The 57,671-nt window shown below is 31.3% G+C and carries 58 protein-coding genes, 1 tRNA gene and 1 pseudogene (1 of these 60 running past the window's edge); 26 read left to right on the top strand and 34 right to left on the bottom strand.

Annotated elements, in window-relative coordinates; all coding sequences use genetic code 11:
• The 3 genes in view from HXZ74_RS14320 to HXZ74_RS14310 are tightly spaced (at most 52 nt apart) and all read left to right on the top strand, a layout consistent with a single transcriptional unit that may run on beyond the window.
• Positions 1-92, top strand: the 3' end of a protein-coding gene (locus tag HXZ74_RS14320; RefSeq protein WP_115000367.1) for a YeiH family protein. 868 nt of this gene lie to the left of the window's left edge; 92 of the gene's 960 nt are visible here — the last part of the coding sequence; its start codon lies off the left edge, out of view; the stop codon is at positions 90-92.
• 52 nt (positions 93-144) lie between these two features.
• Complete coding sequence (locus HXZ74_RS14315; protein WP_084106814.1) at positions 145-852, top strand: peptidylprolyl isomerase; 708 nt, start codon at positions 145-147, stop codon at positions 850-852.
• A gap of 29 nt (positions 853-881) precedes the next feature.
• Positions 882-2,531, top strand: coding sequence for a B12-binding domain-containing radical SAM protein (locus tag HXZ74_RS14310; protein ID WP_286475986.1), 1,650 nt, complete (start codon positions 882-884; stop codon positions 2,529-2,531).
• 57 nt (positions 2,532-2,588) lie between these two features.
• On the opposite strand, the gene HXZ74_RS14305 is transcribed toward HXZ74_RS14310, so the two are convergent.
• From HXZ74_RS14305 to HXZ74_RS14285, 5 genes are all read right to left on the bottom strand, one after another.
• Positions 2,589-3,995 (bottom strand): efflux transporter outer membrane subunit, encoded by a 1,407-nt coding sequence (locus HXZ74_RS14305; protein WP_286475983.1) that lies wholly within the window; start codon positions 3,993-3,995, stop codon positions 2,589-2,591.
• Positions 3,996-3,997: 2 nt separating this feature from the next.
• The gene (locus HXZ74_RS14300) at positions 3,998-7,153 is read right to left on the bottom strand and encodes an efflux RND transporter permease subunit (RefSeq protein ID WP_038330602.1); all 3,156 of its coding nucleotides are present in this window, start codon (positions 7,151-7,153) and stop codon (positions 3,998-4,000) included.
• Between the two features lie 13 nt (positions 7,154-7,166).
• Entirely contained in the window at positions 7,167-8,408 is a 1,242-nt protein-coding gene (locus HXZ74_RS14295; protein ID WP_286475981.1) for an efflux RND transporter periplasmic adaptor subunit, read from the bottom strand.
• Between the two features lie 7 nt (positions 8,409-8,415).
• Complete coding sequence (locus HXZ74_RS14290; RefSeq protein WP_286475979.1) at positions 8,416-8,910, bottom strand: GbsR/MarR family transcriptional regulator; 495 nt, start codon at positions 8,908-8,910, stop codon at positions 8,416-8,418.
• Between the two features lie 229 nt (positions 8,911-9,139).
• Positions 9,140-9,700: a hypothetical protein gene (locus tag HXZ74_RS14285; protein ID WP_286475977.1), complete on the bottom strand. Its 561-nt coding sequence runs from the start codon at positions 9,698-9,700 to the stop codon at positions 9,140-9,142.
• Positions 9,701-9,820: 120 nt separating this feature from the next.
• On the opposite strand from HXZ74_RS14285, the gene HXZ74_RS14280 reads away from it, so the two are divergent.
• Together HXZ74_RS14280 and HXZ74_RS14275 are read left to right on the top strand one after the other, a co-directional pair.
• On the top strand, positions 9,821-10,426 hold the full coding sequence (locus HXZ74_RS14280) for a hypothetical protein (protein ID WP_286475975.1): 606 nt from the start codon (positions 9,821-9,823) through the stop codon (positions 10,424-10,426).
• Between the two features lie 56 nt (positions 10,427-10,482).
• Positions 10,483-10,929 carry a KTSC domain-containing protein gene (locus HXZ74_RS14275; RefSeq protein ID WP_038330588.1) on the top strand — a complete coding sequence of 149 codons (447 nt, stop codon included), beginning with the start codon at positions 10,483-10,485 and terminating at the stop codon, positions 10,927-10,929.
• A 51-nt stretch (positions 10,930-10,980) separates the two neighbouring features.
• On the opposite strand, the gene HXZ74_RS14270 is transcribed toward HXZ74_RS14275, so the two are convergent.
• The 3 genes from HXZ74_RS14270 to HXZ74_RS14260 form a co-directional block, all read right to left on the bottom strand.
• Complete coding sequence (locus HXZ74_RS14270; protein ID WP_286475973.1) at positions 10,981-12,423, bottom strand: hypothetical protein; 1,443 nt, start codon at positions 12,421-12,423, stop codon at positions 10,981-10,983.
• A gap of 102 nt (positions 12,424-12,525) precedes the next feature.
• Positions 12,526-13,500, bottom strand: a complete 975-nt coding sequence (locus HXZ74_RS14265) for a deoxyhypusine synthase family protein (RefSeq protein ID WP_180904449.1) — start codon at positions 13,498-13,500, stop codon at positions 12,526-12,528.
• Positions 13,501-13,531: 31 nt separating this feature from the next.
• Entirely contained in the window at positions 13,532-14,914 is a 1,383-nt protein-coding gene (locus HXZ74_RS14260; protein ID WP_180904450.1) for a type III PLP-dependent enzyme domain-containing protein, read from the bottom strand.
• A 418-nt stretch (positions 14,915-15,332) separates the two neighbouring features.
• On the opposite strand from HXZ74_RS14260, the gene HXZ74_RS14255 reads away from it, so the two are divergent.
• From HXZ74_RS14255 to HXZ74_RS14220, 8 genes are all read left to right on the top strand, one after another.
• Entirely contained in the window at positions 15,333-16,106 is a 774-nt protein-coding gene (locus tag HXZ74_RS14255; RefSeq protein ID WP_038330582.1) for a ParA family protein, read from the top strand.
• A 5-nt stretch (positions 16,107-16,111) separates the two neighbouring features.
• Positions 16,112-17,002: a ParB/RepB/Spo0J family partition protein gene (locus HXZ74_RS14250; RefSeq protein WP_286475970.1), complete on the top strand. Its 891-nt coding sequence runs from the start codon at positions 16,112-16,114 to the stop codon at positions 17,000-17,002.
• Positions 16,992-17,570: a DUF5683 domain-containing protein gene (locus tag HXZ74_RS14245; protein ID WP_286475968.1), complete on the top strand. Its 579-nt coding sequence runs from the start codon at positions 16,992-16,994 to the stop codon at positions 17,568-17,570. Before HXZ74_RS14250 ends, HXZ74_RS14245 begins: the two co-directional genes overlap by 11 nt.
• Before the next feature lie 9 nt (positions 17,571-17,579).
• Positions 17,580-18,284 carry a 4-hydroxy-tetrahydrodipicolinate reductase gene (gene dapB / locus HXZ74_RS14240; protein WP_286475966.1) on the top strand — a complete coding sequence of 235 codons (705 nt, stop codon included), beginning with the start codon at positions 17,580-17,582 and terminating at the stop codon, positions 18,282-18,284.
• 26 nt (positions 18,285-18,310) lie between these two features.
• The gene (gene lepB / locus HXZ74_RS14235) at positions 18,311-19,873 is read left to right on the top strand and encodes a signal peptidase I (RefSeq protein WP_286475965.1); all 1,563 of its coding nucleotides are present in this window, start codon (positions 18,311-18,313) and stop codon (positions 19,871-19,873) included.
• Between the two features lie 99 nt (positions 19,874-19,972).
• A complete protein-coding gene (locus HXZ74_RS14230) occupies positions 19,973-20,578 on the top strand; it encodes a WbqC family protein (RefSeq protein WP_280045574.1) in 606 nt (201 codons plus the stop codon).
• 4 nt (positions 20,579-20,582) lie between these two features.
• Complete coding sequence (locus HXZ74_RS14225) at positions 20,583-22,184, top strand: S8 family serine peptidase (protein ID WP_286475962.1); 1,602 nt, start codon at positions 20,583-20,585, stop codon at positions 22,182-22,184.
• 123 nt (positions 22,185-22,307) lie between these two features.
• The gene (locus HXZ74_RS14220) at positions 22,308-23,942 is read left to right on the top strand and encodes a S8 family peptidase (protein WP_280061509.1); all 1,635 of its coding nucleotides are present in this window, start codon (positions 22,308-22,310) and stop codon (positions 23,940-23,942) included.
• Positions 23,943-24,006: 64 nt separating this feature from the next.
• On the opposite strand, the gene pepE is transcribed toward HXZ74_RS14220, so the two are convergent.
• Positions 24,007-24,729 carry a dipeptidase PepE gene (pepE, locus tag HXZ74_RS14215; protein ID WP_280061510.1) on the bottom strand — a complete coding sequence of 241 codons (723 nt, stop codon included), beginning with the start codon at positions 24,727-24,729 and terminating at the stop codon, positions 24,007-24,009.
• 137 nt (positions 24,730-24,866) lie between these two features.
• Here pepE and HXZ74_RS14210 point away from each other — a divergent pair, with 137 nt between their 5' ends.
• On the top strand, positions 24,867-25,805 hold the full coding sequence (locus tag HXZ74_RS14210; protein WP_286475960.1) for an SGNH/GDSL hydrolase family protein: 939 nt from the start codon (positions 24,867-24,869) through the stop codon (positions 25,803-25,805).
• A 69-nt stretch (positions 25,806-25,874) separates the two neighbouring features.
• Here HXZ74_RS14210 and HXZ74_RS14205 read toward each other — a convergent pair whose 3' ends face one another.
• The 3 genes from HXZ74_RS14205 to HXZ74_RS14195 are packed head-to-tail and all read right to left on the bottom strand — an operon-like array spanning position 25,875 to position 28,530.
• On the bottom strand, positions 25,875-27,194 hold the full coding sequence (locus HXZ74_RS14205; RefSeq protein ID WP_286475958.1) for an ABC transporter permease: 1,320 nt from the start codon (positions 27,192-27,194) through the stop codon (positions 25,875-25,877).
• 12 nt (positions 27,195-27,206) lie between these two features.
• Positions 27,207-28,139, bottom strand: coding sequence for an ABC transporter ATP-binding protein (locus HXZ74_RS14200; RefSeq protein ID WP_286475956.1), 933 nt, complete (start codon positions 28,137-28,139; stop codon positions 27,207-27,209).
• Positions 28,140-28,197: 58 nt separating this feature from the next.
• Positions 28,198-28,530, bottom strand: coding sequence for an MGMT family protein (locus HXZ74_RS14195; protein ID WP_286475954.1), 333 nt, complete (start codon positions 28,528-28,530; stop codon positions 28,198-28,200).
• Between the two features lie 41 nt (positions 28,531-28,571).
• On the opposite strand from HXZ74_RS14195, the gene HXZ74_RS14190 reads away from it, so the two are divergent.
• The gene (locus HXZ74_RS14190; RefSeq protein ID WP_280061512.1) at positions 28,572-29,117 is read left to right on the top strand and encodes a hypothetical protein; all 546 of its coding nucleotides are present in this window, start codon (positions 28,572-28,574) and stop codon (positions 29,115-29,117) included.
• Positions 29,118-29,171: 54 nt separating this feature from the next.
• Here HXZ74_RS14190 and HXZ74_RS14185 read toward each other — a convergent pair whose 3' ends face one another.
• Positions 29,172-29,363 (bottom strand): cold-shock protein, encoded by a 192-nt coding sequence (locus tag HXZ74_RS14185; protein WP_038330556.1) that lies wholly within the window; start codon positions 29,361-29,363, stop codon positions 29,172-29,174.
• A 127-nt stretch (positions 29,364-29,490) separates the two neighbouring features.
• Between HXZ74_RS14185 and hemW the strand changes: the two genes are divergently transcribed.
• The 3 genes from hemW (at position 29,491) to rocD (ending at position 32,741) form a co-directional block, all read left to right on the top strand.
• Positions 29,491-30,618, top strand: coding sequence for a radical SAM family heme chaperone HemW (gene hemW / locus HXZ74_RS14180; RefSeq protein ID WP_286475952.1), 1,128 nt, complete (start codon positions 29,491-29,493; stop codon positions 30,616-30,618).
• Positions 30,619-30,635: 17 nt separating this feature from the next.
• Positions 30,636-31,445, top strand: coding sequence for a glutamate racemase (gene murI, locus HXZ74_RS14175; RefSeq protein ID WP_286475950.1), 810 nt, complete (start codon positions 30,636-30,638; stop codon positions 31,443-31,445).
• 63 nt (positions 31,446-31,508) lie between these two features.
• Entirely contained in the window at positions 31,509-32,741 is a 1,233-nt protein-coding gene (gene rocD, locus HXZ74_RS14170) for an ornithine--oxo-acid transaminase (protein WP_286475948.1), read from the top strand.
• A 54-nt stretch (positions 32,742-32,795) separates the two neighbouring features.
• Here rocD and HXZ74_RS14165 read toward each other — a convergent pair whose 3' ends face one another.
• From HXZ74_RS14165 to HXZ74_RS14130, 8 genes are all read right to left on the bottom strand, one after another.
• Positions 32,796-33,002, bottom strand: a complete 207-nt coding sequence (locus HXZ74_RS14165) for a hypothetical protein (RefSeq protein WP_286475946.1) — start codon at positions 33,000-33,002, stop codon at positions 32,796-32,798.
• A 99-nt stretch (positions 33,003-33,101) separates the two neighbouring features.
• Complete coding sequence (locus HXZ74_RS14160; protein WP_286475944.1) at positions 33,102-33,317, bottom strand: hypothetical protein; 216 nt, start codon at positions 33,315-33,317, stop codon at positions 33,102-33,104.
• Between the two features lie 42 nt (positions 33,318-33,359).
• Positions 33,360-33,560 carry a hypothetical protein gene (locus tag HXZ74_RS14155; RefSeq protein WP_286475942.1) on the bottom strand — a complete coding sequence of 67 codons (201 nt, stop codon included), beginning with the start codon at positions 33,558-33,560 and terminating at the stop codon, positions 33,360-33,362.
• Between the two features lie 30 nt (positions 33,561-33,590).
• A complete protein-coding gene (locus HXZ74_RS14150) occupies positions 33,591-34,097 on the bottom strand; it encodes a hypothetical protein (protein ID WP_286475940.1) in 507 nt (168 codons plus the stop codon).
• A gap of 45 nt (positions 34,098-34,142) precedes the next feature.
• Positions 34,143-35,363: a tetratricopeptide repeat protein gene (locus HXZ74_RS14145; protein WP_286475938.1), complete on the bottom strand. Its 1,221-nt coding sequence runs from the start codon at positions 35,361-35,363 to the stop codon at positions 34,143-34,145.
• Positions 35,364-35,603 (bottom strand): hypothetical protein, encoded by a 240-nt coding sequence (locus HXZ74_RS14140; protein ID WP_280061517.1) that lies wholly within the window; start codon positions 35,601-35,603, stop codon positions 35,364-35,366.
• A gap of 16 nt (positions 35,604-35,619) precedes the next feature.
• A complete protein-coding gene (locus HXZ74_RS14135) occupies positions 35,620-36,159 on the bottom strand; it encodes a hypothetical protein (RefSeq protein ID WP_152606059.1) in 540 nt (179 codons plus the stop codon).
• Between the two features lie 117 nt (positions 36,160-36,276).
• The gene (locus HXZ74_RS14130) at positions 36,277-36,852 is read right to left on the bottom strand and encodes a hypothetical protein (RefSeq protein WP_286475936.1); all 576 of its coding nucleotides are present in this window, start codon (positions 36,850-36,852) and stop codon (positions 36,277-36,279) included.
• Positions 36,853-37,318: 466 nt separating this feature from the next.
• Here HXZ74_RS14130 and HXZ74_RS14125 point away from each other — a divergent pair, with 466 nt between their 5' ends.
• Positions 37,319-38,092, top strand: a complete 774-nt coding sequence (locus tag HXZ74_RS14125) for a response regulator transcription factor (RefSeq protein WP_286475934.1) — start codon at positions 37,319-37,321, stop codon at positions 38,090-38,092.
• Positions 38,093-38,149: 57 nt separating this feature from the next.
• Positions 38,150-40,213 (top strand): M48 family metalloprotease, encoded by a 2,064-nt coding sequence (locus tag HXZ74_RS14120; protein ID WP_286475932.1) that lies wholly within the window; start codon positions 38,150-38,152, stop codon positions 40,211-40,213.
• Between the two features lie 22 nt (positions 40,214-40,235).
• Here the strand turns inward: HXZ74_RS14120 and pdxH are convergent, their stop codons facing one another.
• Entirely contained in the window at positions 40,236-40,883 is a 648-nt protein-coding gene (pdxH, locus tag HXZ74_RS14115; RefSeq protein ID WP_038330536.1) for a pyridoxamine 5'-phosphate oxidase, read from the bottom strand.
• 75 nt (positions 40,884-40,958) lie between these two features.
• Between pdxH and HXZ74_RS14110 the strand changes: the two genes are divergently transcribed.
• Positions 40,959-41,510 (top strand): YqgE/AlgH family protein, encoded by a 552-nt coding sequence (locus tag HXZ74_RS14110; RefSeq protein WP_038330535.1) that lies wholly within the window; start codon positions 40,959-40,961, stop codon positions 41,508-41,510.
• Between the two features lie 4 nt (positions 41,511-41,514).
• Here HXZ74_RS14110 and HXZ74_RS14105 read toward each other — a convergent pair whose 3' ends face one another.
• Positions 41,515-42,324, bottom strand: coding sequence for an aminotransferase class IV (locus tag HXZ74_RS14105; RefSeq protein WP_115000404.1), 810 nt, complete (start codon positions 42,322-42,324; stop codon positions 41,515-41,517).
• An 11-nt stretch (positions 42,325-42,335) separates the two neighbouring features.
• Complete coding sequence (locus HXZ74_RS14100; RefSeq protein WP_038330532.1) at positions 42,336-42,719, bottom strand: START-like domain-containing protein; 384 nt, start codon at positions 42,717-42,719, stop codon at positions 42,336-42,338.
• Between the two features lie 115 nt (positions 42,720-42,834).
• On the opposite strand from HXZ74_RS14100, the gene HXZ74_RS14095 reads away from it, so the two are divergent.
• Positions 42,835-42,908, top strand: a tRNA-Met gene (locus HXZ74_RS14095).
• A 60-nt stretch (positions 42,909-42,968) separates the two neighbouring features.
• Here the strand turns inward: HXZ74_RS14095 and HXZ74_RS14090 are convergent.
• Together HXZ74_RS14090 and HXZ74_RS14085 are read right to left on the bottom strand one after the other, a co-directional pair.
• The gene (locus HXZ74_RS14090) at positions 42,969-43,358 is read right to left on the bottom strand and encodes a DUF6515 family protein (protein WP_280035869.1); all 390 of its coding nucleotides are present in this window, start codon (positions 43,356-43,358) and stop codon (positions 42,969-42,971) included.
• Between the two features lie 112 nt (positions 43,359-43,470).
• Complete coding sequence (locus tag HXZ74_RS14085; RefSeq protein WP_280035867.1) at positions 43,471-43,827, bottom strand: hypothetical protein; 357 nt, start codon at positions 43,825-43,827, stop codon at positions 43,471-43,473.
• A gap of 231 nt (positions 43,828-44,058) precedes the next feature.
• Between HXZ74_RS14085 and HXZ74_RS14080 the strand changes: the two genes are divergently transcribed.
• Positions 44,059-45,108, top strand: a complete 1,050-nt coding sequence (locus tag HXZ74_RS14080; RefSeq protein WP_038330727.1) for a nucleoid-associated protein — start codon at positions 44,059-44,061, stop codon at positions 45,106-45,108.
• Positions 45,109-45,144: 36 nt separating this feature from the next.
• Here the strand turns inward: HXZ74_RS14080 and HXZ74_RS14075 are convergent, their stop codons facing one another.
• From HXZ74_RS14075 to HXZ74_RS14055, 5 genes are all read right to left on the bottom strand, one after another.
• Positions 45,145-45,603 (bottom strand): GNAT family N-acetyltransferase, encoded by a 459-nt coding sequence (locus HXZ74_RS14075; RefSeq protein WP_038330524.1) that lies wholly within the window; start codon positions 45,601-45,603, stop codon positions 45,145-45,147.
• Between the two features lie 52 nt (positions 45,604-45,655).
• On the bottom strand, positions 45,656-46,174 hold the full coding sequence (locus HXZ74_RS14070; RefSeq protein WP_038330521.1) for a hypothetical protein: 519 nt from the start codon (positions 46,172-46,174) through the stop codon (positions 45,656-45,658).
• Positions 46,171-46,599 (bottom strand): hypothetical protein, encoded by a 429-nt coding sequence (locus HXZ74_RS14065; protein WP_038330520.1) that lies wholly within the window; start codon positions 46,597-46,599, stop codon positions 46,171-46,173. The genes HXZ74_RS14070 and HXZ74_RS14065 overlap by 4 nt, the downstream gene beginning before the upstream one ends.
• 10 nt (positions 46,600-46,609) lie before the next feature.
• The gene (locus HXZ74_RS14060) at positions 46,610-47,779 is read right to left on the bottom strand and encodes a sigma-54-dependent transcriptional regulator (RefSeq protein WP_125349474.1); all 1,170 of its coding nucleotides are present in this window, start codon (positions 47,777-47,779) and stop codon (positions 46,610-46,612) included.
• A 98-nt stretch (positions 47,780-47,877) separates the two neighbouring features.
• On the bottom strand, positions 47,878-49,518 hold the full coding sequence (locus HXZ74_RS14055; protein ID WP_280050943.1) for an AMP-binding protein: 1,641 nt from the start codon (positions 49,516-49,518) through the stop codon (positions 47,878-47,880).
• A 218-nt stretch (positions 49,519-49,736) separates the two neighbouring features.
• Between HXZ74_RS14055 and HXZ74_RS14050 the strand changes: the two genes are divergently transcribed.
• Positions 49,737-50,228, top strand: coding sequence for a DinB family protein (locus HXZ74_RS14050; protein ID WP_084106811.1), 492 nt, complete (start codon positions 49,737-49,739; stop codon positions 50,226-50,228).
• A gap of 30 nt (positions 50,229-50,258) precedes the next feature.
• Here HXZ74_RS14050 and HXZ74_RS14045 read toward each other — a convergent pair whose 3' ends face one another.
• Positions 50,259-51,788 carry a SulP family inorganic anion transporter gene (locus HXZ74_RS14045; RefSeq protein WP_280061533.1) on the bottom strand — a complete coding sequence of 510 codons (1,530 nt, stop codon included), beginning with the start codon at positions 51,786-51,788 and terminating at the stop codon, positions 50,259-50,261.
• 216 nt (positions 51,789-52,004) lie between these two features.
• On the opposite strand from HXZ74_RS14045, the pseudogene HXZ74_RS14040 reads away from it, so the two are divergent.
• Positions 52,005-54,805 (top strand): annotated as a pseudogene (locus HXZ74_RS14040) (TonB-dependent receptor).
• Positions 54,806-54,811: 6 nt separating this feature from the next.
• Complete coding sequence (locus HXZ74_RS14035) at positions 54,812-55,861, top strand: phytase (protein ID WP_286475930.1); 1,050 nt, start codon at positions 54,812-54,814, stop codon at positions 55,859-55,861.
• Positions 55,862-55,922: 61 nt separating this feature from the next.
• Here HXZ74_RS14035 and HXZ74_RS14030 read toward each other — a convergent pair whose 3' ends face one another.
• Both HXZ74_RS14030 and HXZ74_RS14025 read right to left on the bottom strand, forming a co-directional pair.
• Positions 55,923-56,558: a hypothetical protein gene (locus tag HXZ74_RS14030; RefSeq protein ID WP_286475928.1), complete on the bottom strand. Its 636-nt coding sequence runs from the start codon at positions 56,556-56,558 to the stop codon at positions 55,923-55,925.
• Positions 56,559-56,824: 266 nt separating this feature from the next.
• Complete coding sequence (locus HXZ74_RS14025; protein WP_038330508.1) at positions 56,825-57,391, bottom strand: hypothetical protein; 567 nt, start codon at positions 57,389-57,391, stop codon at positions 56,825-56,827.
• Between the last annotated feature and the right edge of the window lie 280 nt (positions 57,392-57,671).

Here is a 57,671-nt window from a genome sequence, read left to right as displayed (position 1 = left end):
AAAATATCGGCTACAAACCGTTATTAATGGCGATTATTTTATGGGTAATTATTGGTGTTGGAAGTTTAATTATGATTATGAATTTAGCTTAAAATCATTCAGATTTCTATATTTGTTGTTATCTTTAGAACAAGAAAATTTACAATGAATCATCGATTATTAAAAAATATTGCTCTCGGAATTGGATTTTCAATTTCGAGTTTTGTTTCTGCGCAAACCTATACTTTAAAATTCAAAACTAATTACGGAAAATTTGATGTAATGTTATATGATTTCACTCCCAAACATCGCGATTTGATTTTGAGTGAGATTAATAAAGGAACTTATACAAATGCACAATTTAACAGAGTTGTGAAAGATTTCGTCATTCAAGGAGGCGAATTAGATGATCCTATTTTGGCGCGAGAAGCCGAACATCCAGAGCAAAAACCGATTCGTTTAGCGCCAGAATTTAATCCGAAAGCTTTTCATAAAATGGGAGCTTTAGGTGCTGGTCGAGATGGAAATAAAGAAAAAGCTTCTTATTACAATCAAATTTATTTTGTTGTAGGAAAAAAAATTACAGCGAAAGAATTAGATGATTTGGAAACTAAAAAAGGAATCAAATTTACAGCAGAACAACGCGCTGAATATTTAAAAAATGGCGGACAGCCTCGTTTAGATCATGATTTTACAGTTTTTGGAGAAATTACAAAAGGTTTAGACAAAGTCATGAAAATTAGTGAAGTTGAAACAAAGAACGAATTACCATTAGAACCTGTTATTTTTTCAATCAAAGTGAAAAAGAAAAAAACGCCTACAAAATATAACAAAACAAGTGTTTCTTTGGGCGGTACAGCGATAGGTTTTTAATTATTATTTTTGCAAATCAATTACAAATTATGCAATCATCAATTTTATTAACGACTTTAAACGCAAAATATATTCACCTCAATTTGGCAATTCGTATTTTGTACGATTTAAATCATCATCATGGAAATATTTTTTGGAAAGAATTTACGATTAAATCTGACTTTGATGAAGTTGCAGAAAAATGCGTTAAATACAATATTATCTGTTTTAGTTGCTACATTTGGAATATTACGCAGACGTTAGAAGTTTGTAAACGTATCAAACAAATTTCTCCTGAAACTAAAATTTTGTTGGGTGGACCAGAAGTTAGTTACGAATATGATGATGTGATTGCAAATGATTATATCGACTATATCATTGTAGGTGAAGGAGAAATTCCGTTCGAGGAATTTGCAGCAAATTATCCCGCAATAGAAAATGTACCGAATTTAGTTTACAAAAAAGAGAACAAAGTTGTTTTCAATGCACAAAATATTCAATTTGATATTAATCGATTAAAAGGTCGAAATCCTTATCAATACGATAATCCAGCGGATTTGGAGAAAAAGGTTTGTTACATCGAAACTTCTCGTGGATGTCCTTATAAATGCGAGTTTTGCTTGGCAAGTTTAGACAATAAAATGCGCTATTTGCCAATGGAAACTATCAAAGAAAATTTGTTGTATTTGATGAAACATGGAAAAACAATCAAATTTTTGGATCGAACATTTAACATCAAACGAGATTTTACAATTGAATTGTTTCAATTTATTTTGGATCATTATCGTGAAGGAAATGTTTTTCAGTTTGAGATTACTGCCGATATTGTTCATCCAGATATTATCAAATTCATCAACGAAAAAGTTCCAAAAAATCTTTTCCGTTTCGAAATTGGAATTCAAACTGTTAATCAACAAAGTAATCGAGAAGTTTCGCGCAAGCAAAATTTTGAAAAAACGTCAAATGTTATCAATCAATTAAAAGACCGAATCGAAATGCATTTAGATTTGATAGTTGGTTTGCCTTTAGAGTATATTGATGATTTGAAGTTTAGTTTCGAAGAAACTTTCAAGCTTTATCCACCCGAATTGCAATTAGGTTTTCTGAAATTTCTGAAAGGGACTCCAGTTCGTCAAAAATATGAAAACTATGGTTATCATTTTGATCCAATGCCGCCTTATCAAATTATCAAAAGTGATTTTTTAAGTGAAAAAGATTTAGAAAATATTACGGCTTTAGAAAATGCTTTGGAGATTTATTGGAACAAACCAAGAACGCCAGAAACGCTGAAATATATTGCACAAAAGTATTCGATTTTTGATTTTTTGATGGGATTAGGACAATATTTTGAGCAACATCATTTGTTCCATAAACATACATTGAATGATGTTTTCCATACGATATTTGATTTTGCGAAAACATTTACAAACGATAAAATTGTATTGGAATTAATCGCAATTGATTATTATAGTTTCCATAAATCGAAACCAAAAGATTTGTTTGAAATGGAACAAAAAATAGAAGAAGATTTGAGTGAACTTGCCTCGCATCCGAAGAGTAAATTCGTTTCAATTCCAATTTCATTTGATTATCAAATTTGGAAAGATGAAAATCGAATCGAAGAATCTACTGAAAATTGGTTAATAGAATTTGTAGGAACTTCTCACAATATTATTCATTGCGAAGTTTTAGAGAAATAGAAGTATAAAAAAACCTCTCAAATATTTGAGAGGTTTTTTTCTTAAGATTAGAATTGCTTATTGCCATCCACCTCCAACAGCGCGATATAATTCGACCATTGATGATAAAGATGATAATTTCGCATCAACAACATTCAATTCAGCATTTAACCCATTGTCTCTTGCTGTAATTACTTCTAAATAGTTTGCCATACCGTAGTTTAACAATTCTTCAGAATAGGTAATTGCTTGATTGTATAATTGATATTCTTTTTGTTTATATTCAGCTTTCTTCGTTGCTGCATCGTAAGTGTATAACGCATCAGAAACCTCTTTACTTGCATTTAAGATTTTGCTTTTGTAATTAATCAAAGCATTTTCTTGATTTGCTAAAGCGACTTCTTTTTGCGTACGCAATTTGCGTTGTTGTAATAAAGGTTGAGTTAAGTTACCAATCACAGTTGCAAATAAAGATTGCGCGCTAAACAATTTATCGATATCAATTCCTTGTACACCACCTGTTGCAGTAATAGAAAGAGAAGGATAAAAACTTGCATTCGCAACGTTAACATTCTCAAAAGCGTTCATCAATCCAAACTCTGCAGCTTTGATATCAGGACGATTTTCTAATAATTGAGCTGGAACACCAACAGATAATTTTTCATTAATTTTCTGAGAAGCTAAGTTTGTACGATTAATTGATTGAGGATTTGTTCCTAACAAAATACTCATCACATTTTCGTTCATCTTAATTCCATTTTCAACATCAACCAATAATGATTTCACATTGAACAATTGCGCTTCTGTTTGGTTAACTGCAACTTCTGTAACACTACCAGCTTCTTTCAAAGCTTTCGTTGTTTCTAAACTTTGCTCGCGGTTGATTAAAGTTTTATCTAAAATTCTTTTTTGCTCATCTAAAGCCAATAAGTTGTAATACGCATTTGCAATAGAAGCAACAATTTGTGTTTTTACCGCTTTGTGCGCTTCTACAGTTTGCAAATAAGTTGCAGCAGATGCACGTTGATTACTTCTAATTTTACCCCAAATATCTGCTTCCCAACTTAAGTTCCCTGAAACTTCGTATTGACTTTGTGCACGTTTTGACATCAATGCACCAAACTGAGTGTTACGAGAGTTTTCTGTAAACGTATATTTTGGCCCAACAGATAAAGTTGGTAAATAACCTGCTTTACCTTGTTTAGCATACGCCTCAGCGACTGCAATATTTTGCAGTGCCGAACGTATATCTAAATTATTTTGTAAACCTTGATTAATCAAAGCTTGTAATTGAGTGTCTGTAAAAATTTGTTTCCAAGAAACAGTTGCAACACTAGCACTGTCTTTTGCAATAACATCTGTTCTGAAATTTGCTTCATTTACAACAGCTTCAGGACGATGATAATCTTTTGCTACGAAACAAGACTGAACAGCAAACAATCCAGCTGCGATTAAAGTAATATTAAATATTCTGTACTTTTTCATTTTTAGATTGAATTATTATGTTCAATTTCTTCTTGTGGACGATCAAATTTAATTGGTTTAACTTTTTCTTGTAATGTTTGGAAAACAACAAACAATACTGGAATAACAAATAAACCTAAAATTGTACCTACTAATAAACCAAATGCTGCTCCTGTTGCTACAGAACGGTTACCAGCAGATGATACACCTGTTGCAAATACTAATGGCATTAATCCTAAAATGAAGGCAAAAGATGTCATCAAAATTGGACGTAAACGAGCTTTCGCTCCATCTATAGCTGCCTGAATAATTGACATTCCGTGTACACGTCTTTGTAATGCAAACTCTACAATCAAAATGGCATTTTTGGCGAGTAAACCAACCAACATGATTAAGGCAATTTGGAAATAAATATTATTTTCTAATCCAGCTAACCATTGAGATAAATATGCACCCATCATACCACAAGGAACAGATAATAATACTGCGAATGGTAAAACATAAGATTCATATTGTGCAGATAAAATAAAGTACACGAATACGATACATAAAGCAAAAATCATTGCTGTTTGAGAACCTGAATTAATCTCCTCACGAGTAAGACCTGTAAAGTCAGTTCCGTAAGAAGTAGATAATGTTTGTTCAGAAACTTGATTAATTGCTGTAATTGCATCACCTGTAGAGAATCCTGGTTTTACAGCTCCTGTAATATTAGCTGATGTAAATAAGTTGAAACGGTTAACAGAGTTAGGACCATATACACGTTTTAAAGTCACAAATTGTGAAACTGGTGTCATTGAACCTGCATCCGTTTTCACGAACATTTTATTTAAACTTGTTTCATTGATACGATCATCTGGCGAAGCTTGAATGTACACACGGTATTGTTTACCAAAACGTGTAAAGTCAGCTGCATATAATCCTCCAATATATCCTTGTAAAGTTGAGAAAATAGAACTTACTGAAACACCAGATTGTTTTGCTCTTTCAATATTAACATCGATTTCGTATTGAGGGAAACCTGTATTTAAAGAAGTTTGAGCATACATAATTTCTGGACGTTGCATTAAAGCACCAATATATTCCTTAGCAACTTTATCAAAATCAGCAATATCTCCACCTGTTTTATCTAATAATTTCAATTCGAAACCAGAAGACATACCAAAACCTGGAATTGATGGTGGTTGGAAGAAAATCATTTGAGCATCAGGAATTTGAGCTGCAGCACCAAATAATTGTCCAATAATTGATTGTACTGATAAAGCATCTGTTGTACGTTCTTCGAATGGTTTCAATTTAATGAACATCATACCATAGTTAGAACCAGCTCCAGAAATAATAGAGTTACCTGAGATAATTGTTGCTTTATCTAATCCAGGAATTTTTTCAATTTTTTTCTGGAATTCTTTTTCAACCTCATACACACGGTCCATAGAAGCACCTGCTGGTAATTCGATATTACCAATAATAAATCCGTTATCTTCAGTTGGTACGAAACCTGTTGGCATCATTTTTCCAATACCCCAAATTCCTACTCCACTAAGAATAATTAATAAGAATGAAATCCATTTGTGTTTAATTAAAAATTTGAATGAATTACCATATTTATGTGTCATACGATCAAATGAAGCATTGAAAGCATCAAAGAATCGTTGAATAAAGTTACGTTTTTGCTCTCCTTCTTGATGTGGTTTTAAGAATAAAGCACACAATGCTGGAGATAATGTCAAGGCATTTAATGCCGAAATTAAAATGGCAACAATTAAAGTAATACCAAATTGTTTGTAGAATACTCCGGTAGGTCCTGAGATAAATGTTACTGGTACGAACACCGCACACATTACTAATGTAATTGAGATAATCGCTCCAGAAATTTCATCCATCGCATTTTTCGTTGCATCCATAGGAGCTTCGTGATGAGACTCCATTCGAGCATGCACGGCTTCCACAACAACAATGGCATCATCCACCACAATACCAATGGCGAGTACTAAGGCAAATAACGTTAATAAGTTTAACGAGAATCCTGCCAAATTAAGGAAAAAGAATGTACCAATAATAGACACTGGTACCGCAATCAATGGTACTAATGTAGAACGGAGATCTTGTAAGAAAATATATACAACAATAAATACTAAGATAAACGCCTCTATCATTGTGTGAACAACTTTAGAAATAGACGCATCTAAGAATGTATTTGTATCCATTAAGATAGTGTAAGAAACTCCTTCTGGTAATAATTTAGAAGCTTTTTCTAACTCAGCTCTTAAGTTTACAATAATTTCTTGTGCATTAGATCCTGGCGTTTGATAAACAGCAAATACAGCAGAAGGATCTCCATCCATTGCAGAACGTCCTGCATAAGATTGAGCACCAAATTCTACATTCGCTACATCTTTTAATCTAAGAACCTGTCCGTTTGGTAAAGATTTAATAACAATATTACGATATTGATCTTCTGTCTTGTATCGCCCAGAATATGTAATTGTATATTGGAATGATTGTCCAGAGTTTTCCCCTAACGAACCAGCAGCAGCTTCAAGAGATTCTTGAGATAAAGCTGCAGAAACTTCAGAAGGAACTAAACCATAACTTGCCATACGAGAAGGATCTAACCAAATACGCATAGAATAAGTCATCGCACCAAACACAGTTGCATCCCCTACACCGTTTACACGTTTTAAAGCTGGAATAATGTTGATGTTCAAATAATTTTGAAGATAAATCTCATCATATTTAGGGTTTGTTGAACTAAACGAAGCAAACATCAATGCTGACGTCTGTTGTTTTTGTGTCACAACCCCAGAACGAGTTACCTCCGAAGGTAATAATGGTGTAGCACGTGCCACACGGTTTTGTACGTTTACCTGTGCGATATCTCCATCTACACCTGGTTTAAATACAACATCGATAGAAGCAGAACCGTTATTAGAGGCTGTAGAAGAAATATAATCCATTCCTTCAACCCCGTTCACCTGTTCCTCTATCGGAATAATTACAGACTCCATTACTGTCTTTGCATTCGCTCCGGGATACGAAGCTGAAATTTTTACAGTAGAGGGTGCAATATCTGGATATTGTGTTACCGGAAGCGATATAAGCCCCAGTATACCCAATATCAATATAAGGATAGAAATTACCGTAGATAGTACGGGTCTTTCAATAAACTTTTTTAACATATCTATTTACAATTTAGAATACCGTTTTTGTAGATTCTACGATTTGATCAAAGTTTGCTGGAGTTGGTTTAACAGCTGTTTTATCACGTAATTTACCTACACCTTGTGCAACAACTTTATCACCTTTTTTCACTCCGTCTTTTACAACTGCCATGTTATTTGCTCTCTCTACAACAGTAATTGGAGTTGCGTAAGCTGTATCTTTTGTTATTTTGTAAACATAAGTCATACCTTGCTGTTCAAATGTTGCAGCTTCTGGCACAACCAATACATCAACATAAGTTTTTGGAACACGAATACGTCCTGAGTTACCATTTGCCAAAAGCTTAGCTTCATTATTGAACGTAACACGGAAATCGATTGTTCCTGTTGTTGGGTTAATTTGACCAGTTACAGTTTGTATTTTACCTTTTTCAGGATAAACATCTCCATTAGCTAATACTAATTCTACTGCTGGAATTTTGTTTAATTTATCTTTTAAACTAGCTCCTTCAGATTTAGAAATAAAGTTTAAATATTCTTTCTCATTCATAGAGAAATAAGCATATACTCTACTTGTATTTGAAACTGTAGTAATTGGAGTTTGATCCGTAGGACCAACTAATGTTCCTTGACGAGAATTAATAGAACCAACTACTCCACTAATAGGTGCTCTTACAACAGAATAGTCAACATTTGCTTGCGCTCCTTTATAACTTGCTTGCGCTTGTGTAACACCAGCCTGCGCTTGAGACTTAGCCGCTACAGCTTGATTGTAACTCGCTTGTGCTTTTGCTAGATTAGCTTTTGCAGTTTCTAATTGTACATTACTAATAATGTTTTTCTGTACCAAAGGAGTTAATTTGTTTACCTCTACCTGAGCTGCTTGCACTGCCGCTTGCGCTGCACTTACATTAGCCTGAGCCGCTTTTACATTAGCTTGCGCTGCACCAACACCAGATTTTAAAGCATCCGCATTTTGAGTTAAAACATTTGTTTCTAATTTAAACAAAGGCTGACCAGCTTGTACATATTGGCCTTCATCAACATAAACTTCTGTAATGTATCCTTGGATTTTTGCACGAACATCATTATTTACGATACCTTGAATATTTGCAGGGTATTCATCATAACTCGTCACCACTTTCGTAGGCACATCAACTACCGGATAAGGTGTTGGACCTTGTGCTTGTTGAGCAGCAGCATTGTCTTTCTTTCCACAAGAACTCAAAGCTATTGCCAAAGCACCAACCATTATAACGTTAACGTTTTTCATATTACTTTTACTTATTTTCTAGTTGAATTTTATTTATTTTTTGTATTGTTTCGTCTAATATCACTTTTGTTTGATTAAGATGTTCCAAATAGATATCAACTACTCTATTTTCAATATTTTTAGAAAGCGTATTATTCGCTAGTTTATGTTCTTTTATTCGATTTGTATAACCTATATCTTGAGAAATCATTTCAAATAAAAAATCTAATTTCTCTGTCAAATAATTAAAATTTAATCTAAAATATCTTTTTCTAGAGTTAATTTTATTTATGTACTCGATGTGTTTCATCGATAGTAAGTAGTTAATAGAGTTTGATAAGGAGCTTTTACTAACATTAAAAATCTCAAGAAGTTCTTCAAACGTGAATCCTTCCTCATCAGAATCTAAAATCATGTATGCTTGCAACTTAGCTGTCAATGGAGGAAAACTGTAAGTTCTCTCCAAAAAAGCACTAAAGCTGCAAAAAAGATCCGAATTACATGCTTGATTTTTTATATTCATAATGTGTATAATCTACAAAACCATGCAAATATAAAATAGTTAGTTCGGTTTACACAGAACTAACTATACTTTTTTCGTTATTTAACAATAAATTAAATTAATAATTTGTTAATCCACTATTTTTAAGACTAACAAAAAATAGACCAAACCAATTAATAATAAGTCAATTATAGTAAATTTAATTATTATTTTATACAATATTAGATAAGCAACCTTTTGTTTAAAAGAACTATTGAAGTTTAAAATTTATAGGAGTTTTTCTTAAAAAAGTATTAATTTCATCAATATCGTTCTGGTAATCAAATTTTAAATCTTCATGAAATTTATCAAAAATTGAAAAAATCAATTTCAATCTCCCATGTTGATAGTTGTATAATTTTTCTGCATTATCTCCTATTGTATAAGTTTCAAAAAGATAAGGATAACGATTAAAAGATTCTTGAATGATATATTTTCTCAATTCAAATTCTGACACTTTATCTTTCGTAATTTGAACATGATAATTCACAATCCCACTCAATGTTTTTAGCGTCAACAACAATTGACGATGACTTCTATTTATATTAATTTGATTAATTAAATGATGAGATTTTTTAAACTGTAAATCAATCTTTACATAAATATTTTTTACACGATCTTGCAGATCATTTTCATCTTCTAATAATTGAAAATGTAAATGCTCTACCAAGGTTTCATCTTTATTGATAAGACGCAAAAGAAGTTTATCTTTTTCTTTTGAAGGAAGATCTAAAATGGAGATTTTCAACTCGGGAACGTCTTTCAATTTCATACTTATTTTGTTTGTTGTTAGCTTGCTTAAAATTACAAAAATATTCGAGAAAATTCATTTTACACAAAACGATTAAATCATATAAATAATGTATATTCGAAAAAATAAATCATAACCTAAATGCCAAAATCACTCAAAATCTACATCATTTCTTCTGTTGTTCTCATTCTATTTTTGTTGAGTTTAAACCTTATTGGTTTGAATTTAAAAGGAGAATATACCTATCAAATTCTTGCTTGGACTTGGATTATTTTCACCTTTTACATCGTTATTAAATTTTGGAAAATTATCTATATCAAAATTTATGGATTTTTGCTTTTTGCTTTAGTTGGATTAAGCATTTTACCAATGGCAATTCCATTTGTTTCCATACTTAGTTTTTTATTTAATATGAATACAATTCAAACCATTAAATTTAATGATGAATATAAAATAGTGGTTACGAAAAAAGTTATGGCAAAGAAACGCGCTTATATCTACAATTCTGAATCTAAATTTCTTATTTTAGAAAAATCACAAAATATTGCGAGACCTGATTATAATGATATTGTTTCTGAAACATTAAATATTAATTCTGATGATCCAAAGCGATATGAATACGTAAATGAACCTATTCAACAAGCTAAATTGGTTTCTGTAAACAAGGATAGTATTGGCATTGAATATCAAATTCTCAACAAAAAGAAAATTATTTATCATAATCTTAACGAAACTTATGGATATTAAACGTATTTCGTGATTTATAATCCGTACTTTTGCACTCCGAAAAAAGGATTATAATTATGAAAAGCGTTGTAGAACACAGAAAATTACTTGGAGTTGATAAAAATGTCACTCTAAAAGAGTTGAAAACAATTTACAGAAATACGATGAAAGATGCGCATCCTGATAAATTTATCAACGACGAAGCAGGTAAAATAGAAGCTGAAGAAAAAAGTAAAGTTGTGATCGAAGCATACCACTTTTTAGTAAGTATTAATCCTGAAACGCACGAAAAAAATAAAGAAGAATATACGATTACAACTGCAAAATCCAACATTCATGATTTTTATATGGATGAACAAATTTTGAAAGTAGAACATTTAGATGGAAACCATTACGAATATTTCGGTGTTCCTAAAAATACGTACATCAAAATGGTAAATTCTGACTCTCCAAGCCGTTTTGCTAGAAGACATATCTATGGAAAATTTACGCATAGAAAAGCTGGTGAAGCAATGAAAGATTAATTATCGGAACGATATAAAACCAAAAAACCACTTCGCAAGAAGTGGTTTTTTTTATACTTTTTCAAACAATTCTTCATTTACTACAATACCTAAATTCTTTTCATTATGTTTTAAATGATTTACTACATATCCAGAAAACCCAATTTGTTTTAACATAAGCTTATTAATTAATTTATTTAATCGAAAAGAGATTTGATTTACTTGTTTATAATCTTCTGTTCCTTCATTAATATTTCTTCCATGAAGAAAGTTATTTCTATGATTAATTGCATTTATTTCATCTTCATTTAACTTTATATCATTTATATTAAATGGTTCTAAAAGCTTATCTCTATTTGTAGGCTTATTAATATTTTCAATATTTTTTCCTAATATTTCAATTGAATTATCGCCTCCAAGCTTTATTATATCTTGAGAAAAAACATCTAGGACTTCTTTAAGCTTAGCTATAAAACTTTTAGATATTTTTTTATCTAAAATAGGCTTTAAACCTTTATTTTCTTTAATTAGAATATTGGTTAATCTTTCTAAAGCAACTGAATAGCATGCTGGTTTTAGAATTAGACTTGATACGTTTGCTTCTAAAATTAACAAAATTACAATTGCATAATTTTCATCAAAATGGACCAAATTACAAAGCTTAGAAAATAATAAAGAATCAAACACTTTTAATTCATTTCCAACAACTTTAATAACGTTCTCTTCATTGGTGTAATCATATGGATTGGAATATATTGGGTTATATATTCCTTTAGAATAAATTGATGGACGTAATTGTAAATAAGAAAAACTATCAATTATATTGAAATCTTGGTTATTTGAAGTAAAATAATATGCTTCATCTTGAATAAAATCTCCTGAAATAAAACCATATGAAATCATAATTGAATGACATAAATCCGCAAATTCATCTACAACAATCTGTTCGTTTGAATCAATAATAAAATAACGTTTACCATTTCGATTTGTTTCATAAAAATTAAAACTAAAGTGAGACATTTTAAATGATAAAAAACCTCTAGAATAAAACATATTTTCATCACAATATGTCTTTGCTTCTATAAAATTGAAAAGTTGCGCATTTTTATTATTAACAGGTATTCCAAAACGACAAAAGACTTTACTTTTTAAATTAACGCCTTTTTTTAATTCATGAATTTCTCCAAATAAATAATTAACATTATCAATATCATTTGTTTTGGTAAGATAAAAATTTGAAATATTATATGTATATTTTCCTACAAACAATATAATATCAAAAGATTTACTATTCAGTAGACATTCAAAAAGCTTTTCATCAAATTCAACATTCAGATCAAATCCGCCTAATTTATTTTTACTTATAAGTCCATTTAGGTTTTCTATATTAAAGATTGGAATATTAATATGAACATTCTTTTTTTCGAATAAATCAAAAACTAAGTTGAATACTGAATTAAAATAAACACTATTAACACTATTAACACTATTATTACTTTGTTCTTGGTGATCCATATTTAAAATAAGATTAACTCCTAAAGTACGAAAAGTAGTAATATAAAACTAAAAAAACCACTTCGAATGAAGTGGTTTTTTTATGCTTTATAATTCCATTAATTAGTTTCCTAAAATATAGTTGAAAATCAGTGGTGCTACGATTGTTGCATCAGATTCGATCATGTATTTTGGTGTATCGATATCTAATTTACCCCAAGTAATTTTTTCGTTTGGAACAGCTCCTGAATATGATCCGTAAGATGTTGTAGAGTCAGAGATTTGACAGAAATATGCCCAGAAAGGAACATCTGTCCACTCTAAATCTTGATACATCATTGGAACAACACAAATGGGGAAATCTCCAGAGATACCACCTGCAATTTGGAAGAAACCTACACCTTTACCATCAGAATTCGCACGATACCATTCTGTTAAGTAAATCATGTATTCAATTCCAGATTTTACTGTAGACGCTTTTAAATTTCCTTTGATTACATTAGATGCAAAAATATTTCCTGTTGTAGAATCTTCCCAACCTGGACAAACAATCGGTAAATTTTTCTCAGCCGCAGCAACAATCCAAGAATCTTTCGGATCAATTTCGTAGTATTGCTCTAAAACTCCAGAATTTACAACTTGGTATAAGAATTCGTGTGGTAAATAACGCTCTCCTTTTTCTTCTGCTGCATGCCAAACATTCTCTAAATGCTCTTGTAAACGACGAAAAGCTTCCTCTTCTGGAATACACGTATCTGTAACACGGTTGAAGTGTGTATCTAACAATTCGCGCTCTTGCTCTGGTGTTAAATCACGGTAATTTGGAATTCTTTTATAGTGAGAATGCGCAACTAAATTCATTACGTCTTCTTCTAAATTTGCTCCTGTACAAGAAATGATGTGCACTTTATCTTGGCGAATCATTTCAGCTAATGAAATTCCTAATTCAGCAGTAGACATTGCTCCACCCAAAGAAATTAACATTTTACCACCTTCTAACAAGTGTTGCTCATATCCTTTTGCAGCGTCAACTAAAGCAGCTGCATTAAAGTGTCTATAGTTGTGTTCTATAAACTGACTGATTGGTCCTTTACTCATTTTATTTGTTTTTTATTTATTTAAAATTCAATTATTTGTACCCCAAAGTATTCAACACATCTTGATGCGTTTGTTCTTCAGAATATACTTTTGCTTCGTAATTTTCGTCAATCAAAATATATTTTGGTTGAGGAATCAAACAGTGATTAATTCCACCAAATCCACTAATATTATCTTGATATGCTCCTGTATTAAAGAAACCAATGTACAATGGTTTTGCTTGATCATATTTCGGAAGATAAATAGCATTTACATGTTGTTCTGAGTTGTAATAATCATCAGAATCACATGTTAAACCTCCTAATAATACACGCTCATACTTATCGTACCAACGGTTAATTGGCAACATGACAAATCGTTTCGAAATTGCCCAAGCATCTGGCAAAGTTGTCATAAAAGAAGAATCGATCATATCCCAATATTCCTTATCATTTTGTTTCTTTTGATAAAGAATTTTGTACACCACTCCTCCACTTTCTCCTACTGTAAACGAACCAAATTCTGTAAAAATATTTGGAACGGGAATTCCTTCTTCATCACAAATCATTTTAATTTGCAACAAGATTTCTTTCGCCATGTATTCGTAATCATATTCGAAATTCAACGAATTTTTGATTGGGAATCCACCACCAATATTCAAACTATCTAATTCTGGACAAACTTTTTTAAGGTTTACATAAACTCTCAAACATTTTGTCAACTCATTCCAATAATATGAATTGTCTTTAATACCTGTATTAATGAAGAAATGAAGCATTTTCAATTTAATGCGTTCATTTGGTTTTACCATTGTTTGATAAAACGGTACAATATCCTTGTAGCCAATTCCTAAACGAGAAGTATAAAACTCAAATTTTGGTTCTTCTTCAGATGCAATACGAATTCCGATTTCAAAATCGCCTTCTATCGCTTCCGAAAACAAATCAACTTCTTCGTAATTATCAATCACTGTGATTGTTTTACGATGTCCGCTATTTACCAAACGAGCAATATTTTCTACATATTCTTCACGTTTGAAACCATTACAAACAACATATTGATCGTCTGTAATCAAACCTTCTCCAATCAAATTTTCGACAATATTAATGTCAAATGCAGAAGATGTCTCGATATGAATATCGTTTTTTAATGCTTCGCCTAAAATGTGGCGAAAGTGAGAACTTTTTGTACAATAACAATAATTGTAAGTTCCTTCATAGTTTAACTCTTCACGCGCTTTTTCAAACCAACCTTTCGCTTTTTGTATGTTTTGCGAAATTTTAGGTAAATAAGTAAATTTCAATGGTGTTCCATGTTCTTCGACCAAAGCTTTTAGGTCAATTCCATTAAATTTTAAGTACTCTCCATCTAATTCAAATTCATCTTGTGGAAAGTCAAATGATTGCGTGATTAAATCTATGTATTTAGTTTTCATTATGCTTTATAAATGTTACGTGTGTTTAATAATTCTAAAAAATTTGCGAGAAAAAATTTAGGGTATTACAGACGTATCGCATAATATACATTGCGAAGCAATAAAGGGAAAGAATAATTCTTAAATTCGTTTCTATTCATTAAAACTACTGCGTTAAAGCTCTTTCTATTCTCAACGCTTTCGAATAAAAGGTTAAAACTCATCAACTTTTTTTATTAAAAAAATTATAAAAATACTTGTCGCAAATATAAGTTTTTTAATTCTGTTAAAAAGATAAAATAATATTAAAATTTAGCTTTACAGAACTGATGTTTTATGATGTAGGACAAATATTCAACAATTGTTCAAAAATTTATTTTTTCTTTAAGGTTTAGCAAGGTTAAATATTGTATTTTTGAAATCGTTTTGAACGTAAATTATGGGTAAAATTATTGCTATTGCTAACCAAAAAGGTGGTGTTGGTAAAACGACAACTTCGTTAAACCTTGCCGCTTCATTAGGTGTTTTAGAGAAAAAAGTTTTATTAATTGACGCAGATCCGCAAGCAAATGCAACATCTGGTTTGGGTTTTGATTTGGATGAAATCGAAGCAGGAACCTATGAAGTATTGGAAAATGAAGTACTTGCAAGCAAAGCTATTTTACAATCAGAATCGCCAAACCTAGACTTGATGCCTGCTCATTTAGATTTAGTTGCTGCCGAGATTGAGATTGTAGATTACGAGAACCGCGAATACATGTTAAAAAACGCGTTGTCAGAAATCAAAGATCAATATGATTATATTATTATAGATTGCGCGCCTTCACTTGGCTTGATTACTTTGAACGCGCTTACAGCTGCTGATTCTGTGATTATTCCTATTCAGTGCGAATATTTTGCGTTAGAAGGTTTAGGTAAATTATTAAATACGATAAAAGGAATTCAACAACATCACAACAAGGAACTGGATATCGAAGGTTTATTGTTAACGATGTATGATTCTCGCTTACGCCTTTCTAATCAGGTTTTAGACGAAGTGAACAATCATTTTCCGCAAATGGTTTTCAAAACAATTATTACTCGAAATGTACGTTTGTCAGAAGCACCAAGTTTTGGCGAAACAATTATTCAGTACGACGCAGCAAGTAAAGGTGCAGAAAATTACTTAAATTTAGCGCGTGAATTTTTAATTAACAACAACGATACAGTTTAAATAAAATGGCAAAGCCAAATAAAAATAATCGCTTGGGACGTGGATTATCTGCTCTATTAAAGGATGAACCAACTGTAAAAACTGCACAAGATGAAGGTGCTAAAAAATTGGTTGGAAATATTTTGGAAATAGATTTAGAAAAAATCACCGCGAATCCTTGGCAACCACGAACGAATTTCGATAAAAAAGCTTTAGAGGAATTGGTTTCGTCTATTCAAACATTAGGCGTTATTCAACCAATTACGATTCGTAAAAAACCAACTGGTGAATATGAATTGATTTCTGGTGAAAGACGTTTTCGCGCTTCACAATTAGCTGGTAAAAAAACAATTCCGGCTTATGTGCGTTTAGCAAATGACCAAGAAATGCTGGAAATGGCATTGGTCGAAAATATTCAGCGTCAAGATTTAGATGCGATCGAAATTGCACTCTCTTACCAACAATTGATTGATGAAATCAAGTTAACGCAAGAGGAATTAAGTAAACGTGTTGGAAAAGACAGAACGTCGATTACCAATTATTTGCGTTTATTGAAATTAGATCCAATTATTCAAACAGGAATTCGTGACGGAATGATTTCAATGGGACACGGCCGTGCTTTAATGGCGATTGATGACACTGATTTGCAATTTGATATTTACGAAAAAATTGTCAAGAACAATTTATCTGTTCGTGATACAGAGCGTTTAATCAAATCTATAAAAGAAGGAAAACCTGAGAAAAAAGCAACAAATGAATTGCCTTCTCAGTACAAGGAAGCATTAAGTTCTATTTCAAGTTCATTGAATACAAAAGTTGAAATAAAACGTGCAAATAATGGAAAAGGTAAAATCATTTTGAATTTTACTTCTGATGATGAGTTTGAACGATTAAGAAAATTCTTAAATGAAAATTAAAACATTCTTACTTGGATTAACGATTTCATCGACGTTTGCTTTTGGTCAAGTTAAAACTGACTCTTTAGTAGTTGTCGAAAATAATGTTATTGTTAACGATACGATGAGCGTAACCAAAGAAGTTTTGATGGAAAAAAGTCCAATTAGAGCCTCTTTGTATTCGGCTATTTTACCTGGTGCAGGACAATTGTACAACAAAAAATGGTTGAAAGCGCCAATCGCTTTAGGTTTAGTAGGAACAGGAACTGGTTTCACGATTTATTACAATAATTTGTACAAAAAATACCGAAAAGCATATATTGCGGTAAGAGAAGGAACGCCAAACGAATTCTCAGGAATTTTATCTGCAGAACAATTGGCAGTTATTCAAGACGATTACAAACGCAAACGCGATTATAGTGTCGCTTTAACAGCATTAGCTTATTTATTAAATATTGTCGATGCAACTGTTGATGCGCATTTATTTACAGTTCGTAATGATACAGAAATGTCATTCAAACCAACAGTCATTCAAGATGAAATGACATTAGAGCCAGTTTTAGGATTGGCATTTAACTTAAAATTTTAGAAATTACAGATGAAAATTGCATTAATAGGATACGGAAAAATGGGAAAAGCCATTGAAGAAATTTTAATTCAACGCGGTCACGAAGTTGTACTTAAAATATCTCGTACTCCACTTGCGGAAGAATTAAATGATGTTGAAGTTGCAATAGAATTTTCTAGACCAGAATTTGCTTACGACAACCTTAAAGTATTACTTAAAAATAAAGTCGCAACAATTTGTGGAACAACAGGATGGTTAGATAAACAAGAAGAAATTAATCATTTAGCAATTTCAAATAACACCGCTTTTTTATATGCTTCTAACTTTAGTTTAGGCGTTAATTTATTCTTCGAATTAAATTCTATTTTAGCTCGAATGATGAATAAATACCGTAACGAATACCAAATTAATCTAGAAGAAATTCATCATACACAAAAGCTTGATGCCCCTTCTGGAACAGCGATTACAATTGCAGAAGGAATTATTGACAATTCAACATATAATTCTTGGTCGATGGACGAAAAAGCAAAAGATATTATTCCAGTTGAAGCAAAAAGAATCGAGGACGTTCCTGGAACACATATCGTACAATATAACTCTGATGTAGACACTATTGAGATTTCTCATACTGCGCATTCTCGCAAAGGTTTTGCCTTAGGTGCCGTAATTGCAGCGGAATGGATTTGGAATAAACAAGGTGTTTTCACAATGAAAGATGTACTTGAACTGAACTAAATTAAAATACTAAATATCAAAAACTTATGCATGTACTAATTTACTGGTTAATTGGTTTTATTATTGCCAATATAATCTTTGGAGCTGCAACTTGGAAATTATATAAAAATGCTGGAAAGCAAGCAATTCAAGCTTATATTCCTTTTCTAAATATCTGGAAAGGTTTAGAAATTATTCATCGTCCAAAATGGTGGATTATTCTATTTTATTTGCCAATTGTTGGTCCTATTTTTTGGTTAGTATTCTTTGTTGATTTAGGAGATTCTTACGGAAAAATTGAAACAAAAGACAAAGTCATTATGGTTTTGACTTTAGGTTTATACATTTTTGCAGTTAATTATTCTGATAATCCAAAATATTTAGGACCAGAAAAACGCAAACCAACATTTGTTTCTTCCTTAATTTTTGCCCTTGTTTTGGCAACTTTGGTTCATAACTGGTTTATTCAACCAATGATTGTTCCAACAGGATCAATGGAAAATACAATCAAAATTGGGGATGCCTTATTTGTAGAAAAAGTAAGTCACGGAGCGCGTGTTCCTATGACGCCAATCGGAATTCCATTTTCTGAGTTCATTTACCGCGATGGTTTTATCGACAAAGCGCGTTTACCTTATATGCGTCTTCCGGGGTGGAGAGATTTAAAATCGAATGATATTGTTGTTTTCAACTACCCTACAGATTCTGTTTATTCTGCTATCGATCGTAAAGATGCGTATGTAAAACGTTTGGTAGGTTTACCAGGTGAAACAATTCAAGTTCGTAATGGAGTTTTATATGTAAATGATAAAAAATTCATTCCGAAAAAAGATGCACAAGTTCAACATGCGTATACAGTTGTTGTAAAAACTCCTTTCAGCGATAAATTATTATACGATAATTTCGGAATTATTAGTTCTGATTATAACGCTGCAAAACAAGCTGACGGAACATTTATTTATCAATTTGCTGCTTTGACTGATGCTCATGTTACAGCAATGAAATCTAATGCAAATGTAGTTTCTGTTGAACCAATTTTACAACCAGTTGGTGAAAAAACAGAGCACATTGTAAATGGAAAAATTGATAGTACAAATACGATTTTCCCTGTAAACAAAACGTGGAATACAGATCAATATGGACCTTTATATATTCCGAAAAAAGGTGATGTAGTTGATGTAAACAAAGAAACCTTAGCACAATACATCAATGTAATTCGTAAATACGAGCACAATAGTTTGCGTGTAGATTCTGCGAATGGTAAGTTTGATGTGTACATTAACGATCAAAAAACAAATAAATACGAAATCAAACAAAACTATTACTTCATGATGGGAGATAATAGAAATCAATCGTTAGATGCGCGTTTCTTTGGATATGTTGGAGAAGATCACATCATTGGTCGTCCAATTATGATTTGGGCAAATATGAACGGAATGTTCGAGCCTGCTGCTCCTAAGAAATTTATTTGGAACCGTTTCTTTACATCAATCAATAATGATAATCCAGACAAAACTTCGTACGGAATTTATGTTTTAATTGCCTTAATTGGTTGGATTGGATACGATATTGTAAAAGCTCGTAAAGAGAAGAAGAAAAACAAATATTAATAAAAAGAGCGATAAAATCCTCTAAATTATAAAATTAACAACACTATAAATGTGCATTATAAGCTACTTGTAATGCACATTTCCATATAAAATAATAGAATGAAAAATACGTTTGCAGCTTTTTATTTTGGACCGATTGATTACTATGCAGAAATGGTAAAAAGCCAAACTTTGGATATCGAAGTTCAAGAAAATTTTCAAAAGCAAACTTACCGTAACCGCATGTATATTTTGGGCGCAAATGGTAAATTGATGTTGAATATTCCAATCTTACATAACGGAACTCGTTTGTTCAAAGATTTACAACCTTCTTACGAATATGATTGGCAAAAAGAACACATCAAATCGTTGAAATCAGCTTATCAAAGTTCTCCATATTTTGAATATTATGAAGATGAAGTTATTCCTATTTTAGAACAAAAAGAGAAATTTCTTTTAGATTTTAATCTAAAAACGATTGATTTCATCAACAAGAAATTAAGCTTAGATTTAGATATTTCAAAAACTGAAACCTATCAAGATTTGAATCCTGAAAATGATTTCAGAAATCAATTTTCTGCTAAAAAAGCACCTCAATATAACTTACCAGAATATGCGCAAGTTTTTGATGATAAATTTGAGTTTATAGAAGGTTTGAGTATCTTAGATTTACTTTTTAGCGAAGGACCAAGTGCCGCAGTATATTTAAAAAACTTAATAAAATAACAACATGAGAAAATTATTTATTGCTTTAGGATTTGCCTTTACATTAGGGTTTGCTCAAGCACAAACAACAGAAGTACCAAAAGAAAAATGGTATCATGCAGGTGTAGAACAAACAGGTATTTATGGTGTAAATACTGATCAAGCTTTACAATTCTTAAAAGACAACAAAAGAAAAGCAAATACAATTATTGTAGGAGTTTTAGACAGTGGTGTTGAAAATTTCCACGAAGATTTGAAAGCGAATATGTGGTCAAATCCAAAAGAAATTCCAGGAAACGGAATAGATGATGACAAAAATGGTTACATTGATGACGTACATGGTTGGTCTTTTTTAGGAACTGCAAAAGGAATCAATTACAATGATGATACAACTGAATTAACACGTGTTTACAAAGCTTTATCATCTAAATATTCAACTTTTGATCAAAAGAAAAATCACGAAGCTATTGTAAAAAATCCTACTGAATATGCTGAATTCCAAAAAATTGAAAAAGAATATTTAAGTGCTGTAGGAAAAGCAAAATATAACCAACAAGTTGCTCAATCTAAATTGAATGCAGTTGAAGGTGGTGTAAATAAAATGGTTCTTGAGTTTGGTGATACTAAATTATCAAAAGATATTTTAAAGAATTATCAACCAACAGATTCTCAAATCTTAGAAGCTTTGTGGATTTTTGGTGAGTTAAAAGAAGAGCAATGGGTTGGAAAAACAATGAAAGAAGTTTCGAATACCTATTTAGGAGCTACTCGTCGTGCTGCGAAGGGAGATGCTTTATCTTCTCACTTAAATCTAGATTTGGTTGATCGTAAAGATGTTGACAATCCAAATGATAAGAAAGAACGTTTTTATGGAAACGGAGATTCTAACGGACCTGAGTCTTCTCATGGAACTCACGTTGCTGGAATTATCGGTGCTGTAAGAGGAAATAATATCGGTTCTGAAGGAACAACAGGAGGAAATAATGTAAAAATTATGTCTGTTCGTACAGTTCCAAATGGAGATGAGCGCGATAAAGATGTTGCAAATGCTATTTATTATGCAGTTGACAATGGAGCAAAAATCTTGAACATGTCTTTCGGAAAACCTTATTCTCCTGATGCAGATTTAGTTTGGGATGCGTTCAAATATGCTTCTGATAAAGGTGTTTTAATCGTTAAAGCTGCAGGAAATAGCAACGAAGATATTGATGTTCATGTACATTATCCAACTAATTTCAGAAATGGAAATACAGTTTCTAAATCTGTCCTTACAGTTGGTGCTTCTACTAAAGATCCAAATGCCTTAAAAGCTCGTTTCTCAAACTATGGTAAAAAATCGGTAGATGTTTTTGGACCAGGACAAGAGATCTATGCAACATATCCAGGTGTTGATCAATATCGTTTCTTAAACGGAACTTCTATGGCTTCGCCTGCTGTTGCTGGTGTTGCTGCATTAGTTTGGTCACATTATCCAAAATTAACAGCAGAAGATATTCGTACTATTTTAATGGAAACAGTAAATAAAAACGATCAATTAAAAGATATTTCTGTTGCTGGAGGTGTTGTAGATTCTTACAAAGCTGTACAAAAAGCTGAAGAAATTTACAAACAACGTAAGTTGAAATAATTTTAATTTTAACACAACATTATAAAAAGGCTTCAAATTTTGGAGCCTTTTTTGCGTTTAAAATCGAGATAATTTTAGATGTAACAATTTCAGTTGTTTCTCGACATATAGATAAAATCAATTATGAAAAAATTCTTATTAAGTATATCAGTTGCTATGTTTGTTGGTGTGGCATCGTTCGCACAAGAAACGACAACTGCTCTACCTTTACCTAAAGTTGATCAAAAATATTGGCAACACGAATCTTTCGAAGAAAGTGGTGTTTATGGTGTAAATACGCAAAAAGCTTTACAATTTTTAGAATCAAAAAAACGTAAACCATCACAATTAATTGTTGGTGTTTTAGATTCTGGAGTTGAGATTACTCATCCAGATTTAAAAGATAATATTTGGACAAATAGCAAAGAAATTGCTGGGAATGGAATTGACGATGATAAAAATGGTTATGTTGATGATATTCACGGTTGGAATTTTATCGGAGGAAAAGATGGTAAAAATGTTGATGGAGATACATTAGAGTTAACACGTCTTTTTGTAAAATACCGCGATTTATTCGAAAAAAGTAAAGATGCAGCTTCAAACAAAACGAAATTCCCAAAAGAATTTGAAGAATATCAAAAAATAAAACCTGAGTTCGAAAATAAATTAGCCGAAGCAAAACAAAATGCTGCGCAATATGTACAGATGAATGATATTTTCTCTGTTGCATTTCCTGCTTTGATTAAAGAATGGGGCGAAAAAGATTTGAATGAAAAAAATATGATGTCTTTTAAACCTGTTTCTAAAGAAGCACAACAAGGGATGATTATTTTTGGTATGGTTCCGAAAGAAGCTTGGGAAGGAAAATCGATGAAAGATTTCTTAACAGAAGTTGGAAATGAAATTTCAGAAGGAACAAAATATTACAAAGAACAAGTTGAAATTAACTTGAATACAGAATTAGATCCTCGTCCAATTGTTGGTGATAATTATGCTGATAAATCAGAACGTTTTTACGGAAATAATGATGTAGACGGTCCTGATTCTATGCACGGAACGCACGTTTCTGGAATTATTGCAGCAAAATCTGGGAACGGAATTGGAATGGATGGAATCGCAGGAAATGGTTATGTAAAAATCATGTCAGTTCGTACAGTTCCAAATGGAGACGAACGAGATAAAGACGTTGCAAATGCCATTCGTTATGCTGCAGATAATGGAGCAAAAATCTTAAATATGTCTTTTGGAAAAGCTTATTCTCCAGATAAACAAATTGTTTGGGATGCATTTAAATATGCTGAGAAAAAAGGTCTTTTATTGATTAAAGCTGCAGGAAATGAAAACGTAAATATTGATGACGAAATTCACTTCCCTACTGTTTATGATAACAAAGGTGCAGAAGTTTCTAAAAACGTAATTACAGTTGGAGCAAACACAATGGATAATAATAATTTAAGAGCAAGTTTCTCTAATTTTGGTAAAAAGTCTGTAGACGTTTTTGCACCAGGAAATGAAATATATTCTACCGTTCCTAATAAAGATGGGGAATACAAAAACGAAAGTGGAACTTCCATGGCTTCACCAGTTGTAGCGGGAGTTGCGGCTTTGGTTTGGGCACATTATCCAAAATTAACTGCAACAGATATCAAACAAATTTTGTTAGAATCTGTCAACAAAAATCCTGCTTTAACAGATATTTCTGTAACAGGCGGTGTTGTTGATGCGTACAAAGCTGTTCAATTAGCAGAAAAAATGTATGTTGCTAAAAAATTGAAGTAATTAGTTTTATATAAATTGTTTTAAAATTGAAATCCTCAACTAAATTTAGTTGAGGATTTTTTATTTAAATACTATAAACTTTTTCCTCTAAAACACCAGATTCAATCTCAATTGGTTGTTCGTTCTGTCTAAAAATTCGGGCTGATAATTTTCCTTTCAATTCCACCACTCCATTTTCTACGCGAAGCCAACTTCCTTCTCTCAATCCAACGACAACTTGATGATTAAACTTGTGAAATTCATTGATACGCGTTTCTCTTGTTTCACCTTTGTGCGTAGAATTTGGATCAGGATCCAAATAATGCGGATTAATATTAAAAGGTAAAAATTGCAATGCATCAAAACTTGGTGGATAAACGATCGGCATATCATTTGTTGTTCCAATTGTTAAACCAGTCAAATTACTTCCTGCACTCGTTCCAATATATGGCGTTCCATTATGTACAGCACTTCTCAACTCTTCTACCAAACCAAGTTCATATAACGTTTTTAGCAATAAAAATGTATTTCCTCCTCCAATAAAAATCGCTTTCGCATGCAAAATGGCTTCTTTTTTATTCTCGAAAGTATGCAAACCTTTTACAGAAATTCCAACCGTTTGCAAAGCATCTTTTACATTTTGCGTATAATCATCGTACGAAATTCCCGAAGGACGCGCATAGGGAACAAAAATGATTTCATCAGATTGAATAAATTCTTTGATTTCATCTTTTATATATTCTAAAAAACTATAACCGTGAATAGTACTCGTGCTTATCACTAATAGTCTATCATTTGGATTTATCATGTTATCGAATTTTAACTCAAAAGTAAGTTTAAAATAAGAAAATAGGTAGAAAATTGACAAAAAATTATACCGAATTACTTTACTTTTGTACAATTCTAAAAAATGGAATTTCAAGATTTCAAGATTTCTAGATCTTCATGAAAAAATTATTACGCTTCATTATACCTTTATTTATTATTGTGACAATAATTAGAATAGAACAAACACTTCGCAAAATTCCGAACGATTACAAATACAAAGCAGATTATTTAAAAGAAAATGGAAAACAAATAGAAACTTTGATTCTTGGGAGTTCTCATACCTTTACAGGACTCAATCCAAAATTATTTAAAAATAAAACTTTTAATGCTGCGCATTCTGCTCAATCATTGGATTTAGATTATAAAATTTTTGAACAAAATCGAAAATATTTACCCAATTTAAAAACCATTATTATTCCCATTTCGTATTTTTCGTTTACAAAACAATTGAATGATTTTAATCAAAAAAAATTAAAATATTATTCAATTTATTGGAATATTGATATAAATAATAACGACTTAAATCTTAATTATGAATTTTTCTCAGAACCTATTGATATTAATTATAATCGAATAAAAGATTATTGGATTGAGGATAAAAATAATTTAACAATAGATATTAATGGATATATAAGAAAGCGATACGAGCCAAGTTGGAATGATAGTATTTACGCTAAAAAAACGTTTGAAAGACATCGTGCAAATTTGAATTCAACTCAAGTACAACATATTATAAAAACACATTATCATGATTTAGAACAAATTATAAATCAAGCAAAATCAAATCATATAAAAGTTGTTCTATTGGCTACTCCTACAACTAATTTGTATAAAAATTATGCCATAAAAACGCCTCAATATTTCAACTTAAAAAATAATATTAATCGCTTATCGAAATATGATAATGTCATTTTCATCGATTATTTTATCAATAATAAAAGTTTCAGTAAAAAAGATTTCAAAAATTCAGATCATTTAAATGCAAAAGGTGCAGATAAATTAACCTTTAAGGTGGATTCTATTATGAATAAAACATTTACGTTGATTACAAAATAAATCGAATATCTATCATCAAAAAAGAGCTTGATAAATCAAGCTCTTTTTTGGTTTTATAGTTGTGTAAAATTAGTTTTTATAGGAAATCCATTTCACCATTTCTTTCACAGTTGGTTTTTTACCATAAATTAAAATTCCAATTCTATAGATTTTTCCAGCAATATAAACCATAAATATGGTGCTGATTAAAAGCAAAAATAAGGATAAAGCTAATTGCCAAATCGGAACATCGAAAGGAATTCGAGTAATCATTGAGATGGGCGAAGTTAATGGAATCATTGATAACCAAAAAGCAACTGGACCATCAGGATTTTCGAAAGTTGTCATACTTCCATAAAGTCCAATCATCATCGGAACTAAAGGAAAATACGTGAATTGTTGCGTATCAGTATCATTGTCAACCGCAGAACCAATTGCCGCGAAAACAGAGCTGTAGAACAAATATCCCAAGATGAAATAAGCAATAAAAGCAAAAATGATTAACGGATAATTAAACGTCAACAACACTTCGCTAATTTCTGTTACTTTCTGCATCATATCTGGATTAGTTTCCGCTAATTGTGCTTGATTCATCATTTGTTGTGACATATCCATTCTCGACGCTGCAATTGCTGGAAATAAAATCAATAACCCCATTGTCATTCCAATCCATATTGCAAATTGCGTCACAGCAACCATTGTCGTTCCTAAGATTTTACCCATCATCAATTCGAAAGGTTTTACAGAAGAAATGATAATTTCGACCACACGATTATTCTTTTCTTCTACCACAGAGCGCATAACTTTTACGCCATAAATCATCACAAACATGAAAATAATGTAAGTTAAAAACATCGATAATCCGATTTTCAACTCCATTCCTTTATCTTCTTTTCCGTCTGTAACATTGAAAACATTCAGGTTAACGCGCGCCTTAGAAGCTTCTAAAGCAGTTTTATTAATACCAGATTTCGCCTGTTTTTCTTTTTCAATCTTATCACTTATTGTTCTCGAAAGCTTTTCTCGATCAGTAATTCCAAGATTTCCATTTGTGATTAATTCAGTATTTTTCTCAATATTTTCATAATTTCCATCTGTATTTTTCGGAATATGAAGAATTGCATTCAAATATTCGCTTCCTTTCAATGTATCTTTGATTGATTTCAATTCTTGAGGCGTGTATATACTGAACATCATTTGTTTAGTCGATTTGAACGAGGTTACAAATTCTGTACTTTCATCTACAATTGCAATATTTTTCACTTCGGAATTATTTGCAGAACTCAAAAAGAAAATCACCGCTCCTGCCCCAACAATCAACAAAGGCGAAAGAAAAGTCATAACAATAAACGCTTTGTTTTTTACTTGAGAAAAGAACTCGCGTTGTGCAACTAAAAATATATTTTTCATTTGAAAATTAGCTTAAAGATTAGGAATTGAACTTTGTTTAACGGCTTCCAAAAACACATCATTCATCGAAGGAATAATTTCTTTGAATTGATGAACTTGTCCAACTTGCATCAATTTATCTAAAATCACATTGGTTGGTGTTCCTTTATTATACAACAAATTAAATTCAGTTCGCTGATTAATATTTCGTACATCTGAAATTTCAAATTCATTGGCTAAATTTTGAAGAGAATCAGCAGGAATTTCATTCAATTGAATCGAAAATTTCCCTGTTTTAAATTGATTTCTAACTTCTTCGATCGTTCCATCTAACACTTTATTCGATTGATTAATCAATGCAACATGATCACACATTTCCTCCACAGATTCCATACGATGCGTTGAGAAAATAATTGTTGTTCCTTTATCTCTTAATTCAAGAATTTCATTCGCAATAATTTGTGCATTTACAGGGTCAAAACCACTAAAAGGTTCATCAAAAATTAACAAAGAAGGATTGTGAATAACAGTAATCACAAACTGAACTTTTTGTCCCATTCCTTTCGACAACTCGCTCAATTTCTTGTTCCACCAAGACATCATATCAAGTTTCTCGAACCAATATTCGGTACGTTTTTTAGCTTCCGCAGAAGAAAGACCTTTCAGTTTTGCAAAATACAGTGCCTGTTCTCCAACCTTCATATTCTTATACAAACCACGTTCTTCTGGCATATAACCAACTTGTCCGATTGATTTTTTCGTCAAAGGTTCACCATTTAGCAAAATCGTTCCACTATCTGGCGCCGTAATTTGATTGACAATACGAATAAAAGTCGTTTTTCCAGCACCATTTGGTCCCAAAAGTCCATAAATAGAACCTTGTGGAATATTGATACTAAAATTATTAAGCGCAACTTTATCTTTATATTTTCTTGTTAAGCCTTGAGCTTGCAATAAAAATTCCATTTTCTATATCATTTGATTTGTAAAATTAGTAAGAAGAAAGTAAATTTTGTTACAGATTTTAATGAGATTCGTTCGGATCCCATACAATTTCTTTAAAATTAACCACTTTATCATTTATAATCTCCACACCTTCATTCTCTAACAATTGTTGCATCAAACTCGAAGGATTAAAATGATGTTTTCCAGTTAACAAACCATTTCTGTTTACAACACGATGAGCAGGAACATCTTCTCTATTATGTGCATGATTCATCGCATAACCAACCACACGCGCAGAAAATTTTTCGCCTATATATTTTGCAATCAATCCATAAGTAGAAACACGCCCTTCGGGAATTTGACGAACTATTTCATAAATTTTCTCATAAGTATCAGAAATGATTTTTGTCATAATCTAAACATTTATTGTAAATTTAAAGAAAGTAATAGAATATGAGCCAAAAAGTTCCAATTAAATCTCTTTTAAGCCGACCACGATTTAAGGTTTTTACACATTTATCAAAACAAGAATTTATTGATTTAATCAAAAAACACCTCGAAACAAATTCTACCGAATACGGAGGTTATGCCAATCAGGAAGTTGCAATGATTCGTGTCCGAAAAGACAAGGATAAATATTGGCATCCGCAATTGCAAATCCGAATTGAAGAAGATGACGATCATCCTGATTATTTGGTTGTTAGAGGAATTATTGGTCCGCCTTCTAATGTTTGGACATTTTTTGCATTTTTGTATGGTTTGAGTGGAGCTATTTTTATCACATTAGGCTCTTATGCGGTTTCCGAATATATTGTACAAGGAAATAGTGTATGGATTTGGAGTATACCTGTTGCGTTATTGATTGCTTTAGGGACTTATTTAGCGAGTTTATATGGTCATTATTTGGCAAAATATCAGTTAGGAAGATTGTATCATTTCGTAAATGAATTGCTTCGTGATGCAGAGTTTTATCAAAATAGTGACGAAATCAAAGAATAAAAAAAGCGACCTAAACAGGTCGCTTACAAGAAATATGTTGAGATAATATATTAATTAGATTACTTTCACATTAACGGCGTTGATGCCTTTTTTTCCTTGTTCTAAGTCAAAAGATACTTTATCGTTTTGAGCTACTTTGTCTGTTAAACCAGAAACGTGTACGAAGTACTCTTTTCCTGATTCGTCATCTTTAATAAATCCGTATCCTTTTTCTTCATTAAAGAATTTTACAGTTCCTTTATTCATAGTATTTTATTTTCGTTGATAAAGATATAAGATTTATTTACAAAACCAATATTAATTTTTAGTTTTTTTTTATAACAATTTTTTTAGCCTATAATTTCATTATAATTTTGTCTCAAATCATAATATTTTGGCAGGAATTTATATTCATATCCCGTTTTGTAAACAAAAATGTAGCTATTGCGATTTTCATTTTTCGACTAATCTTCAACATAAATCAAATTTAATTCAAGCAATTAATAAAGAACTTGAGATCAGAAAAGATGAAATTTCAGCACCTTTAGAAACGATTTATTTTGGAGGAGGAACACCTTCTATCCTATCTGAAATTGAGTTAGAAAGTATTTTCGAAACGATTTATAAAAATTATTCGACCAAAAATTTAAAAGAAATTACACTAGAAGCAAATCCCGATGATTTGAACAAAGAAAAACTTAATTTCTTAAAATCAACTCCGATTAATCGTTTTTCGATTGGTGTTCAATCATTTTTTGAAGAAGATTTGAAATTGATGAATCGCGCACATAATACACAAGAAGCTGAAACTTCTATAAAATTGGCGCAAGATTTTGGTTTCGAAAATATCACTATTGATTTGATTTATGGTTCTACAACCACAACTAACGAAATGTGGAAACAAAATTTGCAAAAGGCAATTGCGCTAAATGTTCCACATATTTCTTCTTATGCCTTGACAGTCGAAGAAAAAACAATTTTAGATCATCAGATCAAAAAAGGAATCACTAAACCAGTTGATGAAGATCATCAAAACGAACAATTTCAACTTTTAGTGGACACTTTAACTTCAAATGATTTTATTCAATATGAAATCTCCAATTTCGGAAAAGAAGACTATTTTTCTTTGCACAATTCTAATTATTGGAAAGGAATTCATTATTTAGGAATTGGACCTTCTGCACATTCTTATAACGGAAAAACTCGTGCTTGGAACATTGCAAATAATTCAAAATATATACAAACTATCAACGAAAATAAGCTGCCTCAAGAAATTGAAGTTTTGAATGAAGTAGAACAATTTAATGAAATGATAATGATTGGATTGAGAACAATTTATGGAATAGATTTAAATCGAATAAATTCAGAATTTTCTCAACCTTTAGTGAATTCTTTTTATCAAGAACTCAATCAATTAATTAACGAAAATTTAGTCGAAAAGAAAGAAAATAGAATTATTTTAAAACCCGAAGCAAAATTTTTCGCAGACGGAATTGCTTCAAGATTATTTTACATCGATTAATTTGTTAAATTTGCGATATGAATGATAACAGACCAATTGGTGTTTTCGACTCTGGAGTTGGCGGTTTGACGTTTGCAAAAGAAATAAAACGTCTGCTACCAAACGAAAGTTTGATCTATTTTGGCGATACTCAAAATTTGCCTTACGGAGAAAAATCGAAAGAAGCGATTACACAATTTTCGGTAGACATTACTAATTTTTTAATAGACAATAATTGTAAAGCGATTTTAGTTGCATGTAATTCTGCAACGGCTAATTCGTTGAAAGAAATTAGAGAAGCTGCAGGAAAAGATGTTCCTGTTATCGATGTTATTTCGCCAGTTGCAGAGAAAGTTTCGTTCGAATTAAGAGAAAAAATAGGTGTTATTGCAACAAAAGCAACTGTAAATTCGGGCGCTTACAAGAAAGCAATTCGTCGTCGGAATAAACATATTTCGGTTATTGAAATGGCTACACCGCTCCTAGTTCCTGTTATCGAAGAAGGTTTTACAAATTCTACGATTTCTAAAGCAGTTTTAGAAACGTATTTGTTGAACAAAAAATTAGAAGGAATTGATTCGATTATTTTGGGATGTACACATTATACGCATCTAGAAAGAGAAATCAATCAAGTGTTTGAAGGAAAAGTTGACATCGTAATTTCGCCTTTAATTGTTGTGAATCAAGTGATTTATCAATTGGCAAAAGAAGGAAAATTGGCTGCTAAAGATGCTGTTGCAAACTATACATTTTATATTTCTGACAATACAGATAATATTATAAAAGTGGCAAAAAAATTCTTTGGGAAAGATATTCAATTAATTGAGAAAAATTTAGAAACGAAATAGAACCGACCATTATTTGTCGGTTTTTTTATAAAATATTACGAACAAACAAAAACAAATCATTACATGGAAAAATCAGCAGAATTAATTGCATTAGAAGAAAAATACGGAGCGCATAACTATCATCCGCTTCCAGTTGTATTGGAAAAAGGTGAAGGTGTTTACGTTTGGGATGTTGATGGGAAAAAATATTTCGACTTTTTATCAGCTTATTCAGCTGTTAATCAAGGTCACTGTCATCCACGAATCATCAAAGCGTTGAAAGATCAAGCCGAAAAATTAACGTTAACTTCTCGTGCTTTTTATAATGCGGAATTAGGAAAATACGAAAAATTTATCACAGAATTATTCGGTTTCGATAAAGTATTACCAATGAATACGGGTGCAGAAGCGGTAGAAACAGCGTTAAAAATTGCTCGTAAATGGGGGTACGAAAAGAAAGGAATTCCAGCTGGTGAAGCGATTATTGTGGTATGTAAAGACAATTTCCATGGTCGTACAACTACTATTATTTCTTTCTCGAATGATGAAGATGCGCGCAAAAACTTTAATCCTTACACAAGCGGTTTCGAAGCCGTAGAATACAATGATGTTGAAGCTTTAAAACAAATTTTAGAAGAAAAAGCAGACAAAATTTGTGGATTCTTAGTAGAACCAATCCAAGGAGAAGCTGGTGTTAATGTGCCTTCTGAAGGATATTTAAAAGCTTGTGAAGAATTGTGTAAACAACATAATGTTTTATTTATCGCAGACGAAATTCAAACAGGAATTGCACGTACAGGAAAAATGTTAGCAATCGATCACGAAAATATTGATGCTGATGTTTTAATCTTAGGTAAAGCCGTTTCAGGTGGAGCTTATCCAGTTTCTGCAGTTTTAGCAAATGATGAAATAATGAATGTTATCAAACCAGGTCAACACGGTTCTACTTATGGAGGAAATCCATTAGCTGCGGCTGTTGCAACAGAAGCTTTGCAAGTTGTTTTGGACGAAAAATTAGCTGAAAATTCTGAAAAATTAGGACAAATTTTTAGAGCAGAAATCACGAAAATGGCAGAAGAATTTCCGTTATTCAAATCAGTTCGTGGAAAAGGTTTATTAAATGCAATTTTAATCAACGATACACCAGAATCTGAAACAGCATGGAATTTCTGTGTTGCAATGAAAGACAACGGATTATTAGCCAAACCAACACATGGAAACATCATTCGTTTCGCTCCTCCTTTAGTGATGAACGAAGAACAATTACACGAATGTTTAGCGATTATTCGTAAAACTGCACAAGAGTTTAAGAAATAATCAACAATAAAACGATATAGAAAAAACCTGATGAAATTTCATCAGGTTTTTTTACTAGAGAGATTTATATCGTTCGCTATAAATGATGGCATATCCTAAGTCTTTTGCTACAAAGACATCCATCAATGTATAATTGTCAACAGAAATTTGATTATCATTACCTTCCAAATATTGAACAAGTAACGTATATTCATATCGATCTGCTCCGTAAGTTTTTGTTCTAGGAACCCCTTTTTCATCACAATCTATCCAAAATTGCATCTTGGTAGCTGGTCTGCCGTGGTACTGAAAAAGACCTTCTCCATTTGCGTTGAGTTCTACAATAGGTTCGCCTACCTTATCATACAGATATTTGGTTAATTAGTCATACCAATAGGGAAAACCAATTTTTATTTTTGCTTTTTTAAAGGCTTTTTGAAGTTGTACAGCGAGTGATTTGTTTTCTTGTACGGCATGTAACCCAGTAAAAAATTGATTATTGATGTAGGTTTTTTCATCTTCTTCATATTCTTTTTTTACTAAATTTTTCTGGACAGTTTTCACAGAATTATCTTTTGTTAAAAACAAGACATTCATGTCTTTTGCAACTGCGGTTATTTTTGAAATCGGTACTTCTATTTATTCTAAATATTGGCTATTCTTTTCTTTATATTCTAATTCCACAGATAGGATTCCGTTTTTAATGGAATAAGGTTGGATGATTTTTATCTTCTTGTCCTGAAAATCGAATGTATTGTTCACCTCAACATCTTTTTCCAAAGCGGTATTGAGCAATGAAACAATTTTAAACTCTTGAGCAGAAAAATTACTTATTGCCAAGAAAAATAAAGTTGTATAATTCAATCTATTTTATTCAATCACTACAGAAAATTTACCATTACTGGGTTGTTGCAGATAAACGTAGGTATTATTTAAATCCTTATTTACATCTTTTTTTTTACCTTTCGAGGTAAAAATTTTTGCTTTTACAAAATAGCCATTCATTTTTATTTCTCCGACTTCATTAGTAGTAGTAAAATTATTTTCAAGGAGCATTTTTTCTACCTCAGAATAGTATTTTTCGTCTAATTCAATATCAAAAATAGCCATCACTTTATCAGCCATTCCTAGAAACACAATTGCATCTTCTTGTATCGTAGGACATTTGTAACGGTTGTTGGCAGCGATAAAATCGAGAGCTGTAAAATCCCCTTCAAAAGTGGGTTTACATTTTAATTTCTCAATTTTTGGTAGAGCAACGCTAACGTCATCATTATGCATTTCGATGATTCTTTGTAATTCTTTCACATTGAAAGTTTGTGCATTTAGAAATACCGAAAGTAATAAACTTATAAGGATTAAGATTTTTGTTTTCATAAGTAATTTTTTTATTTTTAAATGATTTTTTATGGTGATAAATTATTAATCAAACTCGTGTTCATTTTTATTTTTTAAAATTTCTATATATTTCGATTCTAGCTGTTTTGCTTTTTCCACATCTTTTTTAACACCGTAGTAATCGTCTCCATTATTATAACTATAATGCACCATATCCATAGCTTTTTCACTACCTAGTGCAGCCGCCTTCTCAAGATAATCAAAACGTTCTGAACCTGTATATAATTGTGCGAGTAGGTAACCAGCGTCACCATATCCTTGATCTAGTGCTTTCTGAAGCCATTTTTTAGCTACTTCTTTATTACTATAAATCTCTAAACGACCAATGGCATACATGGATTTTACATAACCCTTTTCTGCGGATTTTAGGTAATACTCTTTGGCTTTACCCTCATCACCACCAAATATAAAAGACCAGTAATTGTTAGCCAAGTGATACATGGCGTGTGCATCACCTAACGAAGAAAAATACTCTAATTCTTCAGTCCTTTTTTTGTCTTTCTCTGGGTACATTTTTTCAACCAAGTGAACTCCACTTTTATTGGCTCCTTCAAAACCCATTGCTGCAGATTTTTTGTACAGTTCTAATGCTTTATCATTGCTTTTTGGTAAATCTGCAAGACCTTCCTGATAATAGAAGGCCATCAGCCTTATTGCTTCTGGATCTTTGGCAACTACAGATTTTTGCAAATAGGCTAATGCTTCGGCATTTGATTGTTCATTATTTTGACCTACTAAGTAATATGAATAATTGTTCATTGCGGGAACAAATCCTAAATCTGCCGATTTTTTTAATAGTTCAATGGCTTTTGTTTCGTTTTTTTCCACATATTGCCCTTCAAAATAGAGAGAAAACAGTGAGTAAAGAGCTTCAGAATTATTGAGTTTTGCAGCTTTTGTTAAATGATCTACCATCACTCCATAATTCTTTTTTGCAAAAGCGGCGTCAGCTAATTTCAATTCAGCTTTGGCATTATTTTGTGCATTTAATAGTTGAATTCCCAATAGCACAAACAGTAAATTTAAATTTTTCATATTATTTAGTTTAGTTTTTAGTTTTTGAATCAATTTTAACAAAGCTTCTCTGTTTTTGGCTTCGTGGTAAAACTTGGGTAACTTTTCTAATAGTGTGAAATGGCTTCTACCCTTATGTTCGCGTAAATTGGCGCTAATGTAGTTTTCTAAATACGTAAGATGTTCGTCATTGTATGCATAAAACATTTCATTTTTGAAAGATGCTTGCAATCAAAGTTCTGTATCAAAAAAACGGTGTGCGGGCATTTCTAAAATGCCTTTTGTACCCGAAATATAAATTTCTGTAGATTTTTTTTTGTTATAACCACAATGCTTGCAGTACAAACTTACTTGGTTGTTTTCTTCGATAACTTTTGCCACCGCTTTTTTATCGCAAGATGGGCAAACTACCCAAACTTCGTTGTAGAAATCTTGAATGGTTTTGTTTTGGTCTTGGAAACGTGAGGACATAGAATAATACATTTATTTACTTTGTATTCTCTTTCAATTTGTAGATAATATTCATCATTGCATCGATTTTATTAACAGAATACGATTTGAAATTTATACCTACTAGTTTTGCTTTACCTTCTTTCACCGCATTATATCCTATTTCTCCAGGTGGGGAAATATTATTTTTGTATTGAGGTATATGCGTATTAATTTGGTTTGCTCCACTGATGTATGTTTTTCCTGCATATTCCCATACTGCAGCTACCCAAAGAGATATTGGTATTTTCGATTGATTGCAAAGATCGTTTAAAGAATTACAAGGATAAAATTTTCCTTTTTTTTCTGATCCAAACTTGTTGAAGAAACCTTTGGATTGGTCTATTTTGTAATCTTCCAAAACAACTACTGCTTCGCCAATTTCTGAAATAGAAGCACTGAGCTTAAATTCTGCTGGGAAACCATATACATTGTCTTCAGTTTCTTTATCGGGTGCATAAGATAGGGAAAACATTTTTTGTGCACTTGTTATTCCTAATCCTAAGAATATGGCGAATAATGTGATAAGTTTTTTCATAGTTTCTATTCTTTAATTGTTATTTGTGATTTGTTATAAGTCTTCTCTATAGGCTCGAAGTGACACAACTTCTGATTTCTGGCTACATTAACAAAGCCATCATTCTTTTTCTATTTTTTAATTAGCATTCCAAACTGCTTGGGAAATTACATCAGTACAAGGGCAAGTAGAAGGATCTGTCATTATTAGCTTTAGTGTTGCAATAACATCTTTTATATATTTGCTAGCTCCTTCTTCGTTATAGGTGCATTTCACCAAAGCTGCTGCACCGCAAAATGTCCATACTTGTGCATTTAGCTCACCTTCACTTGCAAGATTTTCATATTTATCATATAACGGACAATTGTCAATCCCTGCTGCTAAATCATCTTGTAATGTATTACTTCCCGAAAAAGTAAAAAGGTATTCTGTCCCTCCATTTTTACCAGTATAATATTGTTGCGTACCAGTTATTTTTAGGTAATAATCGGCATATTTTGGTTCGGTATGATAATACATATTATTACCCGCATTTTGGTACACATTTACTTTATTAGGTTCGGTTAAAGTAATTTCGTTATTTTGATGTACCACAGAAACCGTATAATATCCATCTGCAGAAGTATAATTTCCATTGGTTAGTGCTTGTGCATAAGCTTTTGTAGTTACAGCTACAAATACCAATAGGCAAAAGGTTTTAATAATTGTTTTCATAGTTTTTATTTTTAATAGTTATTTCAGTTTTCGACTTTAAACTTCTGATTTCTAACTTTTGTATTTAATCTTTCCAATAGGGTATTTCAATTTTTATTTTCTTTTAAGTAAAAGCATTTTGTAAGGGTTTCGGTTTTTGTAAAATTTATATAGAATAAGCTGTTATTAATTTTAAAAACTTGGCATCAAGTTATTTTATAAACATTAGTGGTTATAAGAGCTGCATTTTAATTTTCTATATACAATTCAAAGCTTTATTTAGCCATCGCATATAGCGTTATTGGTTATTTGTGGTTTTATGTTTGTGTACAAAAAATTAAGAATAGTAAAGTAATTAGCTTTTTCATAATTACTTTTATTCGTGTTATATCAAAGTACTATAATTTCTAAACGCAAAAAAATACCTCAAAAGAGGTATTTTTTTAACATAATTTAAGTATTTTTATATATATTAAATACAATGCTTATGGAACCTAAAAAGCATTTACTTAACGATGTATGGAATCAATTTCCTAAAGTCATTTCTAATGAATATACAAATGAAATTGTAATACCAGACTTAGAGCATTTCTTTGCTAATGTTTTTAGCGTGGGATCTTTTTATTATTATATTTTAAATTTTAAAAATAGTACATTAAGTAATGTACATGAGAATATTTTGTCAATTCATGGTTTAAATGCTTATCCAGAACATTTAAAAGATATTATTGATTTAATACATCCCGATGATTTGGCTTTTGTGATGGAGGCTGAAGCTTGGACTTTGGAAATATATCAAATGTTAGGACCTAAACATCAATTACATTTAAAAACGGGCTATTGTTTTAGGATGAAAACAGCTGAGGGTAATTATGAACTATTTTATCATCAAGCCTTTCATAGTTTAAAAAACGATAAAGGTGAATTATTACAAGCGGTAAATATTCATACCAATATTCATCATATTACACCTATTAATAATTACGTAGCCACGGTTTCAGGTTTGGGGACAAGAACCGACTTTTATTCAAAAAAAATTGTAGTAGAAAAAATAGAAGGTGAGCCCAAAGAAAGACTCACAAAACGGGAAATTGAAATTTTAAGTTTGCTACTTAAAGGTTTTTCAGATAAAGAAATCGCCAATTTATTATATATATCGTATCATACGGTACGTACCCATCACAAAAAAATATTATATAAGACAAAATCTAAAAATAGTTTAGATCTTTTAAAACGCAGTCTTGAAAACGGTTATTTATAAAAAAAACCTGATGAAATTTCATCAGGTTTTTTTATATTCGAAACTTTAAATAACACTATGAATTCTTTTAAAATAAACGTTTCTGAAACGTACAAAAAGGCGCAAAAAAAATCAGCAGTTTGGATTGCTCTTTTCTTGATTACTCTTTTCTTTTCTACAATTTTGAGCATCATCATTTTTATAATTTGTGTTTGTGGAGGAATCGCTATTGTCATTGCAAAACCAATGTGGATTACCATTATTTTAGGTTTGGGACTATTGGCTTTAGGAGGTTTAATCGTTTACTATAATATTAAATTTATTCTGAATATTTTCAAAAAAACAGCTACAAATGGAATTGAAATTTTTGAAACAGATCAACCAGAATTATTCAAATTAATAAAAGAAACCGCAGATAAAGTTGGCACAAAACATCCAAAAAAAGTATTTATTATTGATGATGTAAATGCATATGTTTCCTACTCGAACAATTTACAAAGTTTAGTTTTTCCAACGAGAAAAAATTTGTCAATTGGTGTTGGTTTGCTTCATGGTATTTCTCAAAATGAGTTAAAAGGAATTATTGCGCACGAATTTGGGCATTTTTCTCAAAAATCAATGACAATTGGTAGTCATGTTGGGAATGCGACCAAAATTATGGAAGATATTTTATACAGTAATCAAACCTTGAGATTTGATGTCGATAATTTAGGTCAAATTAATGGAATTGTTGGTTTTATTTCGATGGGCGCTGTTGCTTACAATAAAATGATTGAATCTATTTTGAAAATAATTCACAAAAAATTAGAATTTAATTATCTAAAATTAAGTCGAGAAATGGAATTTCATGCGGATCAAATTGCAACAAATGTTGTGGGAATTGAGACGATGAGCAAACCATTATTGAGAATAGAATTGTATCAATTTGTTTACCAAGAATTAGCCAATTTTTATACAAGTTTACAAGATGATAAAAAGTTTTCGACTAATATTTATCAAAATATGAATCAATTAGTTGACTTTTATATCGATGATTACGAACTTTCTTTAGAAAATAATTTAGCAATTGTTGGAATTAATGAATTTAATCAAAATCATTCTTTACTACAATTTGAAGATTTATGGTCGACGCATCCAGAAATGGACAAACGTTTAGCAAATATAGCGTCTACAAATCATCATTCTGAGATAGACAAATCTCCAAAAGCCATTACATTACTTCAAAAAAATAATGAATTTGAAGAAGAATTTACATTCAATTTTTTCTTTCAATTAAATTTATATCGTGTCAATGAAATAGACAATTCAGAATTTATTGAAACGTTTAAAAGCATTCATAATAAATACAATTACCCTAAAGTTTACAATCATTTTTTTTCAAATTATGATTTACCTTTTGATCGAATTAAAAAAGCTGATTTAACGGATAAACAACAAAATATTCCTACGAATGAATTGTTTTCGGATGAAAATATTATAGTTGCAAAACAATATTTAGCTTTACAAATTGATTTATTGCAATTAGATTTTTTTTCCAGTCAAAAAAAGCCGCAACCATTCAAATACAACAATGTTGTTTACAATAAAAAACAAGATGTACTGAAAATTAAAGAAGAATTGGAGCAAATAAATAAGGAAAAAGAAGTTGAGTTTTCTGAATATTTAGACAATATCAAAATCTTTTTCAGATCTAATTTAGATGAACAAAAATCTATTTTATTAGAAGATTGTATCAAAGTTGAAGCAGATTTATCAGCGAATATTCAATTGGTAAATGAAATTAGAACTCATATTAATTTTGCAACAAAACCTATTCACGAAAAACTAAGAATTGAGGCTTTAACAGTTCTGAATGATCGAGTAGAACAACTGAAAAAAGTAACAAAAGATATTCTACAAAGTGAAATAGCAAAAGAAAAAATAACAATTCGAGAAATTGAAAATGCGCAATATTTTATAGATGAAGATTGGATTTTCTTTTTTGACTCTACAGGTTATAACAACAATGCTTTTGAGAATTTGATTGAAAATTTATACTTTGTAGATCAAATTTCAAATAATTTATTGTTTCAAAAGAAATCTGCTTTTCTAAAAGAATACGAACCATTGTTAGACTATACATCAAAAACAAAAGCCTCTTAATTAGAGGCTTTTGTTTTATATTTTAAGGAGCTAAACGCTCTTTTTTCCAATCAAAATCGTCTTGTAAAACATAACGAACTCTATCGTGTAAACGACTTGGACGTCCTTGCCAAAACTCTATTTCTGTTGGGCGAATCAAGAAACCTCCCCAATGTGCTGGGCGCGGAATTTCTTTTCCTTCGTATTTTTTCTCTAATTCCAATTCTTCTGCTGCTAAATCCTCATGCTCATCAATCACAGAACTTTGAGCTGAAATCCAAGCCCCTAACTGGCTACTTCTTGGACGCGTTTCGAAATATCCATCCGAATTATTATCCGATGTTTTTTCTGCTACACCTTTTATAATAATCTGTCTTTCAAGAAATGGCCAAAAAAATGACAAACAAACATGCGGATTCTCTAACAAAGCTTTTCCTTTCTGACTATTGTAATTCGTATAAAAAATAAAACCTTCGTCCGTATATCTTTTCAATAAAACAACACGCGTTCTCGGAAATCCATCTTCACCAATCGTCGCAACAGACATCGCATTTGCTTCATCTACTCCATCCGATTCTTCAGCTTGCAAAAACCAATCACGAAATTGTTCAATCGGATTTTCTCTTAACGAATCAAAATTCATCGACTGTTTTTCGTAAACCTTTCTTTTATAACTTAAATCTTGTTTCATTAATGATTATTTTATATTTTTAAACCGCTAATCATATCTTTCGTTAAGATTTTACTCAATAAAACCGAAACAAAAATGTCTATCAAAAGTATAAAAAAAGGAGCTATTTTGGTCGCAAAACCAACATTAAGTAACGATATTTTTCAGCGAAGTGTTATTTTGATTACAGAACACTTAGAATCTGGAAGTATTGGTTTTATTCTTAATCATTCTTCTCATATTCCGATTAGTATTTTTGTGTCTGAAATAGAGTCTGCTTCTATTGTTTTTGAAGGTGGACCAGTTGATAAAGAAAATATCTATTATATTCACAAACGCCCTGATTTAATTAGAAATAGTGAAAAAATTGCTGACAATTTATATTGGTCAGGTGTGTATGAAGATGTGCGCGATGCAGTAAATCAGAATTTGATTACTCAAGAAGAAATCAAATTTTTTATTGGATATTGTGGTTGGGCGCCAAAACAAATCAAAGATGAATTAAATGATAATTCGTGGGCAGTAACGGATTTGGATTTTGATATTTTTGAGCGTTGGGATGCTGATTTGTGGAAGAAATTGATGAAACAGCTTGGAGGTGAAAACTTAATTTGGCTAAACACCCCCGCTGATCCTTCTATGAATTAATCGATTATAAATACTTAAAAATCGATTTTGTTTTGTCTAAAGTGTATTCTTTTTTACGATTTTTGGTAATTGGTAAAATTCCAACTCCATCAATCAAAATGAAAACTTCTTCGGCTTTCTGAATTTCGAATGGAAAAATTTCGACTTCTTCTACTTTAAATTCTTCAGCTTTATTAATTTTTGTAATGAAATTATTTCTCAAAACGCTTGTAATAACACCTTCTTCTTTTTTCGGTGTACGAATCGTTTCTCCATTCACCACAAAAATATTTCCTCGTAAAGAACGTGCCATTTTTTTGTTTGCATTTAGCAAAATAATATCAGCATAATCATTCTCTAAACGATAGATTTCTGCAATATTTTCTTCTGGACGATACGTATTCACAAGTGAGTAAAATGCAGTATTGATCGCATAATCTTTATAAACATCAATTTCGTTTTCAGCTTGTAAAAACTCCCAATCATTTTCACTATTTTCGATAGAAATCAAATAATTGATAGATGCTTTTAGATAATCTTCCTCATCATTTCTGAAAGCAAAAAATTCTACTTTCCCTGACTTCGATTGATTTGCTTCTGCTAATAAATTGATTTGTTCTTGAAAAAATTCTGGTGTAAAATCTAACGGAATATTCATGCGATAAATACGCATAGAGGCCATTAGATTGAAATAATGATCTTCCCAATCAATAATTTCACCATTTACAAATCGTAAAATTTCTTTTACAGCATCACCATTACGAAAAGCTCTGTTCTGAATTCCTATTTCTGCATTTGCTTTTTCGACAATAACACCACCTAAGTTAATTTTCAAAATAATAGATTTTAAACAGATCCTAAGATTTTTTTAAGATCTTCAATTTGACTTTCCCACAATTGTTTTGATTCTTCTACTTCGTCTTCATCAGCAAAATCTGTAATAACTAATGATACATCGTTCGTTAAATCGTCTTCTACAATTGTTAATTCGAAGAAATATTTTGTGTCTTCATCATATTCCCATTGAAAGCGCACGTATCCATCTTGCTTAGATTTCATCAAAAATGCAGATTCTTCGTGTCCATCCCAAATAAAAGTATATTTTTCTCCACGAGAATTTACGTTATCTGCAAACCATTCTGATAAACCTGAAGGGTTTGAAATATAGTTATATAGCAAAGACGGTGAAGACTTGATTGAAAATTCTACTTGATATTTCTTTTTTGGCATAATTCTATTTTATTGAAGTCGCAAGATATAAAATGAATTGTATCTACCAAAGAAAATCAAAATAAGTTTTGTTATAAAATCTAAAAAAAATTACCTTTGCAAAAATTAAAATTTAGGCGAGGTAGCTCAGATGGTTAGAGCGCAGGATTCATAACCCTGAGGTCGGCAGTTCGATTCTGCTCTTCGCTACACAAGAAAAGCCCAAACAGACAATCTGTTTGGGCTTTTGCTTAACTACTAAAACCTATACTAATCTAAATAACCTACTACTTGATAAGCTCTTGTTCCTCTGTTGTAAATTTTTTGGTACAAAACACCTCCAAATTCATACAGATATTCGCCTCCATAATCTACTCTTTCATATCCTGCTGGTAACGCATATACGATAGCACCTAGAGGAGCTTGAACTACTTCATAATAATTTCTATTTGGGCTGTAATAAACACCTTCGTAGAAATAATATGGATTTCTATTACCAATATTAATTGTTACATAACCTACTGGTAAAATATTAATTCTAAATCCTACGTATGGCATATATCTCACATATCCATTGTTATAAGGACGATAGTAAATACCGTTGTTTCCGTAGAAATTATAACTGTTGTACGAATACTTGTTATAGTTTCTTACATTCACATTAGAAACTGGTCGGTTTCCTCTGTTGTATGAGCTAGAATTTATACGAACTGGATTGTTGTAGAAATCTCTGTTTTTTAAACTCTCAGATCTATTGCCTTGATTTCCTTGGCTATTTTTTACTATTATTCCAATCTTTATTAGAACTTGGTCTGCTACCTACAATAGCAGTATTATTTCTATCTATACGTGTACTAGTTTCACGTTCTGTTCTATTTGTAGAATTTTTCCAAGATTCATTCGTAGAATTTCCACGACCTATTCTTTCTGTTCTATTTCCTTCAATACGGCTAGTTCTATTTTCTGTTCTAGCCATTTCAGAGCGTCCATTCCCTTGACTTCTTGAAGTTGCTTCTCTTGAAGAAGAACTTCTCTCACCACCTCTTTGACCTCTATCTTGAGCATTTACACCAACAGCTAACATGGCTGTAAAAGCTACTCCTAAAAGTGTAAATTTAATTTTTTTCATCACCCAACTTTTTAATAAATTAAGACATTTCTCCTAATACTATTTCCGTGCCATAATTATAAGTTTAAACCATAGAAAATGTTATAACAATCAAAACAATTTATAAGCCATTCAAATTCAATGAATTGCATTAACAATTTTGTTTGACAATTTTGTTAAATATTTTTATTCCTGACATCGTTTGTATTGATTTCTGAATTGATTACTTTTGTTTTTAAGAAATTATATAAAATGATTGACGTTAAAAATGCTTACATCGCCTTTATTAGTTTACAAAAAGTTGGACATAAAGTTCGAGAAGAAGCTAACATTTTTGCCGATAAAACACTAGAATACGATGAATCTAAGGAAGAACAATTGGTTCCTTTCTTATTAAGTCCGTTCAAAAAAACACTCGAAATTAATCGTTTCACGCATTATACAGAAAAATTAGAATTTAATGTTTTGTACAATCAATGCAAGCAAATGTTTGATGAAGAAATAGATTTTATCGATTTTTCGCAAGAAGTTTTAAGTCATTTATACGAGAAATCATTACATCCGCAGATCAAAAGTGGTGAAGTTTTTATTGCCCTTTTCGAAAATATGATGTTCGACGGAATTCCTTGCCGTGGAATTGGAATTTATAAATTAGAGAATAAGAAGAAATTCTTGCGTTTCGACGAATCGCGTGGTTTAGATTACAACATTTGGAAAGGTTATAAGCTAGAAGGAATCGACAAAGCCTGTCTTATTCTTGATGCTTATCGCGACGAAGGTTTCCGCGTCTACTCTATCGATGATAAAAATGTGGAGTCAGAATATTGGAAGAAAAATTTCTTGGAAATTGATTTGATTAAGGATAACAATTACCATACGAAGAAATATATGGAGTTGATTACAGATTTCTCGAATGATTTTCTTTTGGATAAAACAGACAAAAAACAACAAGCAGAATTTATCTCAAATTCGATAAATGTGTTGAATTCGAATGAAGTTGTAACGAATGAAATTTTTGAAGATCAAGTTTTGAAACCTTTCGAAATTATTGATGAATTCAAAGAATATAAGAAAGATTATAGCGAAAATAATCGTGTTGAATTTGTGGAAGCTTTCGAAGTTTCAGTTCCAACTTTGATGAAAGAATCTAAGAAAATTAAAAGTGAAATTAAATTAGATACAAAGATTAACATCAAATTAGATTTGACAAATCCTGATGCAGCTGAAGAATATTTGGAGCGTGGTTTTGACGAAGAAAAGAAAATGTATTATTATAAAGTCTATTTCAATTCTGAACAATAAATTAAAGGCTCCTATTTTGGAGCTTTTTTTTTGATATTAATTCAATTTCAAAATACATTGATGATTCAAAATCTCAAAACCATTTTTCAGCCAAAAACCTTTTGCAAATTGATTTTCAGCTGTAAATTCTAATTCAATATATGCTTGATCGTTCAAGAAATTTATCGCTTCTTTAACCAATTTAGAAGCGATGTTTTGATTGCGATAATTTGCATCAACATACAACGAATCTATTCTTCCTTTTGATTTAATCACAAAATATTTCGGACGAAGATGTTTCGAACAAATAATATATCCCGTCAACTGATTTTCTATTTCGGCTACAAATATTTTTATATTCTGTTGATGTAAAATTCCCTTGAAAAAATCATCAATATCATGTTTGTAGGTCAAATCTATTTGATACAATGCATTAAACTCTTGATGATGTTGTAACAATTTTATCATCATTCTTTTCAGTTCAGGAATATCATTTTCTACGGCAATTCTTATCATATCTAAAAATAAAAAAATCCAGTTAAAAAACTCTAACTGGATTTACTAAAAACTATTGTTTATCTAGTTTTATTTTGTCTTGACCTTGTTGCAATTGATACAACTCTATAATATCCTCAATTGGATAATTAAACCAATCAACTTGTTTTTTGATTTTCGAATTTTGATCTAAATACAAATATGTCGTGAATTTCATCGCTGGAAACTTCATTCCATTATAGGTATAAGGCGAAAATTCTCCGTTTGCAATAATCATCGAATCGTTAGAAAATAATTCATTTACTTTCAATAATTTATTATTTTCATATTGCATCGTTTGATCACTCCAACGAATAATATCATTCAATAAATAACGCGGATCTACCGTAGAACCTCCCGAATATTGTGCTACATTTTCATATACCAAACTATCATTGTAAAAAGACAACATTTTCTTGTAATCTTTTCGAGATGAATAATTTTCGAAAAAACGTTTTCCTAATTCATCATTTTTACTGGCTGAAGAAGAATTACAACTTACTAAAAAAGTAATTGCAATAAGACTTAAAATCCACGTAAATTTTATTTTCATTTGTCTGAAATTCTTGTTAAATAATTTTCACCATTATCATCAGCCATTCCATCTTCATTGAGAATCATAATCTCCGAATTGTCCGACCAACGTAAAAATTGAAAAGGTAATTTTTTCTTTTTTGAATCAATCTCCATCAACGATCCATCATCTTTTTTGAATAATTCTCCGTTATAAGATTGACCTTTGTATTCAGCAGTAAATTTATCATCTGCTAATTTCAAAACAATTTTATCCCCAAAATATTTTCCTTCAAAAACACCCTTATAAACAAGCGTTTCATTTGTAAAAACAGAATTTTTTTCTAAAGACAATACATCTTCATGCGATAAGCTATCTGAACTTTTATCCACTTCTACATTGTCCTTTTTACAAGAAAATAAAAAGAGTTGACTGATAAATAGCAAAAAGAAAATCTTTTTCATCTGAGATGAATTATTTTTTCACGAATTGTTCAACATCTTTTCTCGAAATTGGATCATCACCCAAAATCAATAAACGTTCAACAACATTTCTTAACTCACGAATATTTCCTGACCAATCTAATTCTTTCAAAGCATCATACGCTGAATTATCAAAAGATTTTTGACTTGTTGTATCAGTAATAAAATGTTCAACCAAAGCAGGAATATCATCTTTACGATCATTAAGTGCTGGAACATTAATGATAATTACCGCTAAACGATGGTATAAATCCTCGCGAAAACGACCTTCCTCAATCTCTTTTCGTAAGTCTTTATTTGTTGCAGCAATTACACGAACATTTACATTAATCTCTTTCTCAGAACCAACTGGCGAAACTTTTCCTTCTTGTAGCGCACGCAAAACTTTTGCTTGAGCAGAAAGACTCATATCCCCTATTTCATCTAAAAAAATTGTTCCTCCATTTGCCAATTCAAACTTACCTTGCTTGTCTTTCACAGCTCCGGTAAACGACCCTTTCACGTGACCAAATAATTCACTTTCAATTAATTCCGCTGGAATTGCCGCACAATTCACTTCAACCAAAGGTTTTACATTACGATTACTTTTCTCGTGTAAATGATGAGCAACCAACTCTTTACCTGTTCCATTTGGACCAAGAATCAATACACGAGCGTCTGTAGCAGCCACTTTATCTATAATTTGTTTTACTTCTGCAATTGCAGGAGCATCACCAATCATTTCATATTTTTTAGCAACTTTTTTCTTTAAAGCTTTATTTTCTTTCTTCAATTCTTTATTCGAAGACAGCAACGATTTACGGTCTAAAGCATTACGAACAGTCGTCAATAATTTATTAAGATCTGGTGGTTTTGAAATAAAATCGTACGCACCTTTTTTGATCGCATCTACAGCCAAATCAACATCTCCGTGCCCCGTTATCATCACCATTGTTAAATCAGGATTGTATTCCATCGCTTCCGATAAAACTTCCATCCCATCTTTCAACGGCATTTTTATATCACTTATAATTAAGTCGTATTCTTTTTCTTTTATTTTTTCAAGCCCTATAGCTCCGTTTTCAGCTTCATCCACATTCCATTTTGGATTTTCGTCCATTAAAATGCTTTTCAAAACGTTGCGAATTGCCTGTTCATCTTCGATTAATAAGATATTTGACATCGTTTAGATCGTTTATTTTTGTAAAATTAAAATAGACTCAAAGATAATTGAAATTATTATTTTTGAGTCTACTTTTGATATAGATTTTAATACTTTTTTTAAGATGTTTTCACTTTTCGTGCATTTTCTAAACCTAATTCTTTTATAGAAACTTCTCTCATTTCTATTTTTCGAATTTTCCCTGAGATAGTCATAGGGAATTCTTGTACAAACTTCCAATATTTAGGACGTTTGAAATGAGCAATGGATAAACAATAAGCCTTCAATTCGTCTTCTGTTACACTAATACCATCTTTCACTTTCACCCAAGCCATTACTTCTTCTCCATATTTGATACTTGGAACGCCAATAATTTGAACATCAGAAATTGATTCATGTTCGTACAAAAAATCTTCAATCTCTTTTGGTGAAATATTTTCTCCTCCTCTGATAATAATATCTTTAATTCGTCCAGTAATATTAATATAACCATCAACATCCATAGTCGCTAAATCACCAGTATGCAACCAATTATTTTCGTCAATAACTTGCGCAGTTGCTTCCGGATTGTTCCAATATTTTTGCATGACGGAATAACCTCTTGTACAAAATTCACCAGCAATTCCACGAGGTAAAATATCTCCTGTTTGCGGATCAATAATCTTAATTTCTAAATGATCTTGAACTGTTCCAACCGTCGAAACTTGCTTTTCTAAAGGTGTTCCGATAATAGTTTGTGTAGAAACTGGCGAAGTTTCTGTCATCCCATAACAAATCGAAACTTCTTTCATATTCATTTTAGCTTGCACTTTCTTCATAATTTCAATCGGACAAGGCGAACCAGCCATTACACCAGTTCTCAAAGATGTTAAATCGAAACGATCAAAATTTGGTAATTCTAATTCCGCAATAAACATCGTCGGAACTCCATAAAGTGATGTACACTTTTCCATTTCGACTGCATTTAAAGTCTTTGCAGGATCAAAACTATCCGAAGGAATTACCATACAAGCGCCATGCGAAGTACACGCCATATTACCAATTACCATTCCGAAACAATGATAAAATGGAACAGGAATACAAACACGATCACGATGCGTATAATTTAATCGAACACCAATAAAAAAACCATTGTTCAATAAATTATGATGCGTTAAAGTTACTCCTTTTGGAAAGCCTGTTGTTCCAGATGTATATTGAATATTTACAGCATCATCAAACTGAACAGATTGCTCTATTTGATGCACTTCTGAAGTCGAAATTTCTTCTCCTTTAATCAAAAAATCATCCCAATTTTCTTCAAAAATAATGATATGTTTTAGTAATTTCGCATTCTCTTTTACATTATTCAACATCACTTTATACTCACTTGTTTTGAAGCTTAAAGAAGCAAAAACTGCAGAAATTTCAGCTTGATTTAATACAAATTCGAGTTCATTTTCACGATAAGCAGGATTCAAATTAACCAAAATCATTCCCCCACGGGCCGTTGCATATTGTAACAATGTCCATTCCGCACGATTTGGCGCCCAAATACCTACGCGATCTCCTTTTTGCAAACCAATTGCAATCAATGATTTTGCTATTTGTTCGGTTTGTGAATAAAATTCTGTATACGTCGCTCTATAATTTTGATCTACGCAAACCAAAGCCTCTTGTTGCGGATATTTTGCAACTGTATTTCGTAAATTTTCGCCAATTGTTTCTCCTAAAAGAGGATATTGTGATGCACCACTTGAGTATGATAAGTTAGAAATCATGCGCTTATATTCTATGTTTTTAAAATTACTTTCCAACTCAAACTTAACAACGATTTTCAGGAAAATAAATTTATCAAATACAAGATTTATGATTTCTAAAAGAATCGTATTTTTTTATTAAAATCAAAAATGAATTCAAAAAAATGAAGGTTTATTTTTAACAAATACTTAAAATAACTCCATCAAATTATCCTTAAATTGTAAAAAATTACTGAAAAATGAATACAATAAACCACGACAATTATACTTCTATTTACGATGGAATAGAAGTTGTAGATGCTTTACAGACACGTATTGCTGACATCAAGAAAACATTAATAATTGTAACAGAATTAGATAAATGGGATTATGCATATGCAGAAGGTAAATGGACGATCAAAGAAATGATACAACATTGTATAGATTGCGAACGTATTTTTTCTTATCGTGCGCAACATATTGCGAGAGAAGATTCACAAACATTAAATTTCTTCGATGAAAACGCCTATGTATTGACTTCGAATGCAAATGAAAGAAAGCCTGAAGAATTAATAAAAGAATGGACTAATTTGATGAAAGCAACTTACTTTCAGTTTGAATCTTTTAATGATCAAACTTTAAACAAAATAGGAAAAGTTGGTAATCGAGAGTATTCTGTTGAGAAAATCGGTTATGTAATGGCTGGTCATTCCATCCATCATATGAATGTAATTAATGAACGATATTTATAAAAAAAGTCAGCTTCTAAAAAGCTGACTTTTTTATTTCGGCATCACATTATAAGTTGGATCTTCTTCGATATTTACCTCAATAACGCTTTTTGCATTTTCTAATAATCGAATAGAATCTTTACTCAAATGTCGCAAAATTACAATTTTATCTTGTTGTGCATATTTAGATGTAATAATATTTAAAGCTTCAATTGCACTCATATCAACTATTCTACTCTCTTTCAAGTCTATAATAATTTCTTTTGGATCAGAATTAATTTCAAATTTCTCTAAAAAAGTAGAAGTTGAACCAAAGAAAAGAGGTCCATAAATCTCATATATTTTTCGTCCATTTTCATCCACAGTTTTTCGTGCTCGAATACGTTTTGCATTATCCCAAGCAAAAACCAAAGCTGAAACGATAACACCAACAAAAACAGCCAAAGCAAGATTATGTAACACAATCGTGATAATCGCCACCAAAATACTCACAAACACATCCGATTTTGGCATTTTTGTTATTAATTTAAAAAAGCCCCATTTAAAAGTCGAAATTGCAACCATCATCATTACACCAACAAGTGCTGCCATTGGGATTTTCTCAATCACTGGAGCGCCAATTAGAATAATAATCAAGATTGTTATTGCGCCAATTGCTGGTCCTAATCTCGAGCGAGATCCTGCATCTAAATTAACAAACGTCTGAGCAATCATTGCACAACCTCCCATTCCACCGAAAAATCCATTTGTAATATTTGCAGCACCTTGCGCCAAACATTCTTTATTCGACGAACCTTTCGTTTCAGTCACTTCATCTACCAACGTAAGCGTTAGCAAAGTTTCGATTAATCCAACCGAACCCATAATAATTGAATAAGGCAAAATAATTTTCAAGGTTTCTAACGTAAATGGAACACTCGGAATATGAAAACTTGGCAATTCTCCTTTGATACTCGCAATGTCACCAACAGTCTTTGTATCAACATTAAATCCGATAACCAACAGAAAAGTCACAAGAATTGCGACCAAAGAAGCTGGAATGATTTTCGTTAATTTCGGAAAGAAATAAACTACCAGAACTGTAATTAGCGTCAATCCTGCCATCGTATAAAAAGGTGTACCGCTCAACCAACTCGTTATTCCGTTTGTAGTTGATTTGAATTGTTCAATTTGTGACATAAAAATAACAATCGCCAAACCATTCAGAAAACCATACATCACAGATTGAGGAATTAAACGAACAAATCTTCCTAATTTGAAAACTCCAACCACTATCTGAAAAACTCCTGCTAAAGCAACCGCAGCAAAAATATATTGCTCACCATATGTAGCATTCAAAGCAATTAAAGTAATAACAGTTGCGCCTGCTCCACCTGAAACCATTGCTGGTCTTCCTCCGAAAATAGCTGTAACGATTCCCATGATAAATGCACCATACAAACCTATTAAAGGTGATAAACCAGCTAAAATTGCAAACGAAAGCGATTCAGGAATCATTGTCATAGCAACAGTTAAGCCAGCTAATATTTCGTTTTTATAATTTATTTTTTGATTGAATTTTAAATATTCAGCAATCGACATGAGAAGTTTTTATTTGATGCAAAAGTAACAATTACTACGCATCTAAAATTAGTAAAAAGCTAGATAAAATATCCAATTACATACTAATGATTAAAGTGATTCAACAAATCAAAATAAGCAATAATTAAATCAACTTTACAAATGTTAAATATTTCATAATAAATATTTAACAATTAGGATATATAGCAAATGTATTTTTGAGGAAATTAATTTCTCATGAAACATCTTTTAAAACTCTCCTTATTCATTTTAGGTCCATTTGTTTTGGCTCAAAGTGGCGTTATTTCAGGAAAAGTTGTAGATTCTAACGATCAATTTTCGTTACCTGGAGCTACAATTCGCATCGAAAATTCGAATAAATATACTGTATCTGATCAAAATGGTAATTATCAATTTCTAAATCTTACACCTGGTGTTTATACCATTTATATTGATTATTTAGGATACGAAACCATTTCCAAGCAAATAGAAGTTACCGAAAATAAAACGGCTGTTATTGATTTTTCTTTAAATGCAGGTTACAACGAACTGAATGAAGTTGTTGTAGTTGGAGATTATTTAAAAGGGCAAGCAAAAGCATTGAATCAACAAAAAAATAACGGAAATATCACCAATATTATTTCTTCGGATCAAGTTGGTCGTTTCCCTGATTCTAACATTGGTGATGCGTTGAAACGTGTGACTGGAGTAACGATGCAAAATGATCAAGGAGAAGCCAGAAATATTATCATTAGAGGTCTTTCACCTGAGTTAAATTCGGTTATGTTGAATGGAGATCGTATTCCGTCTGCCGAAGGTGATAACCGAAATGTACAAATGGATTTGATTCCTGCAGAGATGATTTCGTCTATCGAGGTGAACAAAACTTTGACGCCAGATATGGATGCAGACGCAATTGGTGGATCTGTAAATTTGATTACGCGAGCTGTTCCAAACAAAGAGCGCATTTCGGTAACGGCTTCTGGTGGGGTTATGCGCCTATTCGCGAAAAAGGATTGTATAATTCGGCTTTTTTATATGGAAATAGATTCTTTGACAAGAAATTGGGTGTGGTAGTTTCTGGAAGTTATCAAGTTCAAAATTTTGCTTCGGATAATATCGAAGCTGTTTGGGATAAAGATGAAAATAAATCCTATTTATCACAATTTCAGATTCGTAAATATGACATTCAACGTGTAAGAAGGAGTGCTTCATTTTCTGCAGATTATCAGTTTAATGAAAACAATAGAATTGATCTTTCTGCTATTTACAATTGGCGTGACGACCGAGAAAACCGTTATAGAGTAACTTATCGCGATTTAGAATTTGATGAAAAAACAGGAACTTACAAAGGAAATATTCGTCGTGAAACAAAAGGTGGAATTGATAATAACCGCAATAAAAATGCGCGTTTAGAAGATCAACGCGTTTACAATGTTTCGTTGCGAGGAGAGCATTTATTATCACCAAAAATCGATATGGATTGGGCGGTTTCTTACTCAAAAGCGAGCGAAGATAGACCAAATGAGCGCTACATTGATTATCGCGTAAAAGGTGTTACATTTAATGAAGATTTATCTGATGCAAAATATCCGAATGTAACGACAACTTCTGCAGAAGATTTAACAAAATTCAAAGTTGGTTCGTTATCAGAACAACACGATTATACAGATGAAACAGAGTTCGGTGCAAAGCTTAATTTCAGAGTTCCGTTAAGTGTTATCTCAAATCAAAAAGGTCGTTTACGTTTTGGTGGTCGCCTTCGTTTGAAAGACAAAGAGCGCGAAAATATTTTCTATTCGTACGAGAGCATAGATGGAATGGGAAATTTGAGTACTCAAGATCCTGTAAATTGGTCAAGCAATCGTTTCAATGCTGGTAAAAAATATCAAGCAGGATATTTTTATTCAAATCACCAATTGGGAAATTTAGATTTAAACAATACAAATCTATTCGAATCTAACTTAGAACCTTCTGAATATCTTGCTTCTAACTACAAAGCGAAAGAATATATTTCGGCAGGATATGTTCGCTGGGATCAAGATTTATCATCTAAAACATCTTTGATTGTAGGTGTTCGTATCGAAAATACTTCTATAGATTATACTGGGAATTATGTGCAAGATGAGGAAGATTTGATTGGAGAAATCAAACACAAAAACGATTATACAAACGTTTTACCAAGTCTTTCTTTGAAACATAAATTTACAAATGATTTTATTTTGAGAGCGGCTTTCACAACAAGTATTGCACGACCGAATTATTACAGTTTAGCACCTTTTGTAAGTGTTTTGAAAGAAGATACAGAGCTTTTTGCAGGTAATCCAAATCTGAAAGCGACCTACGCCATGAATTATGATTTGATGGCTGAAAATTATTTCGAGAATATCGGAATTGTTTCGGGAGGATTCTTTTACAAAAAGTTAAACGATTTTATCTATACGTACAAAAACAATACATTTACAACAAATGATTTCCAAACGCTTTTCCCTGACATAGCAAACCCAGTTCCTGCTGGAGAAAACTGGAAAATGACGCAAGCAAGAAATGGAGATCACGTGAATGTTTTTGGATTTGAAGTAGCTTTTCAACGTCAATTAGATTTTATTCCAGGTGAGTTTTTTAAACATTTAGGAATTTATCTTAATTATACATACACCGATTCGAAAGCGAAAGGAATTACCAATGAAGATGGTGATTTGAGAGAAGATCTTGATTTACCAAAAACAGCTCCGCATATGTTTAATGGTTCGTTGGCATTTGAGAACAAAAAGTTTTCTGCACGTGTTTCCGTTAATTATACAGCCGCTTATTTAGACGAAATTGGAGGAAATGCTTTCGAGGATAGTTACTATGACAAACAATTATTTTTGGATGCAAATGCGTCATATAAATTCTCGAATCAATTGCGAATTTTTGCAGAAGCAAACAATTTAACGAATCAACCTTTACGTTACTACCAAGGAGTTTCGAGTCAAACAATGCAACTCGAATACTATCAACCACGTTTTACTTTAGGTCTAAAATTTGATTTCTAAACAATTATGAAAAAAATATTCATCACATTATCACTCTTCACAATTTTATTTTCTTGTGAATCCTCTAAACTGGCTCCAGTTCCTACAAATGCAGTAAAACCAACTGTTACAACGGAACAAACGCCAAATGATACTGATGATCCTGCGATTTGGATCAATTATCAGAATCCTGAAAAATCATTAATTATTGGAACAGATAAACAAGAAGAAACGGGCGGTTTATACGCCTATGATTTGAATGGTAAAATCGTAAACCAAATCGTTCCACTTAATCGTCCAAATAATGTGGATGTTATGTACGGTTTTCCTCTTAATGGAAAAAAGGTTGACATTGCGGTGCTTACAGAACGGGCAAACAATAAAATTAGAATAGTTTCTCTTCCTGATTTTAAATTGATTGATGATGGCGGTATCGAAGTTTTCAAAGACGAAACATTACGCGACCCAATGGGAATTGCTTTATACAAAAGCAAAGACAATAAATTTTACGCAATCGTTGGTCGTAAAGATGGTACAAACGGAGAATATCTACATCAATATGCATTAGAAAACAATAACGGAAAAATAGAAGCGACTCTAGTGCGTAAGTTTGGAAATTATTCGGGTAAAAAAGAGATTGAAGCCATTGCAGTTGACGAAGAGTTAGGCTTTATTTATTATGCTGACGAAACAGCTGGAATTAGAAAATATTATGCTGATCCAGAAAAAGGTAATGAGGAAATTGCATTTTTTGGACAAAAAGATTTTAAACGCGACCACGAAGGAATTGCGATTTATAAAACCAACGCAACAGATGGTTACATCTTGATTTCGGATCAACAAGCGAATTATTTTAATGTGTACAAACGACAAGGCGAACCTTCAAATCCTAATGAACATAAATTAATTGCTAAAATCCCAGTTTCTACTATCGAATGTGACGGAGCTGATGCGATAAACTTCAATTTTGGAACTAAATTTCCTAAAGGTTTCTTTGTTGCCATGAGCAACGGAAAAACATTTCAAATTTATGATTGGCAAATCATTCAAAACGAAATTGATAAACAAACAAAATAATTAGACATTTAAACATAAAAAATCCGAGTTATTGACTCGGATTTTTGTTAGCACTAATTATTTATGAAATCCATGCCATTACTTCTAACACTTTAATCCATTTTCCATTTATCTTTTTCAAGAAAATGTAATTACCATGACCATTTGAGAAACCAGAGGTTTTACTATAATAGAGTAAAGCTTGGGTTTTACTCTTATTAAAGCCTATTCGAGAAAACTCTATAATTCCAATTGCATTCTTATATTTCTTATAAAAATCTTCCCAAGCAGTATGACTTTTAAAAAGAGCAGTAATTTCTTCATTATCAATAAATGTTACATTTAATTTTTTATCAAATTTATTCTCAAAGATAAATTTTTTATTATTTTGGTTTTTAAAGTCATTAAAAGTCTCTAATTCAAGATCTTTAAAATTAGTTTTAAGATACTTATATCTAAACTCTTTTTGTTTTTCAGATGTTAAAACATAAGTTTCTTTTTGTAATACTATTTTCTTCTTACTTTTTTCTATTTTTTCAGAGAGTATTTGTGAAAAAATAGAAAATTCTTCATTTGTTTGACTAAAGATAAATATTGGAAGTAACAAAAGTAAAAACATATTTAATCGTCTCATTTTTATATGATTTAGAGTGTAATTACTAAAAAATTTTATATCATTCAGAAAGCCATTCAATAGCTGTGCTAACAACTTTGTCATTTTTGGTATTTGACAAATCAGAAATTAATTGTAGTAATTAAAATTGTTTGATTTAGAGTTTAATTGATTTAAATATTTCTTAATAACTAATTTAAAGAAAAAACCACTATAACCTTTATTACAAAACCACAATCCCACAAATTCCCTCCTACTTTCCTTCGTGTTTTCTTAGACCGTTCTTCGACGAGAATACTGTTAAAAAAGCTAAATACTGATATTTGTAAAAATCATGTTGTACAACAGATTGCCTATGTTAGCTGTAGTATTTAATTTTTAAATTTTATAGTTCGAATTGCTTTTATAAGTTCATTTTGCTCTTCTATATTTAAATTTTCTCCAGAAAGTCTTAGTTTTTTGTTCATATTATAGTTATTTTGAGATATACTATCAAAATATACACCTGTAATGCCTTTTCCAAATATTATTGGATATTTAATTTTACATTTTAGTCCATCTATTGTGTCCCATATAATGTTTGTCGTTCTATAAATATCATTATCAACTTTCTGAAAATCTTTAACCATAACAAACCCTTCTTTTTCATAATTTTCTTTCATTTCGACGCTAGTAGATTCCCATAATACACTATCCATTATAATTGGCATTTTATCTTCTAAATTATTAGAATAATATCCCATATCAAATGTAATGGTATCATTGTTTTTTGTAACTAGCCCTCCTACATAACTATCTATACCTTGAAGCTCTATTTTTTTCCATTCGTTGGGGGTTTGTATTGAAAAACTTTTAAAATTCAAGATTTTATAGTTATTAGATTGTTGTTTAGAATCACAACTTAAAACGATTAGTAAGAATAAAATTGCTTTTTTCATTTTCGGGGGAAATATTACAGTTAACGTTTCGGGGCTTGGCGAAGTGGTGGAAATTGAAGCGAGAAGTTCAATTTAGCGACACGTTAAGCAAAAGCCAATTCATTGAATAAATTTAAGAAAAAAAAGTCAATGTAATTGGATTTTTGCGACATAGAAAGACGAAACTTTCAATTAGCACTTAAGCCGCCATTTCACCAATACGATGTGCTTGTTGCACAACACTAAATATAGCAATTTTTCATATCTTGTAGTATGCAAGGACGAAAAGAATTTATTCCTC

Origin of the sequence: Empedobacter sp. R750 (assembly GCF_030324345.1) — a bacterium.
Lineage (GTDB): Bacteria > Bacteroidota > Bacteroidia > Flavobacteriales > Weeksellaceae > Empedobacter > Empedobacter falsenii_C.
The sequence above is the reverse complement of the archived record's forward strand: the minus strand, read 5'-3'. Positions and strand labels throughout refer to the sequence as shown.

Coding starts and splice junctions, on each gene's coding strand:
- HXZ74_RS14315 (WP_084106814.1), top strand. CDS start 145: ATGAATCATCGATTATTAAAAAATATTGCTCTCGGAATTGGATTTTCA.
- HXZ74_RS14310 (WP_286475986.1), top strand. CDS start 882: ATGCAATCATCAATTTTATTAACGACTTTAAACGCAAAATATATTCAC.
- HXZ74_RS14305 (WP_286475983.1), bottom strand. CDS start 3,995: ATGAAAAAGTACAGAATATTTAATATTACTTTAATCGCAGCTGGATTG.
- HXZ74_RS14300 (WP_038330602.1), bottom strand. CDS start 7,153: ATGTTAAAAAAGTTTATTGAAAGACCCGTACTATCTACGGTAATTTCT.
- HXZ74_RS14295 (WP_286475981.1), bottom strand. CDS start 8,408: ATGAAAAACGTTAACGTTATAATGGTTGGTGCTTTGGCAATAGCTTTG.
- HXZ74_RS14290 (WP_286475979.1), bottom strand. CDS start 8,910: ATGAATATAAAAAATCAAGCATGTAATTCGGATCTTTTTTGCAGCTTT.
- HXZ74_RS14285 (WP_286475977.1), bottom strand. CDS start 9,700: ATGAAATTGAAAGACGTTCCCGAGTTGAAAATCTCCATTTTAGATCTT.
- HXZ74_RS14280 (WP_286475975.1), top strand. CDS start 9,821: ATGCCAAAATCACTCAAAATCTACATCATTTCTTCTGTTGTTCTCATT.
- HXZ74_RS14275 (WP_038330588.1), top strand. CDS start 10,483: ATGAAAAGCGTTGTAGAACACAGAAAATTACTTGGAGTTGATAAAAAT.
- HXZ74_RS14270 (WP_286475973.1), bottom strand. CDS start 12,423: ATGGATCACCAAGAACAAAGTAATAATAGTGTTAATAGTGTTAATAGT.
- HXZ74_RS14265 (WP_180904449.1), bottom strand. CDS start 13,500: ATGAGTAAAGGACCAATCAGTCAGTTTATAGAACACAACTATAGACAC.
- HXZ74_RS14260 (WP_180904450.1), bottom strand. CDS start 14,914: ATGAAAACTAAATACATAGATTTAATCACGCAATCATTTGACTTTCCA.
- HXZ74_RS14255 (WP_038330582.1), top strand. CDS start 15,333: ATGGGTAAAATTATTGCTATTGCTAACCAAAAAGGTGGTGTTGGTAAA.
- HXZ74_RS14250 (WP_286475970.1), top strand. CDS start 16,112: ATGGCAAAGCCAAATAAAAATAATCGCTTGGGACGTGGATTATCTGCT.
- HXZ74_RS14245 (WP_286475968.1), top strand. CDS start 16,992: ATGAAAATTAAAACATTCTTACTTGGATTAACGATTTCATCGACGTTT.
- dapB (WP_286475966.1), top strand. CDS start 17,580: ATGAAAATTGCATTAATAGGATACGGAAAAATGGGAAAAGCCATTGAA.
- lepB (WP_286475965.1), top strand. CDS start 18,311: ATGCATGTACTAATTTACTGGTTAATTGGTTTTATTATTGCCAATATA.
- HXZ74_RS14230 (WP_280045574.1), top strand. CDS start 19,973: ATGAAAAATACGTTTGCAGCTTTTTATTTTGGACCGATTGATTACTAT.
- HXZ74_RS14225 (WP_286475962.1), top strand. CDS start 20,583: ATGAGAAAATTATTTATTGCTTTAGGATTTGCCTTTACATTAGGGTTT.
- HXZ74_RS14220 (WP_280061509.1), top strand. CDS start 22,308: ATGAAAAAATTCTTATTAAGTATATCAGTTGCTATGTTTGTTGGTGTG.
- pepE (WP_280061510.1), bottom strand. CDS start 24,729: ATGATAAATCCAAATGATAGACTATTAGTGATAAGCACGAGTACTATT.
- HXZ74_RS14210 (WP_286475960.1), top strand. CDS start 24,867: ATGAAAAAATTATTACGCTTCATTATACCTTTATTTATTATTGTGACA.
- HXZ74_RS14205 (WP_286475958.1), bottom strand. CDS start 27,194: ATGAAAAATATATTTTTAGTTGCACAACGCGAGTTCTTTTCTCAAGTA.
- HXZ74_RS14200 (WP_286475956.1), bottom strand. CDS start 28,139: ATGGAATTTTTATTGCAAGCTCAAGGCTTAACAAGAAAATATAAAGAT.
- HXZ74_RS14195 (WP_286475954.1), bottom strand. CDS start 28,530: ATGACAAAAATCATTTCTGATACTTATGAGAAAATTTATGAAATAGTT.
- HXZ74_RS14190 (WP_280061512.1), top strand. CDS start 28,572: ATGAGCCAAAAAGTTCCAATTAAATCTCTTTTAAGCCGACCACGATTT.
- HXZ74_RS14185 (WP_038330556.1), bottom strand. CDS start 29,363: ATGAATAAAGGAACTGTAAAATTCTTTAATGAAGAAAAAGGATACGGA.
- murI (WP_286475950.1), top strand. CDS start 30,636: ATGAATGATAACAGACCAATTGGTGTTTTCGACTCTGGAGTTGGCGGT.
- rocD (WP_286475948.1), top strand. CDS start 31,509: ATGGAAAAATCAGCAGAATTAATTGCATTAGAAGAAAAATACGGAGCG.
- HXZ74_RS14165 (WP_286475946.1), bottom strand. CDS start 33,002: ATGCAATTTTGGATAGATTGTGATGAAAAAGGGGTTCCTAGAACAAAA.
- HXZ74_RS14160 (WP_286475944.1), bottom strand. CDS start 33,317: ATGAATGTCTTGTTTTTAACAAAAGATAATTCTGTGAAAACTGTCCAG.
- HXZ74_RS14150 (WP_286475940.1), bottom strand. CDS start 34,097: ATGAAAACAAAAATCTTAATCCTTATAAGTTTATTACTTTCGGTATTT.
- HXZ74_RS14140 (WP_280061517.1), bottom strand. CDS start 35,603: ATGTCCTCACGTTTCCAAGACCAAAACAAAACCATTCAAGATTTCTAC.
- HXZ74_RS14135 (WP_152606059.1), bottom strand. CDS start 36,159: ATGAAAAAACTTATCACATTATTCGCCATATTCTTAGGATTAGGAATA.
- HXZ74_RS14130 (WP_286475936.1), bottom strand. CDS start 36,852: ATGAAAACAATTATTAAAACCTTTTGCCTATTGGTATTTGTAGCTGTA.
- HXZ74_RS14125 (WP_286475934.1), top strand. CDS start 37,319: ATGGAACCTAAAAAGCATTTACTTAACGATGTATGGAATCAATTTCCT.
- HXZ74_RS14120 (WP_286475932.1), top strand. CDS start 38,150: ATGAATTCTTTTAAAATAAACGTTTCTGAAACGTACAAAAAGGCGCAA.
- pdxH (WP_038330536.1), bottom strand. CDS start 40,883: ATGAAACAAGATTTAAGTTATAAAAGAAAGGTTTACGAAAAACAGTCG.
- HXZ74_RS14110 (WP_038330535.1), top strand. CDS start 40,959: ATGTCTATCAAAAGTATAAAAAAAGGAGCTATTTTGGTCGCAAAACCA.
- HXZ74_RS14100 (WP_038330532.1), bottom strand. CDS start 42,719: ATGCCAAAAAAGAAATATCAAGTAGAATTTTCAATCAAGTCTTCACCG.
- HXZ74_RS14085 (WP_280035867.1), bottom strand. CDS start 43,827: ATGAAAAAAATTAAATTTACACTTTTAGGAGTAGCTTTTACAGCCATG.
- HXZ74_RS14080 (WP_038330727.1), top strand. CDS start 44,059: ATGATTGACGTTAAAAATGCTTACATCGCCTTTATTAGTTTACAAAAA.
- HXZ74_RS14075 (WP_038330524.1), bottom strand. CDS start 45,603: ATGATAAGAATTGCCGTAGAAAATGATATTCCTGAACTGAAAAGAATG.
- HXZ74_RS14070 (WP_038330521.1), bottom strand. CDS start 46,174: ATGAAAATAAAATTTACGTGGATTTTAAGTCTTATTGCAATTACTTTT.
- HXZ74_RS14065 (WP_038330520.1), bottom strand. CDS start 46,599: ATGAAAAAGATTTTCTTTTTGCTATTTATCAGTCAACTCTTTTTATTT.
- HXZ74_RS14060 (WP_125349474.1), bottom strand. CDS start 47,779: ATGTCAAATATCTTATTAATCGAAGATGAACAGGCAATTCGCAACGTT.
- HXZ74_RS14055 (WP_280050943.1), bottom strand. CDS start 49,518: ATGATTTCTAACTTATCATACTCAAGTGGTGCATCACAATATCCTCTT.
- HXZ74_RS14050 (WP_084106811.1), top strand. CDS start 49,737: ATGAATACAATAAACCACGACAATTATACTTCTATTTACGATGGAATA.
- HXZ74_RS14045 (WP_280061533.1), bottom strand. CDS start 51,788: ATGTCGATTGCTGAATATTTAAAATTCAATCAAAAAATAAATTATAAA.
- HXZ74_RS14035 (WP_286475930.1), top strand. CDS start 54,812: ATGAAAAAAATATTCATCACATTATCACTCTTCACAATTTTATTTTCT.
- HXZ74_RS14030 (WP_286475928.1), bottom strand. CDS start 56,558: ATGACAAAGTTGTTAGCACAGCTATTGAATGGCTTTCTGAATGATATA.
- HXZ74_RS14025 (WP_038330508.1), bottom strand. CDS start 57,391: ATGAAAAAAGCAATTTTATTCTTACTAATCGTTTTAAGTTGTGATTCT.